The sequence below is a fragment of the Neobacillus sp. PVCKKU3 genome (assembly GCF_058323225.1).
The window spans coordinates 1-57,671 of the sequence record NZ_JBLVQN010000036.1 but is presented as its reverse complement, the minus strand read 5'-3'; the positions used below and the strand labels follow the sequence as shown (position 1 = coordinate 57,671).

General features: G+C 39.9%; 61 protein-coding genes and 2 riboswitches (1 of these 63 running past the window's edge). Of the genes, 45 read left to right on the top strand and 16 right to left on the bottom strand.

All coding sequences use genetic code 11. The features are described from left to right. The 5 genes from ACNQGS_RS21510 to ACNQGS_RS21490 all read left to right on the top strand — a co-directional run. Positions 1-40: the 3' end of a YjcZ family sporulation protein gene (locus tag ACNQGS_RS21510; protein ID WP_491489133.1), read on the top strand. Its footprint begins 74 nt before the window's first position; 40 of the gene's 114 nt are visible here — the last part of the coding sequence; its start codon lies off the left edge, out of view; the stop codon is at positions 38-40. Between the two features lie 310 nt (positions 41-350). Then, positions 351-509, top strand: a complete 159-nt coding sequence (locus ACNQGS_RS21505) for a hypothetical protein (RefSeq protein WP_491489132.1) — start codon at positions 351-353, stop codon at positions 507-509. Between the two features lie 224 nt (positions 510-733). Then, positions 734-2,509, top strand: coding sequence for a terpene cyclase/mutase family protein (locus ACNQGS_RS21500; protein WP_491489131.1), 1,776 nt, complete (start codon positions 734-736; stop codon positions 2,507-2,509). A gap of 270 nt (positions 2,510-2,779) precedes the next feature. Further along, on the top strand, positions 2,780-3,238 hold the full coding sequence (locus ACNQGS_RS21495) for a hypothetical protein (RefSeq protein WP_491489130.1): 459 nt from the start codon (positions 2,780-2,782) through the stop codon (positions 3,236-3,238). Between the two features lie 264 nt (positions 3,239-3,502). Then, positions 3,503-4,060, top strand: coding sequence for a CBO0543 family protein (locus ACNQGS_RS21490; RefSeq protein WP_491489129.1), 558 nt, complete (start codon positions 3,503-3,505; stop codon positions 4,058-4,060). Between the two features lie 507 nt (positions 4,061-4,567). Here ACNQGS_RS21490 and ACNQGS_RS21485 read toward each other — a convergent pair. Then, positions 4,568-4,768 (bottom strand): sporulation histidine kinase inhibitor Sda, encoded by a 201-nt coding sequence (locus tag ACNQGS_RS21485; protein WP_491489128.1) that lies wholly within the window; start codon positions 4,766-4,768, stop codon positions 4,568-4,570. Between the two features lie 158 nt (positions 4,769-4,926). Between ACNQGS_RS21485 and ACNQGS_RS21480 the strand changes: the two genes are divergently transcribed. From ACNQGS_RS21480 to ACNQGS_RS21465, 4 genes are all read left to right on the top strand, one after another. After that, positions 4,927-5,205, top strand: a complete 279-nt coding sequence (locus ACNQGS_RS21480; protein ID WP_491489127.1) for a hypothetical protein — start codon at positions 4,927-4,929, stop codon at positions 5,203-5,205. Between the two features lie 157 nt (positions 5,206-5,362). Continuing rightward, positions 5,363-7,708 carry a xanthine dehydrogenase family protein molybdopterin-binding subunit gene (locus tag ACNQGS_RS21475; RefSeq protein ID WP_491489126.1) on the top strand — a complete coding sequence of 782 codons (2,346 nt, stop codon included), beginning with the start codon at positions 5,363-5,365 and terminating at the stop codon, positions 7,706-7,708. After that, positions 7,705-8,544 (top strand): FAD binding domain-containing protein, encoded by an 840-nt coding sequence (locus tag ACNQGS_RS21470; protein WP_491489125.1) that lies wholly within the window; start codon positions 7,705-7,707, stop codon positions 8,542-8,544. The genes ACNQGS_RS21475 and ACNQGS_RS21470 overlap by 4 nt, the downstream gene beginning before the upstream one ends. Continuing rightward, positions 8,541-9,029, top strand: a complete 489-nt coding sequence (locus ACNQGS_RS21465; protein ID WP_491489124.1) for a (2Fe-2S)-binding protein — start codon at positions 8,541-8,543, stop codon at positions 9,027-9,029. The genes ACNQGS_RS21470 and ACNQGS_RS21465 overlap by 4 nt, the downstream gene beginning before the upstream one ends. Before the next feature lie 43 nt (positions 9,030-9,072). On the opposite strand, the gene ACNQGS_RS21460 is transcribed toward ACNQGS_RS21465, so the two are convergent. Beyond that, the gene (locus ACNQGS_RS21460; protein ID WP_491489123.1) at positions 9,073-9,432 is read right to left on the bottom strand and encodes a hypothetical protein; all 360 of its coding nucleotides are present in this window, start codon (positions 9,430-9,432) and stop codon (positions 9,073-9,075) included. Positions 9,433-9,589: 157 nt separating this feature from the next. Between ACNQGS_RS21460 and ACNQGS_RS21455 the strand changes: the two genes are divergently transcribed. The 7 genes from ACNQGS_RS21455 to ACNQGS_RS21425 all read left to right on the top strand — a co-directional run bounded on the left by ACNQGS_RS21455 (position 9,590) and on the right by ACNQGS_RS21425 (position 13,733). Next, on the top strand, positions 9,590-10,531 hold the full coding sequence (locus tag ACNQGS_RS21455) for a hypothetical protein (protein WP_491489122.1): 942 nt from the start codon (positions 9,590-9,592) through the stop codon (positions 10,529-10,531). 115 nt (positions 10,532-10,646) lie between these two features. Beyond that, a complete protein-coding gene (locus ACNQGS_RS21450) occupies positions 10,647-10,865 on the top strand; it encodes a DUF1659 domain-containing protein (RefSeq protein ID WP_491489121.1) in 219 nt (72 codons plus the stop codon). A gap of 165 nt (positions 10,866-11,030) precedes the next feature. Beyond that, a complete protein-coding gene (locus ACNQGS_RS21445) occupies positions 11,031-11,249 on the top strand; it encodes a DUF2922 domain-containing protein (protein ID WP_491489120.1) in 219 nt (72 codons plus the stop codon). Between the two features lie 119 nt (positions 11,250-11,368). Next, the gene (locus ACNQGS_RS21440; RefSeq protein WP_213117301.1) at positions 11,369-11,506 is read left to right on the top strand and encodes a YvrJ family protein; all 138 of its coding nucleotides are present in this window, start codon (positions 11,369-11,371) and stop codon (positions 11,504-11,506) included. Positions 11,507-11,889: 383 nt separating this feature from the next. Beyond that, positions 11,890-12,372 carry a sigma-70 family RNA polymerase sigma factor gene (locus tag ACNQGS_RS21435; protein ID WP_491489119.1) on the top strand — a complete coding sequence of 161 codons (483 nt, stop codon included), beginning with the start codon at positions 11,890-11,892 and terminating at the stop codon, positions 12,370-12,372. A 92-nt stretch (positions 12,373-12,464) separates the two neighbouring features. Continuing rightward, a complete protein-coding gene (locus ACNQGS_RS21430; protein WP_491489118.1) occupies positions 12,465-12,692 on the top strand; it encodes a helix-turn-helix domain-containing protein in 228 nt (75 codons plus the stop codon). A gap of 492 nt (positions 12,693-13,184) precedes the next feature. Then, complete coding sequence (locus ACNQGS_RS21425) at positions 13,185-13,733, top strand: competence protein ComK (RefSeq protein ID WP_491489117.1); 549 nt, start codon at positions 13,185-13,187, stop codon at positions 13,731-13,733. A gap of 1,120 nt (positions 13,734-14,853) precedes the next feature. Here ACNQGS_RS21425 and ACNQGS_RS21420 read toward each other — a convergent pair. Together ACNQGS_RS21420 and ACNQGS_RS21415 are read right to left on the bottom strand one after the other, a co-directional pair. Further along, a complete protein-coding gene (locus tag ACNQGS_RS21420; protein WP_491489116.1) occupies positions 14,854-15,090 on the bottom strand; it encodes a hypothetical protein in 237 nt (78 codons plus the stop codon). Positions 15,091-15,098: 8 nt separating this feature from the next. Further along, positions 15,099-15,344, bottom strand: a complete 246-nt coding sequence (locus ACNQGS_RS21415) for a hypothetical protein (protein ID WP_491489115.1) — start codon at positions 15,342-15,344, stop codon at positions 15,099-15,101. A gap of 330 nt (positions 15,345-15,674) precedes the next feature. On the opposite strand from ACNQGS_RS21415, the gene ACNQGS_RS21410 reads away from it, so the two are divergent. Both ACNQGS_RS21410 and ACNQGS_RS21405 read left to right on the top strand, forming a co-directional pair. Then, on the top strand, positions 15,675-16,931 hold the full coding sequence (locus tag ACNQGS_RS21410) for a glycosyltransferase (RefSeq protein ID WP_491489114.1): 1,257 nt from the start codon (positions 15,675-15,677) through the stop codon (positions 16,929-16,931). Positions 16,932-16,945: 14 nt separating this feature from the next. Continuing rightward, positions 16,946-17,617: a glycosyltransferase family 2 protein gene (locus ACNQGS_RS21405; RefSeq protein ID WP_491489113.1), complete on the top strand. Its 672-nt coding sequence runs from the start codon at positions 16,946-16,948 to the stop codon at positions 17,615-17,617. 186 nt (positions 17,618-17,803) lie between these two features. Here ACNQGS_RS21405 and ACNQGS_RS21400 read toward each other — a convergent pair whose 3' ends face one another. From ACNQGS_RS21400 to ACNQGS_RS21375, 6 genes are all read right to left on the bottom strand, one after another. Continuing rightward, entirely contained in the window at positions 17,804-18,118 is a 315-nt protein-coding gene (locus ACNQGS_RS21400; RefSeq protein WP_491489112.1) for a spectrin repeat-containing protein, read from the bottom strand. Between the two features lie 947 nt (positions 18,119-19,065). Beyond that, complete coding sequence (locus ACNQGS_RS21395) at positions 19,066-19,305, bottom strand: hypothetical protein (protein ID WP_491489111.1); 240 nt, start codon at positions 19,303-19,305, stop codon at positions 19,066-19,068. A gap of 138 nt (positions 19,306-19,443) precedes the next feature. Continuing rightward, positions 19,444-19,836, bottom strand: a complete 393-nt coding sequence (locus tag ACNQGS_RS21390) for a hypothetical protein (protein ID WP_491489110.1) — start codon at positions 19,834-19,836, stop codon at positions 19,444-19,446. 197 nt (positions 19,837-20,033) lie between these two features. Continuing rightward, complete coding sequence (locus ACNQGS_RS21385; protein ID WP_491489109.1) at positions 20,034-20,279, bottom strand: hypothetical protein; 246 nt, start codon at positions 20,277-20,279, stop codon at positions 20,034-20,036. A 27-nt stretch (positions 20,280-20,306) separates the two neighbouring features. Beyond that, positions 20,307-20,552, bottom strand: a complete 246-nt coding sequence (locus ACNQGS_RS21380; protein WP_491489108.1) for a hypothetical protein — start codon at positions 20,550-20,552, stop codon at positions 20,307-20,309. 96 nt (positions 20,553-20,648) lie between these two features. Then, a complete protein-coding gene (locus ACNQGS_RS21375; RefSeq protein ID WP_491489107.1) occupies positions 20,649-20,915 on the bottom strand; it encodes a hypothetical protein in 267 nt (88 codons plus the stop codon). A gap of 179 nt (positions 20,916-21,094) precedes the next feature. Here ACNQGS_RS21375 and ACNQGS_RS21370 point away from each other — a divergent pair, with 179 nt between their 5' ends. Next, positions 21,095-21,604, top strand: coding sequence for a hypothetical protein (locus ACNQGS_RS21370; protein ID WP_491489106.1), 510 nt, complete (start codon positions 21,095-21,097; stop codon positions 21,602-21,604). A gap of 84 nt (positions 21,605-21,688) precedes the next feature. After that, on the top strand, positions 21,689-22,435 hold the full coding sequence (locus ACNQGS_RS21365; RefSeq protein ID WP_491489105.1) for a hypothetical protein: 747 nt from the start codon (positions 21,689-21,691) through the stop codon (positions 22,433-22,435). Between the two features lie 143 nt (positions 22,436-22,578). Here ACNQGS_RS21365 and ACNQGS_RS21360 read toward each other — a convergent pair whose 3' ends face one another. After that, positions 22,579-23,121 carry a hypothetical protein gene (locus ACNQGS_RS21360; protein WP_491489104.1) on the bottom strand — a complete coding sequence of 181 codons (543 nt, stop codon included), beginning with the start codon at positions 23,119-23,121 and terminating at the stop codon, positions 22,579-22,581. Positions 23,122-23,520: 399 nt separating this feature from the next. On the opposite strand from ACNQGS_RS21360, the gene ACNQGS_RS21355 reads away from it, so the two are divergent. From ACNQGS_RS21355 to ACNQGS_RS21320, 8 genes are all read left to right on the top strand, one after another. Continuing rightward, entirely contained in the window at positions 23,521-23,913 is a 393-nt protein-coding gene (locus ACNQGS_RS21355) for an urease subunit gamma (protein WP_491489103.1), read from the top strand. Positions 23,914-23,999: 86 nt separating this feature from the next. Then, positions 24,000-26,054 carry an urease subunit alpha gene (gene ureC, locus ACNQGS_RS21350; RefSeq protein ID WP_491489102.1) on the top strand — a complete coding sequence of 685 codons (2,055 nt, stop codon included), beginning with the start codon at positions 24,000-24,002 and terminating at the stop codon, positions 26,052-26,054. Between the two features lie 10 nt (positions 26,055-26,064). Then, positions 26,065-26,781, top strand: coding sequence for an urease accessory protein UreF (locus tag ACNQGS_RS21345; RefSeq protein ID WP_491489101.1), 717 nt, complete (start codon positions 26,065-26,067; stop codon positions 26,779-26,781). 17 nt (positions 26,782-26,798) lie between these two features. Further along, entirely contained in the window at positions 26,799-27,494 is a 696-nt protein-coding gene (gene ureG, locus ACNQGS_RS21340) for an urease accessory protein UreG (RefSeq protein WP_491489100.1), read from the top strand. A gap of 2 nt (positions 27,495-27,496) precedes the next feature. Further along, the gene (locus tag ACNQGS_RS21335; protein ID WP_491489099.1) at positions 27,497-28,321 is read left to right on the top strand and encodes an urease accessory protein UreD; all 825 of its coding nucleotides are present in this window, start codon (positions 27,497-27,499) and stop codon (positions 28,319-28,321) included. A gap of 385 nt (positions 28,322-28,706) precedes the next feature. Further along, positions 28,707-29,174: a YmaF family protein gene (locus ACNQGS_RS21330; RefSeq protein ID WP_491489098.1), complete on the top strand. Its 468-nt coding sequence runs from the start codon at positions 28,707-28,709 to the stop codon at positions 29,172-29,174. A 143-nt stretch (positions 29,175-29,317) separates the two neighbouring features. Further along, complete coding sequence (locus ACNQGS_RS21325; RefSeq protein WP_491489097.1) at positions 29,318-29,566, top strand: hypothetical protein; 249 nt, start codon at positions 29,318-29,320, stop codon at positions 29,564-29,566. Between the two features lie 15 nt (positions 29,567-29,581). Further along, positions 29,582-30,238, top strand: a complete 657-nt coding sequence (locus ACNQGS_RS21320; RefSeq protein WP_491489096.1) for a hypothetical protein — start codon at positions 29,582-29,584, stop codon at positions 30,236-30,238. A gap of 165 nt (positions 30,239-30,403) precedes the next feature. On the opposite strand, the gene ACNQGS_RS21315 is transcribed toward ACNQGS_RS21320, so the two are convergent. The 3 genes from ACNQGS_RS21315 to ACNQGS_RS21305 all read right to left on the bottom strand — a co-directional run bounded on the left by ACNQGS_RS21315 (position 30,404) and on the right by ACNQGS_RS21305 (position 31,260). Beyond that, positions 30,404-30,646, bottom strand: coding sequence for a hypothetical protein (locus ACNQGS_RS21315; protein WP_491489095.1), 243 nt, complete (start codon positions 30,644-30,646; stop codon positions 30,404-30,406). 85 nt (positions 30,647-30,731) lie between these two features. Then, positions 30,732-30,974 (bottom strand): hypothetical protein, encoded by a 243-nt coding sequence (locus tag ACNQGS_RS21310; RefSeq protein WP_491489094.1) that lies wholly within the window; start codon positions 30,972-30,974, stop codon positions 30,732-30,734. Positions 30,975-31,017: 43 nt separating this feature from the next. Then, entirely contained in the window at positions 31,018-31,260 is a 243-nt protein-coding gene (locus ACNQGS_RS21305; RefSeq protein WP_491489093.1) for a hypothetical protein, read from the bottom strand. A 224-nt stretch (positions 31,261-31,484) separates the two neighbouring features. Between ACNQGS_RS21305 and ACNQGS_RS21300 the strand changes: the two genes are divergently transcribed. Continuing rightward, positions 31,485-32,495, top strand: coding sequence for a DUF3231 family protein (locus ACNQGS_RS21300; RefSeq protein WP_491489092.1), 1,011 nt, complete (start codon positions 31,485-31,487; stop codon positions 32,493-32,495). A gap of 178 nt (positions 32,496-32,673) precedes the next feature. Here ACNQGS_RS21300 and ACNQGS_RS21295 read toward each other — a convergent pair whose 3' ends face one another. Next, positions 32,674-33,660, bottom strand: a complete 987-nt coding sequence (locus tag ACNQGS_RS21295) for an L-lactate dehydrogenase (protein ID WP_491489091.1) — start codon at positions 33,658-33,660, stop codon at positions 32,674-32,676. Between the two features lie 374 nt (positions 33,661-34,034). Here ACNQGS_RS21295 and phoD point away from each other — a divergent pair, with 374 nt between their 5' ends. The 3 genes from phoD (at position 34,035) to tatC (ending at position 36,907) form a co-directional block, all read left to right on the top strand. After that, the gene (gene phoD, locus ACNQGS_RS21290; RefSeq protein WP_491489090.1) at positions 34,035-35,786 is read left to right on the top strand and encodes an alkaline phosphatase PhoD; all 1,752 of its coding nucleotides are present in this window, start codon (positions 34,035-34,037) and stop codon (positions 35,784-35,786) included. Between the two features lie 85 nt (positions 35,787-35,871). Next, positions 35,872-36,078: a twin-arginine translocase TatA/TatE family subunit gene (locus ACNQGS_RS21285; protein WP_213148362.1), complete on the top strand. Its 207-nt coding sequence runs from the start codon at positions 35,872-35,874 to the stop codon at positions 36,076-36,078. A gap of 67 nt (positions 36,079-36,145) precedes the next feature. Beyond that, complete coding sequence (tatC, locus tag ACNQGS_RS21280) at positions 36,146-36,907, top strand: twin-arginine translocase subunit TatC (protein ID WP_491489089.1); 762 nt, start codon at positions 36,146-36,148, stop codon at positions 36,905-36,907. Positions 36,908-36,978: 71 nt separating this feature from the next. Here tatC and ACNQGS_RS21275 read toward each other — a convergent pair whose 3' ends face one another. Beyond that, positions 36,979-38,328 carry a sigma-54 interaction domain-containing protein gene (locus ACNQGS_RS21275; protein WP_491489088.1) on the bottom strand — a complete coding sequence of 450 codons (1,350 nt, stop codon included), beginning with the start codon at positions 38,326-38,328 and terminating at the stop codon, positions 36,979-36,981. Between the two features lie 341 nt (positions 38,329-38,669). Between ACNQGS_RS21275 and ACNQGS_RS21270 the strand changes: the two genes are divergently transcribed. From ACNQGS_RS21270 to ptsG, 13 genes are all read left to right on the top strand, one after another. After that, a complete protein-coding gene (locus ACNQGS_RS21270) occupies positions 38,670-39,755 on the top strand; it encodes an aromatic ring-hydroxylating oxygenase subunit alpha (RefSeq protein WP_491489087.1) in 1,086 nt (361 codons plus the stop codon). After that, entirely contained in the window at positions 39,752-41,203 is a 1,452-nt protein-coding gene (locus ACNQGS_RS21265) for an aldehyde dehydrogenase family protein (protein ID WP_491489086.1), read from the top strand. The genes ACNQGS_RS21270 and ACNQGS_RS21265 overlap by 4 nt, the downstream gene beginning before the upstream one ends. Further along, the gene (locus tag ACNQGS_RS21260) at positions 41,203-42,291 is read left to right on the top strand and encodes a tartrate dehydrogenase (RefSeq protein ID WP_491489085.1); all 1,089 of its coding nucleotides are present in this window, start codon (positions 41,203-41,205) and stop codon (positions 42,289-42,291) included. Before ACNQGS_RS21265 ends, ACNQGS_RS21260 begins: the two co-directional genes overlap by 1 nt. A gap of 129 nt (positions 42,292-42,420) precedes the next feature. Continuing rightward, entirely contained in the window at positions 42,421-43,977 is a 1,557-nt protein-coding gene (locus ACNQGS_RS21255) for a BCCT family transporter (RefSeq protein ID WP_491489084.1), read from the top strand. A gap of 160 nt (positions 43,978-44,137) precedes the next feature. Then, positions 44,138-45,103 (top strand): acetyl esterase, encoded by a 966-nt coding sequence (gene aes / locus ACNQGS_RS21250; protein ID WP_491489083.1) that lies wholly within the window; start codon positions 44,138-44,140, stop codon positions 45,101-45,103. A gap of 252 nt (positions 45,104-45,355) precedes the next feature. Continuing rightward, on the top strand, positions 45,356-46,186 hold the full coding sequence (locus tag ACNQGS_RS21245) for a 5'-methylthioadenosine/S-adenosylhomocysteine nucleosidase (RefSeq protein ID WP_491489136.1): 831 nt from the start codon (positions 45,356-45,358) through the stop codon (positions 46,184-46,186). A gap of 132 nt (positions 46,187-46,318) precedes the next feature. Further along, positions 46,319-47,275, top strand: a complete 957-nt coding sequence (locus tag ACNQGS_RS21240; RefSeq protein ID WP_491489082.1) for an AAA family ATPase — start codon at positions 46,319-46,321, stop codon at positions 47,273-47,275. 1 nt (position 47,276) lies between these two features. Continuing rightward, positions 47,277-48,494, top strand: coding sequence for a DUF58 domain-containing protein (locus tag ACNQGS_RS21235; RefSeq protein ID WP_491489081.1), 1,218 nt, complete (start codon positions 47,277-47,279; stop codon positions 48,492-48,494). Beyond that, positions 48,494-50,683 carry a transglutaminase TgpA family protein gene (locus tag ACNQGS_RS21230; protein WP_491489080.1) on the top strand — a complete coding sequence of 730 codons (2,190 nt, stop codon included), beginning with the start codon at positions 48,494-48,496 and terminating at the stop codon, positions 50,681-50,683. Before ACNQGS_RS21235 ends, ACNQGS_RS21230 begins: the two co-directional genes overlap by 1 nt. A gap of 33 nt (positions 50,684-50,716) precedes the next feature. Continuing rightward, positions 50,717-50,818, top strand: a riboswitch (purine riboswitch). A gap of 127 nt (positions 50,819-50,945) precedes the next feature. Further along, positions 50,946-52,487, top strand: a complete 1,542-nt coding sequence (gene guaA, locus ACNQGS_RS21225) for a glutamine-hydrolyzing GMP synthase (protein WP_491489079.1) — start codon at positions 50,946-50,948, stop codon at positions 52,485-52,487. Between the two features lie 102 nt (positions 52,488-52,589). Next, positions 52,590-52,691, top strand: a riboswitch (purine riboswitch). A 108-nt stretch (positions 52,692-52,799) separates the two neighbouring features. Continuing rightward, positions 52,800-54,128: an NCS2 family permease gene (locus ACNQGS_RS21220; protein ID WP_491489078.1), complete on the top strand. Its 1,329-nt coding sequence runs from the start codon at positions 52,800-52,802 to the stop codon at positions 54,126-54,128. 119 nt (positions 54,129-54,247) lie between these two features. Beyond that, positions 54,248-55,090: a glucose PTS transporter transcription antiterminator GlcT gene (gene glcT / locus ACNQGS_RS21215; RefSeq protein ID WP_491489077.1), complete on the top strand. Its 843-nt coding sequence runs from the start codon at positions 54,248-54,250 to the stop codon at positions 55,088-55,090. A gap of 182 nt (positions 55,091-55,272) precedes the next feature. After that, positions 55,273-57,342: a glucose-specific PTS transporter subunit IIBC gene (gene ptsG / locus ACNQGS_RS21210; protein WP_491489076.1), complete on the top strand. Its 2,070-nt coding sequence runs from the start codon at positions 55,273-55,275 to the stop codon at positions 57,340-57,342. Positions 57,343-57,671 lie beyond the last annotated feature (329 nt).

The following is a 57,671-nucleotide window of genomic DNA, read 5'->3' as shown; positions in this document are numbered from 1 at the left end:
TATTCTGTTAATCATTGTAGGAGCAGCTTGTTTTTATTGATTTGATGAATACCCCTCGCCTTAGGGGATTTTGTATGAGAAAAGCCCAAAATGGGCTTTTTCTTTTTACATAAGTTTAAATGGCTTTGGCCCTGTTTATTAACTATTCCTTGCTTGTCTGCCTTTTATGAAAAGTTTGTATATTAGCCGCCACCTCTTTTTTTTCTAACGAATATGATGTCGTTGACAATCATTGGACATTTCTTGTTTTAGATTGTCATTCGGAAGAGGAATGGGGGAGAATAATGTGGCATATTTAGATCCGCATTTAATGAGCACGTTCCGTCATAAAATGGCAAACCCGGTTCACTTTGGTAAAGTATGTGGGATCCTTTGCAAATGCCGCCGCGAGGATTTATGCGGAAGCAGGTGCATATGGTTTAGTGGATAATTTATCGGGCTGCTTAGGATTGCCTGTAACACCTGCGCAAAGAGAAAACGCAGCACGCTGTTTAATGGGATGTGGATAGACCCTGCAGATCGTCGTGAACGATACAGGATGTTAAACCATATTCGGGACTTTTGGATTATTTAAAGGTTGCGCCACGTCTCTCATAAAAATTGATAGGCGTGGTGATTTTTTATTTATTACAGATTATTAATTATTGGATCCGAAAATGGTTACTTTCATTATGACGACTTACACCAGTACATACATAGTCTATTGCAATGATATGGTTAATGGGGGAGGACAATGAATTTTCGGGATAGGGTTAATAATGAAATCGCCGGATACATTGAAAAAATAAAAGAAAAACAAAAACAGGACGGTTCGTGGAGGTATTGTTTTGAGAGTGGTCCTATGACAGATGCCTATTTGATTATCATTTTACGAATTTTGGAGTTGGATGAAGAGGAGATTATAAAAAAACTGGTTAATCGATTATTAACAATCCAGCAAATAAATGGGGCTTGGAAGCTGTTCGAGGATGACGAGGGGAACCTTTCGGCGACAATTGAAGCCTATACAGCCTTATTATTTTCCGGGTATTGTGACCAATCGGATGATAATTTACAGAAGGCAGAAAGCTTTATTAAGGAGCAAGGCGGAATAGAAAATGCACATGTTTCAACAAAGTTTATGCTCGCATTAAATAATCTTTATCCTTGGCCAAGGTTTTTCCCATTTCCTCTTTTTCTCATTCATTTACCCTCTTTTAAAAAGTTTAGTGCCTATATAAGAGCACATTTTGCCCCAGTATTTATTTTGGGACATACTAAATTTTCTGTTTACAATCGTCATACACCCAATCTTACTCATTTATTTATCCAGAAAAAGAAATTCCGGGTCCATAGCCGTGCTAATAAGCCTTCGTTTAGCTTATTTTCAAAATCAGCCATGAAAAAAGCTGAAGCTTATATGCTTGAAAGGATAGAAGCGGATGGCACCTTGTCAAGTTATGCTAGTGCCACATTTTATATGATTTATGCGCTGCTTGCAATTGGGGTTAGTCCTGGTTCTACATTAGTAATAAATGCTGTCTCTGGCTTAAAATCTTTCCTGTTTACCTGTGATGATGATTTCCACCTGCAAAATTCTCCATCTACCATTTGGGATTCTGCACTGTTAAGTTATTCTTTACAAGAAGCAGGGGTCCCAATAGATGATCAAGCGATTGCTTCATCAGCAAGCTATTTGTTATCTGTGCAGCAGCCCCAGGGGGGATGGGGATTCTCGGAAACCAATACAGCCAATCCTGACGTGGATGATACACAAGCAGCACTAAGAGCTATTTCTCGCCTTTCTATTGCCGATACGAACTATCGAGACAGTTGGAATAAGGGAATCAAATGGCTGCTTTCTATGCAGCATTCTGAAGGCGGGTGGGGTGCGTTTGAAGGGAATGGTTACAGATCGCTCGTTTCGTTATTACCCATTCAAAACGTGAAAGATACAATTATTGAACCGGCAGCTGCTGATTTGACCGGAAGAACAATAGAGTTCCTTGGAAATTACGCAGGAATGTCACTTCATAATCCAAGAATAAAAGATGCAGTAAACTGGTTAATGGAGAATCAGGATGAAAATGGTTCGTGGTATGGAAGATGGGGAATCTCTTTTATTTACGGGACATGGGCGGCCGTTACGGGCTTAAAGGCTGTTGGTGTTTCAAGTGACTCCCCCTCAATCCAACGGGCAATTCAATGGTTGAAAACAATTCAACGTCATGATGGTGGATGGGGGGAATCGTGTAAGAGCGACCAATTCAGAAGGTACACACCGCTTTCTTTCTCCACCCTAGTGCAAACCGCTTGGGCAATTGACAGTTTAATAGCAGCACATGATGCTCCGATACCTGAAATTGAAAAGGGAATAGAGTACCTTTTAAACAGAATGAACCTTTCAGAGAAGATGCGTAGTTATCCGACAGGTGCGGGATTACCAGGACATTTTTATATTTATTACCATAGCTATACCGATATTTGGCCACTTATAGCTCTATCCCACTTTAGAAAGAAATATCATTAAAAATACTAAGCCGTTCTCTTTTGAGGTACCCGCATAGCAAAAAACAAATATAAAAACAAATATAAAAGCAGTGTGTTTCTCATATGAAATCACACTGCTTTTAGCACGTTTTCAGGAAGATAAATTTTAAAGGATGTATACTGGCTTCTTTAACTTACTGGGCAGCTTTACAACAATAATATGAAAAAGAAAAAGCATAAAGAATTATTTCCCTATTTGGAGTCTAAACTAAGATGAAATTATATTCATTTAAAATTGAGGAATCTAAGTATGATCTTATTTTTTGCTTCTATTTTGTTTTTCAATTATGTTGCTTATAAAATGAGAAAGCATCTTACTAAAAATCAAATTGTTCACATTTGGACATTTACAGTGATATTGGAAATTATCTTTGATATTTTTATCGATGAAAAAACAAATGGATATTGGTATTTTCAGAAAGGAATTGATTGGACAAATATATTAGTTTATACGGTACTAATTCCGCCTGTGAATGTTATATTTTTGAACTGGTATCCTTTTAATAATTCTAGGTTTAAAAAAATTCGTTATTTTGTATTTTGGGTGATTTTCATATTGGCTTATGAATTATTAGCTTTACAGCAACCTTGGGGATACTTTCATTACGGATGGTGGAATTTTATTTATTCCGCTTTACTTGACCCTATTTTGCTATTTATTTTGCTGGGTTATTATAAATGGATTTGTAGAATTGAAATATGCAATTAACGGTTCGTCTCTTCGTTAATTGGAGAACTTTATTTATTCATATATTGTATTAAGTTTTGTGCCTCAAGCAACGGCTGCGTCTTTACAATAGTAGAGACGCATTTTTATTAAAGTAACAGGACCAAGGATTATTTTTATTCAATTAACCTTCCTCATAGTTCAAAAAACAGTTTTTAAATTAATAAGAATCAGTCTGTAACAGATTTTTGGATGAAATTAATAAAAATTAAGATTGGAAAAGAGTCTACTGTTAGAGGGATAATTATGAAATATGAAGAAGAAGTCAAGAGAATTAATGAATTAAGAAATAAATTTTCCGACATTAAGTTAGAATTTTGGCTTGAACATGATTTGTTTAAACTGCACTGGTGGTTCCTCTTGGTATCATCGATACTTCCTTGGATTATTTGGTGGAAAATCGCTGATAAAAGCCGATTTAAGGAACTATTTATTTATGGGCTGTTATGGGGATTATTCGCTTCTACACTGGACGAATTTGGTGTAGCATTAAAGTTTTGGTATTATCCGAGAGAATTATTTTCAATGGTTTCTCCACTTTTCCCTGCGGACCTAACAGTTATTCCTATAGCCTTTATGTTTGTTTATCAATTTTTCCCAAGGGGAAAAGGCTTTTTTTGGGGGAATTCCTTTGTTTCTGTTTTGCTTTCCTTTGTTGCCCAGCCATTATTTATTTACTTTGATCTCTTTAGGGCATTAAATTGGGAACACATATATTCTTTTCCAGCATTTATTCTGTTGGCATATATCATTAAGTGGATGTCAACAAAAGTGGAGAAGCAAGCCGCAATGAACACCAAATAGCCGTATTAAATCATTGAGATGGATATTCGTATTTACGAATATCACCCAAATGAATTGCAAATATCCTATGATAAACATCCCTTACAACCTATACCCAATACCAGTAAAAATAAAAAAGCATAAAGTTGGAATCCAGGGACGGTTTAAAAAATTATATTGTTGCCACTTCTCCTCCGGAAATATACTTTATTAATTATTATTAATATGGTTATATTTGAAATATAATAAGGATATTTATTTATTCAATGAACGTATTACCTTCAAACCTCATTCTAGAATTGATTTGAAATAAAGGGTTCTGTAATTTTTGAATGTTTAACAATGGAGGAATCAACAGTGAAAAAAGGGTTTAGTGTGTTATAACAAATGAGATTACAATCTTGTATAGTTGTATGATAGTGGACTTTGTGGAATCCTACAAAATTTAGGGAAAAAAAGCGGAACTGGCTCCTATTTCCGAAATTTCAATTATTGATGCCAAAGGAAAATTAGAGAATTATACTCTTTTTACTTAATTCGTATAAGACTTTTCAAATTTCTTCTTTTTATTTCGGAAAATACAAATTCAATAAAATCTCTATCTAAATTTTGTTCAATAGCTTTTCTATACATAGCCATTAATAATTCATCCTCTACATAGAACCAAGTAAAAAATCCCCAATCTGTAGGTATTGGCAAAGGCGGGTTTTTGTTTTTTAAAATTGCCATTGGCGGGTATCGCCTACCCCCGGCATCTTTATTTTATAGCCAAAATTAATATAGTAATTACGCCGTTTCTCCTTGTATTTCTTCGCATAGGATGTGTTGAACGGTGAAACAACCAGATAATAAGTGGGGCGAACACGGAGGAAAAAGGGGGGAAGATGGTGGCTTATTTGGATCCGCAATTAATGCGGATATTCCGCAGGGAAATGGCAAATCCTGTAGTTTTCAGCAAGGCATACGGTATTATACGTCAATACCGTTATGCTGACCTATGTAAACCGGAAGGTGCTTACGGTTTAATAGATGGCTTGTCCAGCTGCTTAAACGTAAAAATAACGCCTGAGCAGAGGGAAAATGCAGCAAACTGGTTAATGAACTGTGGTATCGATCCTGATGATCGACCTAGTAGGTATAGAATGTGGGGATTTTATCGAGAATAGTGGATCATCTAACCCGTTTTTAAGTCGGTTTTTCTTTTAAAAGAAATCGACTTTTTTAAATTGGGGACCTCTTTCACCTTGTATAAATTCCCTCCCTTAATGGGGAAATTAAGCAGTAGGCAATTGAAACTTTTTCTCTCGGGAGGGCATATTTAATATGGTTGAAAACCCTTGGTTTTCGGTTGGAAAGTCAGAACATAGAATTGATGCGGCGGAAAAGGCTGCTGGTGAAGTTCGATATACGGCAGATTATTATGTTCCCGGTATTTTGCATGTGAAATTGGCAACAAGCACCCAGGCCCATGCCAAGATCAAATCAATTGATGTGAATGGGGCTTGGAAGGTGCCCGGTGTACGGGCGATTGTGACGGGTAAAATGTTCCCATATCATATTGGTCCAATTTTAGCCGACCGGCCGCCACTTGCCTTTGAAAAGGTCCGATATTATGGTGAGCCGTTAGCGATAGTTGTTGCTGACCATGAACATCAGGCAAAGCAGGCTGCTAGCTTAATTAAGGTGGAATACGAGTCGCTTCCAGTCGTAAATTCAGTGCGTGAGGCATTTCAAAAGGATGCACCTTTAATTCATGAAAACTCCGGGCAATATATCAAAATCATTAGCAATGTTTATCCCGTACAGGGTACAAATATCGGCAGTCACATCAAAATTCGGAAAGGTGATTTTTTAACGACTTGGGAAAATTGCGATTTTAAGGTCAAGGAAACGTATTCGTTTAATCTTTCGGACCATGTAGCAATTGAACCACGTTGTACAAGGGTGGAAATTAACAAATCTGGCAAAGTGGTTGTTCATTCCAATACGCAATCCCCATTTACCATTAAAAAGGTGTTAAATCAATTTTTTAATATCGAGGTTGGCAATATTATTGTGCATGTTCCGATTGTAGGGGGGGCGTTTGGCGGAAAGGGCACTGTTCAGCTAGAACCTCTTGCCTACCTAGCATCACAAGCTGTAGGCGGAAAAATGGTGAAACTAGAATTTGACCGTGAAGAAGATCTTATCACAGCCCCGGGACATATCGGACTTGAAGCCACGGTTGCCCTTGGGACAAATAAGGAAGGAAAAATAATTGCTGGGCAATATACATACTTCATTGATTCTGGCGCCTATACTGATCAGGCGGCCGGGATTACAAGAGCGATGGCCCTTGATTGTACTGGTCCATATGATATCTTAAACGTCTGGTGTGATTCTTACTGTATGTATACGAATCACCCATATGCTACTTCTTTCCGCGGTTACGGCCATCCGGAGTTGACATTTGCGGTGGAACGGACGATGGATCAACTAGCGGAAATACTAAATATTGATCCACTTAAACTAAGGGAAATCAATGCCATAAAGCCTGGTAATAGCTCTCCAACTAGAACCGTTCTTAATGCTAATAACATCGGAGACGTCGATAAATGCATTAATCGGGCTAAGGAACTGATTGGCTGGGGGGAAGGTGCCCGCATGGAAACGGCCGACGGTAAAGTTAGAACAAAGGGAATCAGCACATTTTGGAAGACATCGACAACCGGAACAAATGCCCAATCGGGTGCCGTACTTAAATTTGAGCCGGATGGCAGCGTTAATTTAAGCTGTGCAGCGATTGAATTAGGGCAAGGAACGAAAACAATTCTTGCGCAAATGGTTGCCGAAAGATTAAAAATGGACATTAAAAAGGTCCATGTCACGATGGAAGTTAATACCCAGTCCGATCCACATCAGTGGCGTACCGTCGCCAGCAGTACGACTTTTTTGGCTGGAAGAGCAGTGATGAATGCTGCGGATGATGTAATTTCCCAGTTAAAACAGACTGCCTCTATCGCCCTGCAATGTTCCGCAGAAGATTTGGAGGTTGGCGGCGGCCGTGTCTATCTAAAGCCAAGCCCGGAATATGGGGTAAAAATTGAAGATGTTGCGCTCGGATATAAATACCCTAATGGTCATACGGTCGGGGGGCAGGTAGTTGGCCACGGTAGATACGTTCAGCGGCATCTTACCCCAATGGACAAAGATACCGGCTTCGGAAAACCGGGGCCATGGTGGTCAGTGGGGACACAGGCAGTTGAGGTCGAGTGGGATCCGAAGGATTGCACATACAAAATTCTAAAAGCCGTTACCGTGCTTGATGGCGGAAAAATTATTAACCCGATGGCTGCAACTCAGCAAATGAGAGGTGGTATGTACTTAGGCTTAAGCTTTGCAAGTCAAGAAGGTTTCGTATTTGATTCAAACGGAATCGTCCTGAATCCACAATTAAGAACCTATCAAATCATGAGGTTTGGTGAACAGCCAGCCGACTACATGGTAGACTTTATCGAAACCCCGGCCGCAGATGGTCCATTTGGTGCGAGGGGGATCGGGGAGTACGGTGTAATTGGCATGGCTGGTGCACTTGCGAACGCCCTGTCTAGAGCAGCGGAGGTTGAATTAAACCACTTGCCTCTTTTGCCAGAGCTAATCTGGAAGACCCGAAAGGAGATGCAAAAATGATTCCATTCGACTTTGAATATTGTCGGCCAGACAGCATCTTAGAGGCGGTTCAGGCGTATGAGGCATTAACGAAACAATCTAAAAAGGCCCTCTTTTATTGCGGCGGTACGGAATTTATCACTTTTTCAAGGGTTAATCAGCTCCATGCCGATGCTGTTATTGACCTTAAAGGCATAACGGAATGTAATGTTTTGGAGGTTCAGGGGGATCAATTAGTAATTGGTGCCGCTGTTTCCCTAAACAAAATTACGGAATCAAATTTATTTCCTTTGTTAGGTCAAACAATTAAGAAGATTGCTGACCACACTTCAAGGAATAAGATTACGATTGGGGGAAATCTTCACAGTAGGCTTATTTACCGTGAGGCGGTTCTACCATTGCTCATTTCGGAAGCAAAGGTGAAGCTAGCCGGAGGTGAGGGGGAAACGACTCTTCCTTTGAAGGAAGTATTTGATCAGGAGCTGAATATTAGTTCCGACCAGTTTTTAGTACAAATAAACGTTCCAAAAGTCTATACTGAATTTCCTTTTTCCAGCCTTAAAAAGACAAAATTGTCCAAGGTAGGCTATCCTGTGGTTTCGATTGCTGCCTTGGTAAAAGATAAACAAATACGTGCCGCCCTTAGTGGTGTGTGCGCTTACCCCTTTCGGTCGGTAAAACTAGAGGCTGTACTCAACGATGCATCCTTAACAAAGGAAGAAAGAATTGACAAGGCGGTTACGCTTTTACCGGGACCAATCATCGAGGATATCCAAGCCTCGCATGACTACCGTGAGTTTGTGTTTAAAAATACTTTGCTGGAAACACTCGAAGCATTAGAGGAGGCGCAGGCATGATATCAAATGGCACATCTAAAACTGTGATCAAGCTTCATGTGAATGGAGAATCCCATGAAGTCATGATTCGTTCAGCCGATACTCTGATAGAAACATTACGGAATCAGCTTGGTTTGACCGGGGCAAAGCGGGCATGTCAAAACGGCGACTGCGGTGCATGCACAGTCCTAGTGAATGGTGCACCAATGCATTCGTGCCTTTGTCTTTCAATCGAAAGCAGCGGGCAGCCAATTACCACAATTGAGGGGTTAAGTGATTCACCGGTTCAGCAAAAGTTTGTGGAAAAATGGGCACTTCAATGCGGCTTTTGTACACCGGGTTTTATCTTAAACTGTCATGCCTTGGCAGATAAACATCCGAATGCTGATGATGCGACCATCGAGGAATGGATGCAGTCCAATCTTTGTCGTTGTACGGGCTACCAGGAAATAAAAGAGGCTGTTAAATCGGTGCTGCAACATCATACGAACGATTCTGTCTCCTAAAAAGATACCCAGCTTACTAAACTTTATAAGCTGGGTATCTTTTTTAACCTTTTTTAAAGCTGTTATTTCCTGTGTTTAAGGATTCAATAAGGTTAAGTGTCTGGGATGCATGCTCTATTTGCCGCTGAACCTGTTCTAATTGCTGTTGCTGGGCGATTGTTGCCTGTGTGTTTGCAATTCCTTGCAATTGATTTATTTGCTGGGTAGCTTGCTGCAATTGCTGTTGTGCTTGCTGTAGCCCCTGCGTACTTGCCATTGATGCATTTTGTTGGATCGTTTGGGCGGCCTGGTGCATCGTCTGTACGGCCTGCTCTTTCTGTGCCTCAAAATGCTGCTCCATCGTGGTTTGATTCTCTTGAAGCGGCTGTTGATGCTTCATCATTTTTTGCTGCCCCTTATTCATAGGTTTTCCTCCTTTCGGTTACTATGGGTGGATTCATCAATAGTTTTATATAACTTGTTAAAATTTATCCATTCACTGTTCACAAATTTGCCACACCCCATCCTGTCCTTTTCCTCTCTATTTTCCTAAATAGAGGGTGAAAGGGTGGTGCAATTAAATGAATTTAAAATCTGGTGAAATTGCTCATTTTGAAGGATATTGTCAGTTTAGTAGTCTGAAGGAATTTAATACTCATTTCGAAATGTGGCTGTTGGAGCACAAGCATGACTTTTCGAAAGGGGAATTGGTCGGTCTTAAGCGGTTAGCACGTTATGCCGCTAAAGTCCCTGGGGTTGCCAATGCCAAAATTGGGACAATGTTAAAGGCCATACATGAAGAATACAAGCAAAACGGCATTTCCCGCTCAACGTTTAAACGGATGATCCAAAAGGCCATCAAGATTGGTATCCTTACTGTTTATGAAACCGAACGCAAAAACGGTTCACAGTCCAGCAACCTTTATGTCTTTAACCGTTTTCCCGAAATTGAACCACCCACTGACGCAAAAATGAACCACCATAAAGAAACCATTGATCTTTTAAAAACCAATAATCAAAAGATTAATAAACGTAAAGACACGTCTGAATTACAGCAAAAAATAGAGGCAATAGAACCGCACCCATGCATCAAAGTAAACGAAAATCTAATGGAACTTGACTATACCTTTGTAAGCGACAAAGTTCCGCAAGACTTTGTGCAGCTGGTAAGGTGCGTATTTCCTGAAGCGAGGACCATTGAAGAATACTGGAGAATGGCGCAAATTGCTGCTTATCGCAATAACAGCGAGGGTAAACCGGAAAGCATTCTGGACGTTGCCATCCAATCCTTTAAACAACTGGTTCGGAAACTAAAGTTCACACAGTCTGTCAAAAATCCGCTTGCTTATTTTTATGGGATTGCCTTTCAAAAACTAAGAAACTTATTTTATGAGGATTTAACAGAACTGGATTCTGAAAGCAATGAGTCAGAATACACCTTTCTAAAGTATTCTTGCGGTACGAACCCTGTGTTTGATTGGTTAACGGCCAATATTATGGGTAATTTCAATCATTCGTCATGAATTAACAATCCAATCCTTGTCGTTGGTGCTGCATTCTATCTGAAAAAAAATATTCCCCATCCTGTCCTTTTTCACCCTAAATCTATAAATAAAGGGTGAAAGGAGGTGATGGACAATGGCACAAGCATTGTTAGAAGGTTCAAAGCTTCGACTTGTATTTCAGGTGGACCTGGATGAGCGAGGAAATCCAGTTGTAAAAACCAAAACATTTAGCAACATCAAACCGGATTCGTCGGTAGACCAGTTATTCCAGGTTGCAACAGCCATCTCCGCGTTATGCAACGACCCGCTAAACAAAACCGAACGCAGCGACAGCACATTAATTACGGCGTAACGGATGATGCACGGGTGATGCACGGGTGATGCACGGGGACGGTTCTCATGATGCAAAAGCTGTTTCAGGCTATAAATCATTGAACCTTCCAATCTAAGGAGGTAACAGTGAAAGAATGAGGCAAAAGAACCGTCCCTATGCCTTAAAGAAAGGAGGTGAACAAAGTTGGCAAAGACATTGGAGTTAATGTTCGGTACGGAGTTTGGCAAGACTGCCCGCATTGCGGTGGATAATCCGAAGGAACCGGTTGATGAGGCCGCTGTCAAAAAATCTATGGAACAGATCATTGCCGCGGATGTATTTACATCGGCCAGCGGCAGATATGTTGAAGCAAAAGGTGCAAGAGTGATCGACCGCAATGTGGTTGAATATGAAATTGTTTAATAAATAGGTATCGAATTTGAAGGGGAATCTAGTAAGTTCGAAAGGTTTTAAGGGGGAGGCCGGTTCTTTAGCGAAACCGGCCTCTTTTAACATAAAATTCAGAAAGGAGAGAATTTGCCGTGGAACAAATCATCTCATTTATCAATGAGGTTGGCTTCCCTATCGTCGTAACCCTCTATCTGCTATATCGAATAGAATCCAAGCTAGATTTAGTCGTCCAGTCGATACAGAGCCTGCCTGAGCGAATGAAGGGTTGAAAGTCATACCGCCCATAAATAATCCCAAAACGACTTAAGCCAACTACTTTTTATACGGAGCAGTTGGCTTTTGAATATAAATAAGAACCTAGTTTACAAATGGAACCCCCTCTGTCCCCCCTTCGTGGAATAACCACTTTCTCAGCCAAATGGATTGAAATGATGCACAAGAACCGTCCCCATGCATCAAATTCTTATAGTATTTGTTTGAAATTGTAAAAAACGGGTTAGTATTTGTATTTTGATGCGAAAATGTGTGGGGTTGGGGCCTTTTTTCGTTTCAAAAGTGAATTAGACGAGTTCGATGATTTATGCGATTCCCGTTATGGTAGAGATACCCGGGAATAACAATGGCAAAGCGCGCTTTCCTGAAAGGACCCACCGTGGAAAGCTTTGAACAGATTGCAGAACAATATAAACCGATGATTCATAAAATCATCCACTCCCTTCATCTTTACACAGGCAAGGATGAATTTTATCAACATGGCCTAATCGCCCTTTGGGAGGCCAGCCAGCGATTTAATCCTGAAAAGGGGGATTTCACCAACTATGCTTATTCGTTTATTAAAGGCAGCCTGCTCGTGGAGCTAAGAAAAATGGCGCAAGCCAAGGAACGATGTGTTTACCCGGAGGAGGAATTCTGGAGGAAAGCTGGTGATTTCCAAACAGACAGAACCTTGGAAAGGGAAATCCTGTTATCCTATTCCGAAACGCTTACCCCGAATCAGCAGAAATGGCTTTTGTACACCTTCTGGGATGACCTTACCGTTAAAGAAATCTCCGAACTAGAAAGAGTTACGATATCGGCAGTAAAGCAATGGCGGAAAGGAGCGCGGGAGAAAATAAAAGTGGCAATCATGGATTGATTTGATGAAACGTTACGCTTAAGCGTACCACCTAAAAAGTGCCGTTATGTTAATTTTTCTTTATAGTACTTTGAATTGGTGGTCGGCAATCTATGGCTAAAAAAGTAGTTATAAAAATCCGTAAATTGCTTGATACGTATAAAATTTCAATGAGAGAATTATCACTTCTATCTGATGTACGCCATGCAGCTTTAAGCGAAATGGCTAATCAAAAAAGAAAACGAATTGAATTTAGCCATATTGAAAAGATTGCAGAAGCACTCGATGTAAAAGATATTCGTCAGATTATTGACTTGGTAGACACCGAAGAAGAAGAATGATACTTGCCTTCCTCATTTATCAAACTACCCATATGAAGAACTAGTTAATAATTCGCCATAAAACGCTAAAATTCGACACAAAATGTTACGATTTGTTCTGTAAAATCAGAACAATTTTGTAATATTTTGTGTTATTTTTTATTTGTGATTATTTTTTAAAAATAATAAATATTCTCCAAGGTATTCTACTAACGATGACATTCTTACCCAACCAACCTCTTTGTCAGTCAGTTACTTACTAGTTTTTCCTAGCACTTTCCAAATCTATTTCTTATATTAAAGTTTTAAAATTCCAAGCTTTGCAGCCGCTTCACTCAATTGAATGCAGAAAAGGAGGTGATGAAAATGTGAAAAAGGCAAAAAAATAACCAAGAGCGGGTGTCCCGGTAAGACGATGCTCTTGGTCTCATTAGTTTTAAAAAACTAACTTATGGATAGTATATCTTTTTTCGAAAAAAACTCAACCAAACTAACGATTGAGGGGCGAGGATATTGAACATTGAAAAATTCTATATTATCAATCAGCACTTTATGAATATGGTGGGATACTTTGACCGAAATGGAAAACTTTGTTCGCTCGTACGTGAACTTGAGCGAACCATCATTATCGACAAGTCTCCATTGGAAATTCTAGCAGACAGCATTCGCTGTATCGGTTTTGATTTAAAAGGAGCTATAGCCTCTGCCAAATGGATTCTTGGTGACATCCCAATGTGTCCGATCATGGTCAATCCAATTCTCAATATGTGTGTGTTTGCCACCAAATCGGCCAATCATGATGTCGCCATGTGGTTTAATCCCGAATATATTGTCAGAACCGATGGATTTTATCTAAAAACAAAAGTCACGTTGCGGAATGGTCTCGTCATCACCGTTCCTTGCCGGCTTACATCCTTTAATTCGAAGCTGCAAAATGCCGACCAATTAAAGAAGATTACAGGGGAACTCGGCAACAATCCACTCTCGTTCGTCATCCATCCAAGGAGGGACCAATTGCTGAAGAGCCGGAAAAAGAAATCCCGTAAGAAGATAACAAAATAGAAATCTTTTGTTCAAATAACATAATTGCGGTATTTAGGACACATCTGACAAGAGTTTCACCCATGAATCCATCCATTGAAACACACGAGCTTTTCCGTTTATCTAGTGCGGGAGGACCAAGCAGGATTAACAGCTTGGCCTTTTTACTTTTTCAAGGGTCCTTCCTGACAAATATACAGGTATGGCAGTCACGTCTCCATTAAAGTAGGGCTGGTGGTGTTGTAAAACAAGGCGATATCCAAGAACATTCGATGTATTTCAACAAATTGATGCCGCCGTGCAACTCAATCAAACGTTTATGTAACCCGATTGAAAGTCTTGCCGCTAGCCGATTTTTTATTCCGCTTACACTAAAATGCTTGTCGGTCAGACAAACGTTTGAGTAAATTGAGAAGAAACGTTGTTAAATCAGCGCTTTTGCTTTCTATTCTTATGAATAATTTGGCGAATGTTGCCGGATTACGGCTAATCATTACTGACAGGTGTATTGCAACCTTGGAAATCCGATAAATTCCGTCAAAATCCGCTACTGCTTTCTCAATCAAACGTTTGGTTAAGAGCTAAAAAACTATTAATTTAATAGACTTTTATTCTCTTTTCCGGAAAAAAATTTGTCATTTAACCAAACGTTTGTTTATTATCTGCGTGAACCTTTCCCTGAATTGGATTTATAGTGATTATGGTAGCAGTATAATGTCGAATTCTTGATTCAACGTGTAAGGGGAGAGCATGTCCTTTTTCACAGCTTTTTTTACAAAATAAAATCCAAAAACAAACGTTTTGATTGAAATAATAATTCAAAGATTGTGGATAAGGGAACTGTAAACAAAAGGAAGTGTGGATAACTAACCTATCTTTTGTTGATAATGTGGGTAAACGGGGGATCCCATGAAGAGGGCCGCGATAGCGGCCATTCATGATTTCTGTTTCAGCCTGTTTCGCCTGATTTAGGGCTATTTCCGGAGTTAGGGTTATATATGAATTAATCGTTGGTTCTACTTGATAAGCACAATCTGATACGGATTGTGTAAGCAACAGGTGATATTGGTTTTTTATCACGAAGAGATTATATCGATTAATGGTGGGGAATTTTATTAAGGTTACATCTGAAGCTCCATCATTACTTACTAACAATACAATTGCTTACGTTGACAGTAGTATCAACAACATCTTGATCAAAAATAATATTTATTGGACTATTTACGTAATTGATGTCACTTACAGTTATCCCGGTATTTGCTTTATAGGGGGATGACCAAAAAGGCTGGTAATTATCACCAATAAAAACTCCACAGTTAATATATAATGCATTAATATTTATTTCGTTAAATATAATCATGCCATTTTGTTCGTCCATAATTTCTCCTATACCTGCTGAGTTTGACCGGCAAAGATAATATTATTATTAGGCATTAATGAATCGAGAGGGTCGTTATCAAAGATAATATTAAGTGGGGTTGCAACTAAATTTAACCCAAATAAGGGTCCAGTCCCAAAGCTACTTTTACTAGGAGCATTCCATCCCGCTTGTGAATTTTCACCTATAGAAACTGTTGTATTCGTATATTCTCCATTAACATTTATCTGATTAAAAATAATTGGAATTGCCATACACATTCCCCTTTCCAGTTTTACCAACTTATTTTTTAGCTTGTCATAAATAACTTTTAATGGCTTTATTTTATCATATGACCCTCAACCTATTTGGGTGAGTTACCTTAGTAAAAAAATGAAATCGTAGGAATTATGGAAACAAAAAAATCCCACAGAAATGTGACGTGTCCTTGAGCAAAATTCAAACGTTCAAAGTTATGGATGTTCACTTTTTTGACAAACAATCTAAATACATATCAAATAGGGAAAAGTTTAGTCATAAAGGAATACAATCCATATTTTATAAAGAAGGCTTTTCGGAAAAGGGTTATTCGAAAGGGGAATAACATGTCAAATGGAAAATTTTACAGGGAACCCTTTATAAAATTGGAACCGCCTAATGAAGCAAATTTATTTGAAGAGAAAGAAATTGAAGTCAGTATAATTATCCCATCATATAACAAATATCCACTTAATTTACTCACACTCTATTCCCTTGAAAATCAAAACTTTAATTTCTCCAAAATGGAAGTAATTTTTATTGATGATGCCTCAACCGATCAAACTCAAGAAATGATAAGCAACTTTCGAGCCCCCTTTCATTTTAAATATATTAGAAATAATAATAATTTAGGCAGGGCAAAGACACGAAATATTGGAGTAAAAGCTTCAAGGGGGAAAATCCTCATATTGTTGGATGCAGAAATGATTTCGGACCCGGATTTTGTAAAAGGGCACTATAAATACCATCAAAAATACAAGAAAGCTGTTTTAACTGGGGTCATGCATTCAAAAAATATTGTAACTTGTGTATTCCCTGAAACCAATATATCAAAACTTAAACAAATTTCATCAAAATGGAGTAGAAAATTTACCAAACGGTTAGGGAATTATACCGATGCTGATTCATTGCCTTATCCGCTAATAAGTAAATCGGATATTATTCATCAATCTTATAAAGAATTAACTGCAAAAACAGATTCCTGGTTTAATGAAGTAATTCAAGATTTTGGTGATGACTTAAAAGGGTTTCAATTTCCTTGGATGGCTTTTTTAACGGGTAATGTCTCGCTAAAAAAAGATTTAATCATGAAAGCGGGATTGTTTGATGAAGAATTTATAAAATATGGCTATGAGGACTGGGAATTAGGGTATCGTTTATATAAAGCAGGGGCCCAATTTATGGCTATGGAAAGTCTGGCAACCTATCATCAATTACATCCCCCCGGGGCAGATAGATGGAAAGAGGCAATAGAAAACTTTAATGTATTTATTAAAAAGCATCCTAAAGTAGAAGTATTAATATTGGGATTAGAGCTAGCACGTATTACAGATTTATTCACAATGAACGATGTTCTATTTGAATATAAAAAACTTATCAGAAGGTATCCAGAGAAATTTATTTCATTTCAGAAAAAATTTATTACCATTCTTGAAGCAATTCCATTGCTGCTATTAATTGATATTAAGCATAAAAATATCCTGGGTGCAGTTGGATTTGGATATTCAGAAAAAACGGAACTTTTAAAAGATGTTGAAAGGATACAAAGGTTGGGGGATTACAATAATTTAACTTATGTCTTGAAAAAAATTATCCATTCGTGATTGGGGGAAAAGAGATGATTTCGGTCATTACATGTACGATTAGGGACGACTTTATGGAAAATGTTTTTCGTAATTTCCTTCAGCAAAATTGGAGTCAAAAAGAACTTATTATTATTTTAAATAAGGAATCTATGGAAATAGACCAGTGGCTTAAAAAGGCAAAGAAATATCCTAATGTGAGGATTTTCCAACTCCACAACAAGGCTACACTAGGCGACAGTTTAAATTTTGGTATTCTGAAATCAAGGTATGATGTAATTGCAAAATTTGATGATGATGATTATTATGGACCTAATTATCTAACCAGTGCGATGAATGCCTTTAAAAATAAGCAAGTATCTATTGTCGGAAAAAGTTCCTATTATATCTATTTTAAAAATAAAAAGGCACTATTTTTAATACCGGGAGAAGAAAACAGTTTTACTGATACAGTTGCGGGGGCATCATTGGTTTTTAGAAAGGAAATCTTTAAAAAGATCCAATTTGAAAAGGTTAATCGTGCGGAGGATTACTTTTTTATTGATCAGGCTAAGAAAAGTGGATATCAAATTTATTCTCTGGATCATAAAGACTTTGTCGTAATTCGTCATAATACCGGGATGCATACATGGAGGATTTCTGATGAGGAATTAATGGAATGGGGAATATTTGTAGCCTACACGGATAACTTTGAAAAATTTATTTAATTCTGTTTCGGTAAATCACAAATCTAATTTTTATCTGTAACGTTGATTGATTCCTTTTAACAATGAAACTGTAAATCAAAACACCTTCTGAATAAAACTTCACAGAAGGTGTTTTTCAGGGTAAAGTAAGTTTTTTAGGTACTGGAGTGTCTAATTAAAAAAAGGAGCTTACCCCTTATTTTTTTATTAGCGGTTTGCTAACTTTTTATCGATAGATTCCATTTTTTGTTTCAATTCATCTAATTTCTTTGATATATTATCAATGGATTCCACTTTCTTTTTTATATCATCGAGATCCTTAACCTTTTTATCGATGGAATCCACCTTGTTTTTGATATCCTCAAGTTCGGAGGCCTTTTTATCAATGGAATCCACTTTCTTTTTTATTTTATCAAGTGTTGATGATATTTCGTCCGATCCCCCCCCACTATCTTGGTACGTGATGGTCAACGGATTGTAGTTTGGTACATGGGGTGGGGAATAATAAGCTATTTGAGGCATTTGATACAATTGAGACCCTCGAGGCATCCGCGGAATCTGAGACATCGGGTAAGGAAACATATTTAGGCATCTCCCTTTTCATTTTTTTAATACAGTATGCATGGGGAGAAGAAAGGTCTGGTTGCTTGCCCATGAATGAAAAATTATATGAAAAACAAAATAAATAGGTTAGTCAATCATTCGCTTTTTAACGTACTAATTTTGTATGGGTTGCTCAAAAGTAGGCTATCTTGAAAAATGTAAGATAGCATTTATATTTTCGTCACCCGTCAGTTGAAGTATCCACTTAAATTAATTCCTGCTTATTGTAAATTACCGAAACAGATTAAAGCGTTAACCCCAGGGGGTTGGTGTCCCTAAATGTTAACAAATATAGGCAATCGTGCATACATTACTATATATGTTTTGGAAGGGGGGAGAGAACCTCCTCTGATGTTCCTTATCAAAGAATCTTAATCCTTTATGTTAATGTTTCCCTTTTTAATATAATTCTTCTTTGTATTACTCATTCGGCTTGAGTATCTGGTTCGGCTTGGGTTGCTTTGAGGTGAGCTGTACCATAGGGAGTCACTTTGATTGCTCCTATCAAGTGAGCTCGATCTGATCCAATCGCTGGATTCTTGACTAGAATTAATCAATTGATCGTCGGATTTATTAATGTTTATTTGTTGAGCAAAATCCTTGTCCGTCGTGATATAGTCATATTTATCATTATCAAAGATAACATTAACACAATCTGTTGTATTGTTACCAGAAGTATTGGTATTGCTTTTCGTAAGTATATGCCAGTTTGGTGCGAAGTTTTTCCCAATACCAATTACGCCTGAATTATTCGTGGCACTGCTAATTGTAATATTGCCGAATTTTATATTAATCAATTTATTTCCCTCTCCTTCATCCTGATTTCATTTGTTAAAGTTGATCGGCTATTTAGGGTTATTTGATTTTTAGTCTGTGATATTTAGGGTAATATTTTTACTTTTTGCAGGATAATCAATGACATCCTCGTCATAGATCAAGTTCAAAGAATACGAAGCACCTTCCTCGGTTTTCAAATCAATGATTGCACTATTTCGATTGCTTTTGAAATGACTCTTCCAACCGAAAATGGAATTTTTGCCCATAAAGACAGCTCCATTGTTATTCATTGTATTAACTTGAATTTTATTAAATTGGATTTCAATCAAATAAACCACCCTTTCTATTTGTATTATCCTATGTACAATAAACACCTGTTGAAAGGGACAAGAATACAATTATACGTTTTTCCTTTTACATAAGAAAATACTGCCAAATTCAATTTGGCAGTATTTCTAACAATTAGACTAGAAGAAAAGTCTTCCCAGGTTCATAAGTCCCCCCAATGGGGATCCCCCAAACCCTTTGTTTAATAAACCAAGCATCTTAAAAGGTCCGCCTAAACCAAGCCCTGGGAAACTGTTCCCGAAATTTGGGAGGTTGTTTCCGTGTGGACTCATTAAGTTATTATCCAGAAACCCCATATTTTTGGCTAGCCCGAGAAGGTTCTCAAGGTCCATGCCATTATTCTGCATAAAGCCTGTTCTTGAACCGCCCACCGTGTTCATAAATTCCATTAGTTGGTTAAGATTACCCCAACCAGAGGCATTGGATGAATTTCCCCATGATTGGTCACTAAAATGCTGAGTATTATCAGGTAGAATAGGCTGCGATTGCCATTCATTTTTTTGATAAGGCATTGTCAATCCCCCCTGCTTATTAAAAGTTAGTACCAATATATGAAGAAATTAAGGGGGGGAAACTTGTCTCGTGCCCTTCCTTGTGCCTATAAATCGGGGCCTGGGAACTTGAGTGATGAATCCCATGCATGAAATTGGCTGCCCACATTGTATTGTGGGCAGCCAAAAAAGGCAATAAAAAATAGAATGTAATGATATTATAATGCTTGAATACTTGTTCCACCCTCTAGATCCTGGTCATTAATCATGGTATCAATAACATCAAAATCTTCGACATAGTTAAAATTGGCAGGTGTCGGTATCGCAAACCCTTTTACATAAATATTTTGGTTCATCTTAAAATGAGAACTCCAGCCAAATATTTGATTTTGGCCATTCAGGACACCGGAATTATCCGCGGCGTATTGCAAATTATTGATGTTATAAGCAATTAATATCCCCAAAATCGTACCTCCCCTATTAGGTATTTATTAAACGGTTTGCCCAATGATCCCGCCTTCAATATCCTGGTCATTAATCATGGCATCAATAAAGTCATCATCTCTTACAATATTTACATTGGCTGTTGCTGGAATTAAAAATCCTGTAAGATTTAAATTTTGATTTTGCTTAAAGTGGGAACTCCAGCCAAACCCTTGGTTTTCTCCGTTAAAAACCCCTGCGTTATCTAATGCGGTTTGAAGAAGATTCACATTATAAAAAATCGCAATCGCCATACTTTTACCATACCTTTCTTATTTTATTCATAGATTGTTTAATGGGGGACTTTGGGAAATATAGGAAAAACGTAGTCGATAATCATAGTTCAACTCTTAGAAGTTTGATTGGAACCCCCATATCATATCTTGGTCATTAATAATGGCATCCATCACATCAGGGTCATTCAGAATATTAACATTTTTAGGAGCTTGGTTATGGTTCCCACCAATGGTGCCCAGTCCTGAGTTTCCTTTTGAATGAGAACTCCATCCGAATTGACTATTTAAGCCATTAAAAACTCCTGCTCCACTTGCCGCATTCAAAATCTGTATGGTATCATAAACAATTTCAATATCAGCATCAAATGGTTTGTTACTCATGATTCACCATCTTTCCCACCAGTATGGGATATAGTATGCATCCCGTCATGGGAAAGTGAATTTTTGGCATGCCTATCCATCCAAAAGAGAGTTGAACAAGTAACAACATAAATATCCTTCACTTAATTGGGCTAGTTACATAGTATGAATTAATACTGGTGAAAGGTGTTTGAGAATCAATGAATAACAATATGCAAAATGGATACTGGCCTTTTCCTCATCCGAAAATACCATTTGAAGTGCCAGGGTATATTCCATATCCTATTTCAAATCCGTATACGATTCCAGGGGGGGCAGCCCCAGACGCCCCGCCATTCGGCCAATCTCAAACGTTTTCTTCTGCAAATGAGGGAAATGACCAAACCTCTTCTTCAGAAAGTCAAATAAAAGAAGAGGAAAAAAAGCAGGAAACGAAAAAGGGGGAGACGAAAACACCAAAAAAGGTAAATGCAATGATTTTTTTTGAAAAACTTCAGGCAGGTACAGTATCGAATTCATCAGGTATTTTTAATGGTAAAAATATTCAGTTTGGTTGGAGCTCTCACAGTAAATCAAATTCTGGCTTTGGTTCATTAGGGGGACATAATAACAAGGTAGATAAAAATACGAATGTTGTTTCTGATAACGATCAACTAGATACCCCTATTGATGATCGAGATGTAATGTGGAGTCCAATTCCGGCATCCTAAGTTAATAAAGTAGTAACTTAGTACATATCATCTTAAGTAAGGGATGAGTGACTAAGGTTTTAAGGGTCGGTGGGGGGGACTTACATGCCGGATGAGAGAGAAAAGTTGGAAAAGTTATATAATCAGGTGCAAAAATTACAATCTTTGCTTGAAAAGATGACGAAAGAGGGGCTTGTCAATTTCGTAAATATAGAGAAATTTGAATTTCATGGCCCTGTTTTGGAAGGCTTGGAATTTATCTTTGATAAAATTGATGTGAAAGAGGTAAGCGGGGCCCTGAATTTAGGTAATAATTACGGTGTTAGTGTAGATGGCAAAAAGGAAAATAAAAATGTCAAGTCATCCGGTGTAAAAATGAAAGAGAATGATACAAAGGAGCAAAAGCAACAAGAAAAACAAGAAGAGGAAAATAAAGAACAAAAAAAAACCAAACCACAACCTAGCTCCTTAGAAACCGTCGATTTTGAAAAGTATTCGGAAATTGAAAAAAAACTGGAGAAAAAACTGGAAGAAATGTTTCCGAAAAAAACTAGAAACAAAAAAGCTATTAATAGAGAAAGTGCAACTGGTGAAGAAGATTCCAATACAAACAAAGAAGAAAGAAAATCAACTGACCTTATTTACCCTAATAAACCGAACCATTCCCAAATGGATTTATCCATACAGGAAATTATTGTTGGACCAGATTCCGCACTAAAACTAAAAAAATATTCCAACCGTTCGCCACATAAGTCTGACAAGTCTAAAGATATTGTCATAGGTCCGGACTCGGAATTAAAGATAAAAATAAATGGAAAAATCATTTCAGGGAGCCCTTCAGTTGCCAATTGAATTTTATTTGTTTTTAAAAAGTTAATTTAATAGACACTTCTAATCAATCCCAATAGAGAGGATAGCTTGGAAGTGTCTCTTTGGCCAAAGGGGCGGGGCTATTTAGATTGTAAAAAAATATCCACTAAAGATTAGTGGACTTTTCACCCTGGGTTTGGATTATCATTACTTTGAATTTCGGGAATTTCAAATACACAATATTCCTCGGGACTTTTCTTTAAAATTTGAATTTCGAGAATTCCGTTTTGCGTATATAGCTTTGTTTTAGTTGGCGAAACCGGCTTTGGCAGGGCAATACGGACTAAGGCATGTTCCCGATCCTCTTCTTTTAGCAACAGTTCGTGACTATTTAATAATACACTTTTCTTTTTATTTGGATTGGTATTGGAAATGGCTATTCTAACGATTACATAGTTATGCATTTCAAAAACATTATATTTAATATCCTTTGTATTAGGATGGTGAGCCGAAGTATAAGTCCTGTCCCCTGCCTGTTGCGGCTGAAAGGGCGAACCCATTGGATTAGGTTGAGGACCTGCATTTGGTTGCATTCCGTTTAAATCCTTTGGCATGGCATTTTTTATTTGGCCGGAAATAAATTCTGCAAATGAATCTGCATTAAATGGATTGGGCATTCCTTGATTACCAAAATTATTTTTGAAGAATTCTTCTAACATGTTATCCATCTAGTTACTCTCTCCTTGTAAATAAATTGAACCAATTTATTGTCTGTCTGTTATTCTAAGGTATTTTATTCACGAAGGCACTATGGGTGCCTATCCACAATGAAGTGATTGGGATTTCACCCAAGATTTCCGTCATTGGAAAATACGTGGCTAATGGAGGGAAAGAAAAAATGCTGACTGACAAAGTCAAGTGAATAAAAAGCAGAATAAGAGAATAATTTATTATCAGTTTGGCTTTCATGGATCATTTACCCAATGGGGAAAAATAGATTAACTGCCATTGACGCAGGGAAATAGTCATTTAAATAGGGGCCAATCTTCTTTTCCCTCCAATTGGTTGTAAAGTACGACCAATCTGTTTAAAAGTGAGCCTTATTAAGCCAGCAAGGAGGAACGATTATGAACTTAACAGAGCGCGAGAAGGATTTGTTGCTTCTTGTGGTGGCTGCGAAACTGGCCAAGGAACGAAAGGAAAGCGGGGTGAAACTGAATTACCCCGAAGCGGTGGCTCTGATTACCTTTGAAATCTTGGAGGCGGCAAGAAGGGGAAAGATGACAGTTGCTGACCTAAAGGAATATGGAAAAAAAATTTTGACAGAAGATGATGTAATGGAAGGGGTTTCCCACATGATCGATATCATCAATATTGAGGCTACCTTCCCGGATGGAACAAAATTGGTCGTGGTTGTTGACCCTATTAAACCTCCCGGAAAAGGGCAAAAAGGGGTTCTGTCAAAATGGGTACATCCTGAGCAGGAGCAACAATCCTCACAGCAGCAATCATCGGAATAGAACCGGAAATATTTCCCATTCGACTTTATAGCAAGCAATCCAAACCGTCAATCGATTGTCAACTTTACCAAAAGGGGGGGATACTGATGAAACCCGGAGAACATTTTTTACGTGATGACCCGATTATCATCAATCAAGGCAGGCATACAAGGAAATTGAAAGTGACGAATCGCGGGGACCGCCCGATTTTCGTTAGTTCCCACTTTCATTTTTATGAGACCAATCCGGAGCTGGATTTTAACCGGGATTTGACAAAAGGGATGCGTTTGAATATTCCCGCAGGAGATATTATACAATTTCCGCCAGGTGAAACAAAGGAAATTGAACTTGTTGAAATTGGTGGAAAAAAAGTAGCCTTTGGGTTTCGAAATTATGTAAATGGTCCTGTACCTCCTGTCAATACCCCCGATGTTAGCAAACAAACGATTTCACGTAAAAAATATGCAAAGAAGGTTGGACCGACAAAAGGGGATAAAATTCGTCTTGCTGATACAGACCTCATTGTGGAGATTGAGGAAGACTTTTCTGTATATGGTGAGGAATTGCGTTATGGGTGGTTAAAGACTGCACGAAGCGGCATGGGAATGTCTCCCTATATACCAAGGGATGGAGCAGAAGGTGCTATTGACCTATTAATCTGTAATGCGGTGATTATTGACCATTGGGGGATTGTTAAGGCGGATATTGGGATAAAGGATGGACGGATTTGCGGGATTGGGAAATCGGGAAATCCTGATTATATGGACGGTGTCAATCCTAATTTAATTGTAGGGGCTACTACAGAGGTGATTGATGCAAAAGGGGCATTTGTGACTGCTGGGGGATTAGATGTTCATGTTCACGAGGTTTGTCCACAGTTAGTGACAACGGCAATAGAGGCGGGTATTACTACCATGTTTGGGGGCGGGACAGGTCCGACTACAGGGACAATTGGAACCACTTGTACACCAGGAGCTTGGAATATTTATAGAATGCTTGAAGCGGCTGAAGCGTTTCCTATGAATATTGGCTATACCGGCAGAGGTAACGCTTCAGCTCCAGAACCGCTTGAGGAACAGCTGTTAAATGGAGCGGCAGGGTTTAAAATTCATGAGGATTGGGCTTCCACCCCTTCTGTTATCGATGAATGCCTTAGTATCGCGGACAAATATGATGTTCAGGTTACGATTCATACTGACACAAGCAATGAATCTGGTACAGTCGAGACCACTACCATGTATGGAATAAAGGGCAGGGCCATTCATATGTATCATATTGAAGGGGGCGGTGGTGGACATACACCTGACATCATGTCCATGGCAGGTGAGCCAAACGCACTTCCCTCCTCAACAACTCCTACCCGGCCATTCACAATAAATACAGCAGATGCCAATGTTCAAATGATATTTCAGGTTCATGGGTTAAGTAGAGAGGATCCTACCGACATAGCAATGGCACAGGGCAGGATACGGCCCCAAACACAGGCCGCGGAGGGAATCTTACACGATATGGGGATTATTAGTATGATGAGCTCAGATTCAATGGCAATGGGACATATTGGGGAGACCATCATTCGAACATGGCAAACGGCGGATTTGATGAAAAAACTAAGAGGCAGGCTAAAAGAGGAGCAGGGGGACAATGACAACTTCAGGGTTAAGCGATATATCTCCAAATATACGATTAATCCGGCGATTACACAGGGGATATCGGACTTGGTTGGTTCAATAGCTATTGGGAAATTAGCAGACCTTGTCATCTGGAAGCATGCATTTTTCGGGGTGAAACCAGAGTATGTGATTAAAGGAGGGTTTGTAATCTGTTACCCAATAGGTATTGGCAACGGTTCTGTTGCTACTGCACAACCTCAAATGTATAAACCAATGTGGGGGGCATTTGGCAAGGCGCCATTTAGTATTAGCTACACATTTATGTCCAAAGCGTCCATTGAGCGGGGCATTCATAAAAAGTTGGGTCTTCAGAAGCCGGTTTTTGCGGTCCGGAATACACGTAATATAGGCAAAAAGGATATGATCCTAAATAATGCGGCTCCTGTTATAACCATTAATCCTGATACCTTCGAGGTGTATGTGGACGGCGTTCTGATGGAACATCCTCCAGCTAAAGAAGTACCGATGGGTCAGCGTTACTTTCTCTTTTAGGGGGACTAAAGTGAATAATGAAATGTATTTATTGCAGCTCATTGACTCCGCATTTCCGACAGGGGCATTTGCTCATTCATTCGGTCTAGAAACAGCATTTAAGGAAGGAAAGGTCAAAGAACCCGAGGACTTATATGCGTGGATGCAATCCTTTATTATAGGCAGTCTAGTTCCAATGGAGGGTAATGCCGTTTTTATCACCTACACTGAGATAAGCAAATGGCTAATGGAAAACGAGGAGCTTGATCCCGTTTTGTTAAAAATCAAACGTTTGGATCAGAAATTAACATTAAGTAAACTACCGATGGAGACCCGTGAAGCAGGAATAAAAATTGGAAAACGGTATTTACAAATTGTCAATACTTTGTATCCAGAATCGGGGCTCCAAAACTACGCCAATTTAGTGGCTAAACAGATGTGTTATGGGAATTCCGCCATTGTACACGGATGGATTACGGCCCATCTTTCCGTTCCGCTCGAAGTAGCCATCTTTACGTATCTTTATTCTAATTCGAATAGTTTATTGCAAAGTGCTTTAAGGTTGATTTCAATCGGCCAAACTGAGATACAAAAAATATTAAAAAGATTATACCCCCTTTTAGCAAATGAAACAAAAGGTATCCTGTTAAAAAAACCGATGATTAAAGATTTCTATAACGTATCTGTCATTCAGGAGATTGAATCAATGCGGCATGAAACCTTGTATTCAAGGCTCTTCATGTCCTAAGATGGAGGAGATTCCAAATGTGCCAAACACATAACCATGAAGACGGTTCCCCAAAAAAACATCACCATAATTTCAATTGGAATTATCAAGGATTCCAGGAAGATAGGCCTATGAGAATCGGGGTTGGCGGTCCGGTTGGTTCCGGAAAAACAGCCCTTGTCACCGCCCTATCTAGAAATCTTTCGGAAAATTATCAAATCGGTGTTATAACGAATGATATATATACTAAGGAAGATGCAGAGGCTGTTATGCGGGCCGGGGTTTTGCCTGACAACCACATTATTGGTGTAGAAACGGGAGGGTGTCCCCACACGGCCATTCGTGAAGATATTTCCATGAATTTTGAGGCTGTAGAGGAATTATCAAGAAGAATCGATGGTTTGGATATGATTTTTATTGAAAGTGGAGGAGATAACCTTGCTGCTGCCTTTAGTCCTGAATTGGCAGATGTATTCCTTTATATCATTGACGTTGCCCAAGGTGAGGATATTCCCAGAAAGGGCGGACCCGGAATTACACAGTCCGATCTGCTGATTATCAATAAAACAGATTTAGCAAAGCATGTCGGCGTGAGTCTGGATAAAATGAAAACAGATTCAGAAAAACAACGTATAGGTAAGCCGACCATCTTTTCTGTTGTAACACAAGATATTGGAACCGGCCAAATAGCGAATTGGCTTGAAAGGGAATATCGGGGGAGAAAAGGGGAGTAAATTTGAAAGTATCTGGGAAATGGAGGGGGATTATAGGAACAACGGATGACCATAAAAGTTATTTAGTGGATTCTTTTCACAGATTTCCTTTGTCACTCAACCCTATTACAGGGGATGATGGTGAAATTATCATTTATTTAACATCGGCTTCGCCTGGGTTATTTAACGGTGACGATCAGGAAATTACCTGTCAATTGACAGAAGAATCCCATTTGGTATTAACAGATCCATCAGCCACAGAACTGCATCCTTCAACAATAAATGAGGAAAGCCGGCAAATTGTCACCTTTGTTTTGGAAATGGATGCAAAATTAGAGTATATGCCACAGCCGATCATTCCCTTTGAAGGAGCAAATTATAAGGGTAATTCATCGATTCACATGAAGGACGGGGCTCAAGCAATATTGGGAGAATTGATTTCCGCTGGAAGGATTGGCCGAGGAGAAATATATAAATATCTATCCCTATACTCCGGATTTGATGTTTATTGGAATGACCAAATAATTGCCTGCGATGCCATCCAATTAAATCCTCAGGATAATCTAACCCAAAAAGGATTTTTGGGCGAATACACTCATTTTGGGACGCTTTGGATTCTTTCAGAAAAGATTAACAATGATCATGTTTCCTATGTAAACAATCATATTTTGAGTAATTTGAATGATTCAAATCAATATGGGGGAGTAAGTTTACTAAATAAAAATGGGCTTGTTGTCCGTCTTTTAGGCCATTCGGCAGAGGACCTGCAAAAGGTTATGAAAGCGTGCTGGGATTATTTTCGTATGGAGCTCTATCACTATGACCCTTTGGACATTCCATGGTATTAACAGCATTTTCATCATAAAAAGGCTATTTTTTACCACAGTAAATTGGTACTGTGGTTTTTTCTTATGGAGAGAGGGTGATTTGAGCTAAATAGAATAATCTTAAGGAAGATTGGCAAAGCACATGCAAAGACTGACTGTTCATTGATTTCAGGAAACACTCTTTGGTAATTCCCTCATATCATAATGTGTAGTTACCTAAAAAAAGAAAACACAATATTCCATAATTGGGGATAAAATGAAAGGGTGTTAATACGTGTGGTACATTCAAGGAAATCCATATTTTTATAGTCCATATACTTCTTATCAGTCCTTTTACCCACTAAAGCAACTCAACGGACAAGGATACAGACACTATATCCCATCAAGTTACAATTATTATAGAATGATGCCAAACACAAATGAAGGATTAAAACCACCTTCATTCACGTCGCAAACCGCGGACAGCGGGTATCAAAGCCTAACACCTTCCAAACAAAGGGATAGACAATTCTATCAAGTTCAACCCCTAATTTATACAGGCCCTAATATCAATTATCCAGACACTCCCCCGGAATCGCCCATTATTCAAGGAACCCATATTCATGAATTTGTTGGAACAACTGGAGAGCAAAGCGGGCATACGCATATATTTGCCGGAACAACTGAACCTGGACCAAATGGTGTACAGCATACACATAAGTATATAGCCGTAACAAGATATATAAATGGTCATAGGCATGAGTTACGAGGTGAAACGGGACCTGCCATTCCACTTCCCGGTGGGGGTCATGTCCACAAATTAAAAGGAATCACAATCGGTTACCCGAATCACCAACATCATTACTCCGATCAAACAGAAAAATCAATGGGGTAAGGAAATGACTATGGATGCGTTCCTAAAAGGGGGAACGCTGTTTATTTTTAGAATGATTGACATTGTCAATGAATATACTAAAAAGAACATAAGCAATTGAAGTACCTCTGAAGTTCAACATTTTTCAAAAATGGGGGTCTTATATGAAAATAGTATTAAAACAATTAAATATTGGAAATGTAAAACAGTCTTCAGGTGTTTTTTCTGGTGATAACCTGCAAATAGATTGGAAATGTCATAAGAAAGTAAACGAAGGATTTGGTACAATGATGGGACATCATAACCAATCATCCAATAGCCAGCATTTGGTTCAAAAAACTGATTATCCTGGAAAAACAAAAAAAGAAGAAAAGGAAGAACAGGGAGAAACGGAAGAAAAGGAAGAAAGTTAATAGGAGGTCAACCCAATGGTAAATAATGAGTCTCCTAATTTTTTTATCAAAACCTTTACGATTGGAACGGTTGAGGGGGCCTCCTGTGTAAATATTGGTAATAATCGGCCGACAGGGTTTACCAATTTCAAAAAACATAATCAAGGATTCGGGTCAGTTAGCGGCAGTAACAATACCATAGATGGCATCAAAACACTGTTAAACGATAAATCGTTATTTGATTTATTTAATGACTCGGGTACGGAAGATGAAATCTGGGTAAATGAGATAAAAGAGATTGTTCTCAGCAAAATCATCAATTATTTTGAAGATGTTGAAGTCGAGGAAGAGGATGAGATGTTAGAAATTCTTAATGCTGATCGAATAAAAACAACCTTTGAGCATGAAGAAGCAGAGTATTATGAAGTTGAGGAAGAGGATGAAGATGAAGATGTGGACGAAGATGAGGACGAAGATGGCGACGAAGATGACGATGACAACGATGATGATCTGATGATAAAAGACATAAACGATCTGAATAATTTAGCTTCAAAAATTATAAATCAAATCGTCCCAAATATTCATCAGGGAACAGCCCAATTGTGGAATCATCCTTTTCAAAATCCAGCGGGAAATCAGAGCCACGGAAATCAAATGAATCAGGAGCCTAATGTAAATAAGGAACAAGAATAATTATAAAAGAGGTCTTTAGTCTTCAGATACGCAACATTAAGTTGGGATGGAGCTGGAACAGACCCCTATAATCAGGACAGCAAAAGCGAGCAAATATTGGCTCGCTGTTTGTTTTTTCTGGCTTAAAGACAGAACAGAGTGCAGACAAAACCTTTCTGTAAACAATCAAACCTGCTGGGTTGTTATACCATTCATAATATCCTGGTCCCCAATAGGTGTATCTAAAAAATCATTATCATTGATATTCGTAACCCATGGGATATAGTTGTGAAATCCGAAAACTTGGCCTCCCATGTTGTATTTTCGATGTGTACCCCAACCGAATTGGCTGTTTTCACCGATAAAGACCCCAGCCCCAGTGTTGATATTGGTAATATTTATAGAATTAAATGTTATTGTAACAGCCATGGTACCCTCCAATAGTGAAAAAATATCTGGGGAAATATTACCATTTCCTGTGGGCATAGTTTGCTTGATTTATCAAACTTTCAAGTTATATAGATTGAATTGACTGCCCGTTCATTAGGTCCTGATCCCCTATAGGTACATCAATCAAAACATTGTTGTTTAGGAGAGTCACCCATGAAGCATTATTGATAAAACCAAAAACCTGCCCTCCCATCATATATTTTCGATGGGTACCCCAACCGAATTGATTGTTTTGGCCTAAAAAAACTCCGGCTGCAGTAGCAATATTTGTCACGTTAACAGCCCCAAGATTCGTAATAACCGCCATATACTCCTCCATCACCTATCCTAATTTTGGACCTAACAAATTATTATACTACCTGTGTGGTGACCCCAGCCATAATATCCTGATCCCCAATAGGCGTATCAATTATTGAATTATCGATGATAATGTTTCCCCATGGTGATACGTTACCCCACCCAAGAACCTGTCCTCCCATAATGTACTTCCTATGCGAGCTCCATCCAAATTGGTTGTTTTCACCAAGGAAGACACCTGAATCCGTTGCGGCATTTGTAATATTCAGCATCCCTAAATTATTTAATATTGTCATAAGGTAACCCCTTAAAATTAGACTTAATTTAGATTATTCTACTATAGGCGTTAAAGTGCCATTTTATAAAGGATTATTTGAAAATAACAAAGTGGAATGAATGTATGGTAAAGATCTCGGCAGAAGAAATACTTCGTGTTGATAAATTTCCTACAGATAGTTAATCAATTAATTTTCCAATTCAAGGGAACAATATTCTTAATTTATTTTTATGGAGGTTTTTTATGAAAAGTAATCATGAATATATTAAGCTGACTACATCCGAAATTGGGACCCTTTGGTCCACGTATATCGAAAACACAGCCTTAAGATGTTTTTACAAACATTTCCTTCAGCATCTTCATGATCCTGATATAAAATCGATTATTGAAGAGGTTTTAACTTTAGTTGAAAAAATTATCACGAAAGTTAAAACCATTTTTGAAGAAGAAAATATACCGATACCTCAAGGTTTTTCGGATAAAGATGTTGATTTGTCAGCTCCTCCGCTATATACGGACCCATTTGCGTTGAGTTTTCTTTTTCGTGGCGGACAAGTCATTGTTCCCTATTACGCTACTGTCCTGACGAAAGTGAGCCGCAGCGATATTTATCAATTTTACTCCAAGTGTTTATACCATGAAACTGAAATACACAAAAAAGCACTGGATCTAATGACTTTAAAGGGATTTTACGATCGACCACCAAAAATGGAATATCCAACAAGTGTCGAGTTTGTTCAACACAATCCGTCATTAATTAATACTTGGTTCGGCGATAAAAGACCCTTAAATACATTAGAAATTGGGGAACTTTTTGCAGGGATTGAAAGAAATGCGATTGGGTTGATCCTTTTGATGGGACTCATTCAGGTAACAAAAGATAAGGAAATAAAGGAATATTTATTAAAGGGAAAGAAACTTTGTGAAAAACAAATAGAATCACTCGACAAATTATTGAAAGAAAATGAAGATTTTGGCGGGTTTCCAACTACGATTGAGGTAACAAATTCAATCATTTCTCCGTTTTCTGAGCGATTAATCATGTTCTTTATCGGTTCTTCTAACCAAGTGGGTGTTTCAACTCTTGGGTACGCATTATCAATCACAATGAGAAAGGATTTAGGAGCCCTGTGGTCCTTTTTTATAGCGGATGTAATGAAGTATGGAGGGGAAGGACTTAAAATATTGGTCAACCGAGGATGGATGGAGAGTCCCCCGCATCCCGTTGGCAGAAAAAAATTTTATAAATCGTAGGGATACTATCTCTTGCCGTCCATTACCTGGAAATGAGATTCAAAAAATACTAACTAAAAAACAAATGTTATTATACAGTTAACAAAAATAAAAGGCGCGATTTCAAAATTACGCCTTTTATTTTTGAAAGAACTTTAGGAAGCATGTTAAGAGAAAAAGTTACTCCTAGTTCAATAATTTATAGAATTACTTTTGAATCCTTACCCGTCTTGGCAACCTTCATCGCTTCTTTAATATACTCCGCAGATTGATGCAGCCAGTCCATTTCTTGAGCATCAAGTGCAATTTCTAATTGCTGCTCTATTCCATTTCGACCAACGATGCATGGCATACTTAAGGCTACATCCCCGTCGTAGCCATATTGTCCGTGTAAGGTAGTGCACACAGGATAAACACTGCGCTCATCTAGCAAAACTGCTTTTGCCAATGTTACAGCAGCCTGGGCAACACCGGCATTGGTCCAGCCTTTACCATTTAAAACATCAAAAGCTGCCTTTACCACCTGCTGCTTAACTCGCTCCCGGCTTAATGGCTCTTTTCCTTGAAAAACTTGGTCTAATTCTTTTTCACCAAAGCCTTGCACGTTTAAGCGGCTTAATACCGGAAAAGCGGTATGGCCGTGTTCGCCCATCATATAACCAGTTACGCTTTTTGGATCGATGTCATAATTGTCGGCAATGATTTTACGAAGGCGGGCAGAATCAAGCATCGTGCCGGTTCCAAATACCCGTCCCTTCGGATAGCCGAATTCATTTTCTGCAATGTAGACCATGGTATCTAACGGATTTGTTATCAAAATAATGATGGCGTCTTTTGTATATTTCGTGATTCCCGTCATGACTTCACGAATGACCTCTGCATTTACAGCTGCCAATTGGGCTCTGTCCGGCATCTTATCATCTTCGCTTTTCAGCATGCTCGGGCCGGCCGCGCAGATAATCACATCCGCATCCCCACATTCGGAATAATCTCCGGCACGAACTGTTGTGTTCGACATATAGGTAAGAGCCGTTGCGTGTGCTTGGTCAAGGGCTTCGCCAAAAGCAACATCCTTATCGCTATCAATGACTGCAATCTCCGCAAATAATCCTAACTTCATGGCGTCTGCGAGAACATAAGAGCCGACATGGCCCACACCTACTACAACTAACTTATTTCTTTTCATTGGTTAACCTCCTAAACAATCAATGTAATTATTTTATCACAATAGGGAAAATAGTTTTTATTTTTTGTTAATTTACTAACTTCTGCCTCATTTCGCTCAATATATATCTTTGTTTGTAAATTTCTTTTAAAAATAAAATGAAAAAAACCAAGAAAATAGGACTATGAAAAATTAGGATAATTTCCCGTTGATTAAAGAAATAACCCCATTTATTGAGGAACATCCATCCATTTATCAGCTGAAAGTCTAATTGTTATATGGTGGGGATCCTTGTTGGAATATCCAACTATTTACATATCTTTAAACTCCATTAACAAATACCAAATATAATCAAATTTGTGGTTCAGAATTTTAATCCTGAGAGGAGAAAAATCATGACAAATGAGAGAGCATTGGATGAACTAGTAAGGAAGTTTACCGAAGATAGTATGAAGAAAAATATTGACCGCCGTAGTTTCCTTCAAGGAGCCGGCAAGATAGCAGGGGTGTCCCTGGGACTGGCCATTGCTAATTCATTGGGCGGATTTAAGGTAGAAGCTGCTCCAAATTTCAGTGTCTATCCATTTACCCTTGGTGTTGCTTCTGGCGATCCCCTGTCAGACAGCGTCGTTTTGTGGACAAGACTAGCTCCGGATCCATTGAATGGCGGAGGAATGCCGTCTCATGTCGTTCCGGTCAATTGGGAGCTTGCTACTGATGAAAACTTCCGCAACGTCATTGGGCGGGGAACAGAACATGCTTCACCTAGTCTCGGACACTCTGTTCACGTAGAAGTGAGCGGCCTAAAGGCCAATACGGTTTATTATTACCGTTTCAAGTGTGGAAATGAACTAAGCCCTGTTGGAAAAACAAAGACACTTCCTGCAGCAGGTGCCAGTGTAGCAAGCATGACATTCGCATTCGCTTCCTGCCAGCAGTTTGAACACGGCTATTATACGGCCTACAAGCATTTGGCCAAAGAGGACTTAGATCTTGTGTTCCATCTCGGGGATTACATATATGAATACGGCACAAATGAATATCTTTCGCCTACGGGTAATGTCCGTGCCCATCAAGGTGACGAAATAATCACCCTTGAAGACTACCGCAACCGCTATGCCCAGTATCGTTCCGATGAACACCTCAGAGCAGCGCATGCTGCATTCCCTTGGGTGGTGACATGGGATGACCATGAAGTGGAAAACAATTACGCAAATATTACTCCTGAAAAAGGACAGTCTGTTGAAGCATTTATCAAGCGTCGTGCCGCTGCTTATCAGGCTTATTACGAGCATATGCCGCTTCGCAGGTCGCAGTTGCCTCAAGAAGGCGGCATGCAATTATACCGGGATTTCTCTTATGGTGATTTGGCAAACTTCTTTGTCCTTGATACACGCCAGTACCGTGATGACCAGGCGAATGGCGATGGATCGAAAGCTCATACACCTGAATCCTTAGATCCAAAACGGACTCTTCTTGGTGCTCAACAGGAACAATGGCTGTTTGACAATCTAGGAAACTCGAAATCTCATTGGAACGTTCTTGCACAGCAGATTTTCTTTGCACAGCGTAAATCTGCAAGTACTCCGCCGAAATTCAGCATGGATTCATGGGACGGCTATCCGGCCCAACGCCAGCGTGTGACAGATTTTATTGCCGTCAAGAACATGGATAACGTAATTGTTCTTACAGGAGACGTTCATGCAAGCTGGGCTAGCAACCTGACTACTGATTATAACAATCCTGATGCTCCAATTTTTGGCGCCGAGTTTGTCGGGACTTCGATTACTTCCGGTGGAAACGGCTCCGATTTGCGTGCTGACACGGCGAAAACTTTAGCGGACAACCCGCACATCAAATTCTTTAATAATTACCGCGGTTACGTTCGCTGCCAGGTCACTCCAGAACAATGGCGCGCCGATTATCGTGTCGTTCCATTCGTGACCGAGCCGGGAGCAGATATTTTAACAAGAGCATCATTTGTTTATGAGAAAGACGAGAACGGGCTTAAGGAAATAGCAACCACTACGGTGCCTATGGGTGTCCAAATGTCTGCAGAAGTGGAAGAAGACCGCCACCGTGCCCACGCCCGTGCGCATGAAATTCAATTGGAGAAAAAGCGCAAAAAAGAAGCCGTTCCTAATTAAATCAAACAGAAAAATGGATGAATGGCACATAGTTATTTGCAACAAACTGGTGGCTGCCAATTACGTAAAAAGGAGATGATCCAAAATGCTGTCAAATATCGGTATTCCAGGATTAATTTTAGTGCTTGTCATCGCTCTGATCATATTCGGGCCATCCAAGCTGCCGGAAATCGGCCGGGCATTTGGTCGGACATTAACTGAATTTAAAAGTGCTGCAAAGGATTTAGTATCTGATGACAACAAAGAGGAAGCGAAAAAACCCGCGCTTTCCGCTGTGAAAAAAGAAAACTAATGGAAAGAGAGCAGGCGAGGCTACACGTCCGCTCTCTTTCTGTGTAAAAAATAGGAGGGTTCAAAGGATGGAAAACAAAGAGCTGCATCTGGGAGATCATTTAGAGGAACTTCGGCGGCGGCTGATTATCACGTTGCTAACATTTATTGCTTTTCTCATCACCAGTTTTATTTTTGCGCAGGATATATATAAATGGCTTGTAAAAAATCTCGATGGAAAACTGGCAGTCCTTGGTCCAAGTGACATCCTTTGGGTTTACATGATGATTGCGGCCGTATTTGCAATTGCGGCAGCCATTCCGGTTGCAGCCTACCAGATTTGGCGCTTTGTGGCACCCGCACTGCATCGTGAAGAAAGGTTAGTAACCTTAAGGTTCATACCTGGGCTATTCCTGCTGTTTATAGCGGGGATCTCATTCGGGTATTTTGTACTGTTTCCAATCGTTCTCGGATTTTTAACCAAACTGTCAGCTGGACAATTTGAAACGATGTTCACCGCGGAAAAATATTTCAGGTTCATGATCAACCTTACACTTCCGTTTGGATTTCTGTTTGAAATGCCGCTTATTGTCATGTTTTTAACGAGACTAGGGATTCTCAATCCGGTTAGGCTGGCCAAGGCGAGGAAACTATCCTATTTTGGACTGATTGTCGTATCCGTTCTTATCACTCCACCAGATTTCCTCTCGGATGTTCTGGTGATTGTGCCATTGCTTGTCCTATATGAGGTGAGTGTATCCCTCTCTAGAATTGTCTACAGAAAAAAATTGCAGCTTGAGGAGGTTCTAGAGAACCACGGCGTGGCAGAAAGCGGACGGTCATATTCATAATTCCCTATTAGCTAAGAAAAAAGGTGGCGGGAGAACTCCCGCAACCTTTTTTTGAATAAATCCTCTATCAATTACTCCTCAACTTCTCCGCAATACTGGCTGATTAGCTTTACAGCCCGGGTCTGGCTGATATTTAAATCCTTTGCTACTTTTCTCGAACTCTTATATTTTTTATACGACTGGGCAATTAACGTTTTCTTTACATGCTCAATGGCATCGTCAAGTTTTGCGGGAAGGCTGTACTGAGTTTGCGGCTGGATGTTTTGCGAAATGAGCTCAGGCAGGTCATCCCTCTGGATGGTAGAGTCGCTGGTGACAACGAGCCTTTCCATTACATTTTCAAGCTGGCGGATGTTTCCCGGCCATGAGTATCCATAAAAGATATCCATGCAATCTTGAGAGATAATTTTATTCATCTCATATTTTTTATTAAATTTATATAAAAAATTATAGGTCAGGGGAATAATGTCTTCTCTGCGCTCCCTTAGCGGTGGAAGGTGAATATCGATGATATTTAAACGGTAAAATAAATCCTCGCGAAAATGTTTCTTCCCCACCATTTCAACTAAATCTCGGTTTGTAGCTGCGATGATCCGGACATCCACTTTTTTCATTTCGTAACCGCCAATCGGCAGATATTGTTTTTCCTGGATAACCTGCAATAATTTTGCTTGCAGCGACAAAGGAAGCTCACCAATTTCGTCCAGAAACAATGTCCCTTGATCTGCTATCTCCAGTAATCCCTTTTTACCATGCTTGCTTGCACCGGTAAATGCTCCTTCAGCATAACCGAAAAGCTCTGATTCGAGCAGGTCTTCAGGCAGGGCTGCACAGTTAAGCTTCAGAAATGTTTTGTTTTTCCGCTTGCTTATATCATGAATGTACTGAGCCAGTACGCCTTTTCCTGTTCCGGATTCACCCTGAATTAATATGGTTGAATCTACCTTCGCAATTTTTTCACAGACCTTCAGAATGTCCTTCATCTTTTGACAATTCGTGATTGGAGTGGAGTGTGGAGATTCTGCTGGATGATTTTCTCTTTCTTTTTTAATCTGCTTAAACGTTTGCATCTCTTGTGAGGTCGTGACAATTAGTTCGATTTCATTTTCCTCGTTTAATATCGGAACTGCCGTCGTTAATAGCTCAGCCCCAATATAGGTGGATTGCCTGATCGTAACTGGCTTTTTTTCCTTAAAAACCAAAGGTATAATCGAGGGCTTCCAATACCCCATTTCAAGTAATTCCGCATTTTGTTTTCCGACCACATCCTCTGGCTTTAAACCGTAATGCTTTTCGCAAACACTATTAACAAAAATAATCCTTTGATCCCGGTCAATAACAAATATCTCATCAGAGGAATGGTCTAAGATCTTTCTTAATGTTTCACCTGTTATTTCAGGTATGTGGATATTTTCTAACATAGGAGGACAGCTCCTTCGTCGGCTTGAGTTTATTATAATTCAATTGAGTTGAAAATAACTCGGTTCAAAGTTAAAAAGTGAATGAAAATTGACACTTTTCCTAATTATTACGCGCTTTTAATAATTGGCACGATACTTGCAATAAGAAAAGATAAGTGATTTAAATCACACTAATACAATTTAACAAAATATTCGTTCCTTTGTAAACGGTTTATTATGTATTCCCCGTTTATTAGGAACAAGTAAGATGAATTGTTTCTGACTCAATCTAGTAATCTAGAAGATTTATAGCAATTTATCTTGTTAATAAAAAATCTTAAGAATAAAAGGAGAGATTTAGTATGGCAACTTATAATCCAGTCGTTAACAAATCCAACAAAGTTTATGAAAGATCATTAACTTATGATTTATACACAGATCCAAAGGTGTATCAGCAGGAAATGAATGATGTGTTTGCTAAGTCATGGCAGTTAGTCGGTCATGTAAGCCAAGTTGAGAAAGTCGGCCAGTTCTTTACCTGTGAAGTTGCAGGCGAGCCAATTCTTGTTACCCGCGGCAAAGACGAAGTGATTCGTGCATTCTACAATGTCTGCCCGCACCGTGCAACAAAACTTGAAAAAGAAGACGCTGGAACGAAGAAAATTTTTGCCTGCGGCTACCACGGCTGGACATTCCATTTAGATGGACAGTTGAATAAGGCACCAAACTTCACTGGCGAGGATGCCCATTGTGTCAGCGACCGCTGCTTACGATCTGTAAGAATGGAAATTGGAGAGGGACTCATTTTCGTTAATCTTGATGATCATGCTGCACCTTTAGCTGAAGTGTACGGCGATTTCTTCGATCGTCTAGCAAAGTTCCCATTCTTAGGCGAACTTAAGAGAATTAACCAAAAAACGCGTGTGATTAAAGCAAACTGGAAAGCGTTTATCGACAATTATTTAGAGTGTGACCACTGCCATGTTGCACACCCTAGCTTTGTAGCAACTCTTGACATGAAAAACTATCAAATTGTTACTTGCCAAAACTATTCCGTTCAAGCATCAGTGGTTAAACCGGATAAAACAATGGGGACAACTGACTTAAATGAAGCAGAATTCCAAGGCGGGGAGTTCTACTGGTTATGGCCAAACCTAATGGTAACGATCTATCCAGGACCTGCCAATATGGCAACCATTCAAATGGTTCCGATTGACCACGAAACAACTTTAGGAGTATACACTTACTACTTCAGGGATGAGAATTTATCCCAAGAAGAACAGGACCTTGTCACATTTGCCGAGCAAGTAAGACAAGAAGATGTGGAGTTAGTAGAGTTGGAGCAGATTGGATTCCGTTCCCGTGCCTTTAACCAAGGAGTTTATTCTTCCTCCGAAAAGGCAATTGTACAATTCCACGACATGGTGTTGGAGGCGTTAGGACGATGAGTAAGGTGACAGCAGCTGAGAAAAAGCATTTGTTTATTAATGGAGCAGATGTAGAGGCGGCAGAATATGCCCCTCTTTACTCCCCATATTCTGGAGAACTGATTGCTGAGATTGCGATGGCAGATGAAAAACTGACAAAGGACGCCATAAAATCAGCTCAAGCTGGATTTCAGGTAATTTCCAAAATGCCGTCCTATCAGCGGGCAGCTATTTTGGAAAATGTCGTAAAACTCTTGGAAGAAAGGTTAGACCAAGCGGCGGAAGTTATTTCAAGAGAGTCAGCTAAGCCGATTTCTTTTGCGAGAGGAGAGGTTTCAAGAACAATTGAAACCTATAAATTTGCAGCGGAAGAGGCAAAAAGAATTCACGGGGAAACCCTTCCTTTTGACGCTTCTCCTGGCGGCGTAGGAAGAATCGGGTATACGGTCCGCAAGCCGATTGGAGTTATTGGTGCAATTACGCCGTTCAACTTCCCAATGAATCTAGTAGCCCATAAGGTTGGTCCGGCGATTGCATCAGGTAATTCCATTGTGTTAAAACCGGCTTCGCAAACACCATTATCCGCTCTTTACATTGCAGAGCTTTTCAAAGAGGCAGGCCTTCCGGACGGTGTATTAAATGTGGTAACAGGTTCTGGTTCGGTTGTAGGGGAAGCGATCATCCGCGATGACAGAGTTGCGATGATTACATTTACCGGCAGCCCGGCAGTTGGAATTGCGATTCGCAATAAGGCGGGGTTGAAAAGAACAACTTTAGAACTTGGCTCTAATGCAGCAGTTATTTTGGATAGAGACACAAATATTGATCAAATCATCGACCGCTGTGTGATGGGGGCTTTCTCCAACCAAGGCCAAGTATGTATTTCTTTACAGCGTGTGTATGCCCATGAAGATGTGTATGATCAATTTGTTGAAAAGTTTGCGGCGGCGGCAAAATTATTAAAAATAGGTGACCCGTTAAACCCTGATACGTATATATCAGCGTTAATTTCAAAAAAAGAAACAGAGCGCGCGGCATACTGGATTGAAGAAGCGAAGCAAAATGGCGCAGTGATAGCAGCTGGCGGTAAGCTTACAGAAGATGGGGTTTTAGAGCCAACTATTATAACCAATGTTGACCCGAAACAAAAGGTGTCTTGCCAGGAAGTATTTGCTCCGGTTGTAATTGTGAATAAGGTAGGTTCCGTTGAAGAAGCAATTGAATATGTAAATGATTCAAGATACGGGCTCCAGGCTGGGGTTTATACAAAAAATGTTGATAAGGCTTTGCTTGCAAGTGAAACGCTAGAAGTCGGGGCGGTGATGATCAACGACATTCCTACTTTCCGGGTAGACCATATGCCATATGGCGGTGTGAAGGAAAGCGGAACTGGACGCGAAGGGATCAAATATGCAGTTGAGGAAATGACAGAATTGAAATTAGTTGTTTGGAACCGAGGAGACAAATAATGAGCACATATAAAATTGCTGTAATACCCGGGGATGGAATCGGCCCCGAGGTATTGCAGGAAGGAATAAAGGTTTTAAATAAAATTGCAGAGTTAGATGGCAGCCTAAAGTTCGAGTACACATATTTTCCATGGGGCTGTGAGTACTATTCTAAACACGGTGTCATGATGGATGAGGATGGAATCGAAAAGCTCAAGGGCTTTGACGCCATTTTTCTAGGTGCAGTCGGATTTCCGGGTGTACCTGACCATATTTCCTTATGGGACTTGTTGTTGAAAATCAGAAAAAGCTTTGACCAATACATCAATATCCGTCCAATTAAGTTAATCAATGGCGCCCCATGTCCATTGAATGATATTAATCGGAAAGATGTGGACATGCTGTTTATCCGCGAAAACAGTGAGGGAGAGTATGCCGGGGCTGGTGATTGGTTATTTAAGGGCCAAGAAAATGAAGTCGTGCTGCAAACCGGAGTGTTTTCCCGCAAAGGCACTGAACGGGTGATCCGCTACGCTTTTGAAACAGCAAGAAAAGAAGGTAAATCTCTAACTAGTATCAGTAAGGGAAATGCCTTAAACTATTCGATGGTTTTCTGGGACCAAGTATTTGAGGAAGTCAGCAAAGACTACCCGGATGTGAAAACGGCTTCCTATCTCGTTGATGCAGCAGCGATGCTGATGATTACCGATCCGAAACGATTTGAGGTGGTGGTTACTTCAAATTTATTTGGTGATATCTTAACAGATTTAGGTGCAGCTTTAGCTGGAGGAATTGGACTGGCTGCCGGTGCAAACATTAATCCAGAAAGAAACTTCCCATCGATGTTTGAGCCAATTCATGGCTCTGCACCGGATATTGCAGGTAAAGGATTGGCTAATCCGCTGGCAACGATTTGGTCAGCGAGTCAGCTGTTAGATCACCTTGGATATGAAAACTATGGCAAGCTGGTCCTTGATGCCATCGAGGAACTGCTTGTGGAAGGCAAGGTATTGACGCCTGATATGAAGGGGACCAATTCCACCTCTGAAGTCGGTGATCAGGTGACGGAAATTCTGGCCGTTCTTATAGGTGAGAAATTAACTGTATAAATATTATTTTTTAACATAATACGCTCTAAATTATTGGAAAATTCTATTTGGTTAAAATATTTAGAGAGATTGATAGAATAAACGGAGTAACCTTTTAATTAATATATGCTAGGATAGGAGAGGATTATTGTGCAAGGAGAGACTGTCATAAAAGAGACTACTGTAAAAAAACCAAAGATTTTCACGACTATTTTCCTTATTTCTGCTTTAATTACTGCATTTTTTTCTATCTTTTCGTTAATTAGCCCGAGTACACTTGCGAAAATTATGACCTTTATTCAGAATCTATTTGCTACTCAGTATGGGTGGACTGCCATGTTAATTCCAGTTTTATGTATGGGATTTTTAGTTGCATTGGGAATTTCAAAATACGGGAAGGTCGTCATAGGCGGCAAAGATACCAAGCCGGATTATTCTATGTTTTCGTGGCTAGCGATGTTATTTACATCCTCCATTGGTATAGGAATCATTTATTTTGGCGTAAATGAGCCTCTTTATGCCTATTATTTAGCACCGAGCAGTACGGAAGCTCCAAATAAAATGGAAGCAGCCAGAGAAGCAATGGGGACAGCTCTTTACCATTGGGGTGTCTCTGTGTGGGCTATTTTTAGTGTTGTGGGTTTAGTTATGGCTTACTTCGTTACAAAACATAACATCCGCTATTTACCGGGTGATGTCATTGAAAAAAGCTTCGGAAGAAGAAAATGGGTCCCTGCAACCAAAAACACGATGAATATATTAGCCATTGTATGTTCTGCCATGACCATTGCAGCCACAATGGGGTTGGGAAGTGTACAGATTGCTACCGGGGTTAACCTGGTAATGGACATTTCTATTAAAGGAGTCCTTCCGTATTTTGTGTTAATCGTTTTGCTTATCGTCTGTTTTTTTGCATCCACAACTAAGAAAGTCGGTAAGGGAATGCAAGTGTTAGGCGATTGGAATGTCTATTTGGCCATTGTCATTTTGCTTTTTGCCATATTATTTGGACCAACGCGTTATATATTAAATCAAGTTGTGCAATTGCTGGGAACCTATATTGATCAACTGATCCCAAGAAATTTCGATATGTTTTTATTTAGTAAGGACCCTACCTATACAACCACATGGGATGTTGCCAATAATATGTGGTGGATTTCATGGACACCTTTTATGGGGGTATTCATTGCGTCTATTTCAAAAGGCAGGACGATTCGCCAATTTGCCTTCGCCACAATGACAATACCGGTACTATTTATGTTGATTTGGCATGCTTCGTTTGGTGGAATTGCCCTTTTAGATGCCGTTTTGGGAACTGGAAAAATTGCTAAGCACGCTATGGAAAGCCCAGATATGACCTTCTTTGCTATATTACAGACCATGCCTTGGCCAAAATTAACCTCCATTGCAACAATCGTACTCTTGATTATGTTTATTTCAACAACAGTGACAAGTGCCGCTTTATCATTAGCGCGAATGACAGATATAGAAGGAAAAGAAGCAGCCCCTGTTAGAAGTGGCGTGTGGGTCATACTCATGACCATTATCGCATTAACAGGTATCTTTGCTACTACATTGGGTGGAAATGATGCATTAAATGCGGTAAAATCTTTGGCCACTACTCTATCGTATCCGTATTTGTTTTTCTTTATATTAATGATCACTGCATTCATTAAACAGCTTTTGAAAGATAAGCCGCAAGTATAATTTTATGTTGAGGGGGAATACACAGGATGGATTTATATTATCTACATGGCTGGCAACTTATTGCAGAAAAAGTGCTACAAATCGGAATGTTACTTTTTATCGTGTGGAACGTAAAGTTATTATTTGAAAAAAATAATAACACTGAAGGAGACTAGAAAAATTGGAACCGAACAAATATAATGCTTACCAAATGATGACTTCTAAAATGCTAGAAACATTAACAAAACAAAATGAACTTGTTGAAGATGCATTTTCAACTGATGTAACTTTTGAAGAGATGCGTGAAAACTATGTGAAGGAAAGAAAGTTTTGGAACGAAGGCGGTCCTGAACCGGGAAAAACCTTTGATTTAGAGGTGGAAGGACCATACGGACCCATTGCAATTCGTTTTCACTACCCAATGCGAAGGACTGGAAAAGGTTCAATTGTTTATATCCATGGCGGCGGGTTTGTAGTAGGGAATCTTGACACACATAGTAAAATTATGCGCTTGTTAATGGAAGAAACGGAATCAGTCGTAATAGGCATCGACTATCACCTAGCTCCTGAATTTAAATACCCTGCACAAGTTGAAGAGTGTGCTTTTTTAGTTGATTGGTTGCGAAGTCATTCGGAAGAATATGATGTTGATAGGGATGATATTACCCTTGCAGGTGATTCAGGTGGAGCCAATTTATCCTTAGCAACGGCTTTATATTTGCGGGATACAAAGAAAGATGTGTCTTATATACGTTCTTTACTTCTTTATTACGGTGCTTATGGACTCACTGACTCGAAATCAATGCGCTTATTTGGTGGAGATTATGATGGATTAAGCCGTAAAGATTTAATGGCCTATTCAAAAATGTATCTAGGTGACGGAAATGCAGATTTACGTTACTATGACTGTTTTTCGAATGATTTAACTAAAGGAGTGCCCCCGTGCTTTATTGCTTATGGCGATTTGGATCCGCTTCAGGATGACAGTAAACTATTATATGATATATTAACATATAATAATGTTAAAGCAGAGTTAGAAGAATATAAAGGCGTGATCCATGCCTTTTTACACCATTCTCGTATTCTTCCGGAATCCAAAGAGGCAATTCAAAAAGGTGCAAATTTCTATAAATCTTGTATGAGGTAATTCCTGCTAAGCTGGTGAAACAGTCTAGTAAAATTTATAACATTAGCAGACACCACTTCCTATAAAATCTAGGAAGTGGTTTTTTGCATTTCTTTAGATTAAATATAAAAATTTTTTTCCTGTCTTCGAACTATCATAACAGGATAAACACTCGGTTCATAAATCAGGAGTTAGTTTCTGATAATAAGGAGGGCTTTGTTTTATTAGAATGATTCTGTGAAAGGAGTTGCCTGTATGATTGTTCGAAAAATAATGGCAGCAGCCTTATTTTTGTTAAACCTATTTTTAATGTGCGAAATAGAGGTACACGCAAAATCAGCACAAAGGCCGATCGTTATCCAAGGGGCAATGCCGGTCGAGGTTGACCAGTTAATTCAGGGATTAGAAAAAGTTAAAAAAGAAAAGTATGGATCGTTTGTTTTTTATAAAGGCGAAATCAACCGCTATCCGGTTATCGTTTCAAAAACAGGAAAAGGAATGGAAAATGCCGCGGCAGCTACGGCCATTGCCATCGTCAAATATCACCCGATTGCTATTATTAATCAAGGTACATCAGGCGGCCATGTTCCTGATTTACATGTTTTTGATATTGTTGTTGGAAAAAGAGTGACCAATATCGGCTCGTTTAAAACAGAAATAAGAGGGAAAAATCAAGGGATTGCCCCGACTAGGTGGATGCCTATGGACTTAACCGCTTCAGAGGAAAGTGAAGAAGAGGTAAAGGCGGGGCAAATCCGCTACTTCGAAGGAGATCAAGCATTGCTTGCTGATGCTATGAAAATAACGGACCAGTATCACAAAGGAAAAGTTGTCGAAGGTACGATCGGTTCAGCGGATGTTTGGAATAACGAAGTGGACCGAATCGCTTGGCTGAACAGCCTATTCGGCACCTTAGTGGAAGAAATGGAAGCAGCATCATCCGCCCAAGTTGCAGAAAGCTTCCAAGTCCCGTTCTTGGGGATTCGAATTGTCTCTAATAACATTGTAAACGGTGAAAAATACAACCCCGATACAGAAAAAGCAGGCCAGAGTTATGTGTATAAACTTGTTAAAACGTACATTTACAATTTAACAGAAAAGTAAGAAACATTTCCTCCGTATCATCCGTCTAATAGTTGAAATATCTGTGTCTTTTTCACAGGAATTTTCCAAAGATAAATCGAATACATAGATGGAATGTAATTATTTGGTTTTTTGAATAAGGAGGAGTCAGCCTTGGCCCATGAACAATGGAATCCCACAATAGATAAAATTCTCGCGAACATTGAAAAGGTTATGATTGGAAAAAGAAATGTCGCGGAACTAAGCCTTGTCGCGCTGCTGGCAGGAGGCCATGTTCTGCTTGAAGACGTCCCTGGTGTTGGAAAAACGATGATGGTCCGTGCCTTAGCTAAATCCGTCAATGCCAACTTTCGGAGAATCCAGTTCACTCCGGACCTGCTGCCATCAGATGTAACCGGGGTGTCCATTTATAACCCGAAGGAAATGGAATTCCAATTTCGCCCTGGCCCGCTGATGGGTAATATTATCCTCGCGGACGAGATTAACCGGACTTCGCCGAAGACGCAGTCGGCACTACTCGAAGGCATGGAGGAAGCGAGTGTCACGATTGACGGCGTGACCCACAAACTCCAAAAACCGTTTTTCGTCATGGCGACACAAAACCCAATAGAATATGAAGGTACATATCCGCTTCCGGAAGCACAGCTTGACCGCTTTTTATTAAAAATGAAGATGGGCTACCCGGACATTCAGGAAGAAATCGAAGTATTGAATCGGGCGCAAAAAGTGCCGCCAATCGAGGACCTTCAGCCTGTTATTGATCTGGAGGGCCTGCGGGCGCTGCAACAAGAGGTCAAAGACGTTTTTGTCGATGATACGATCAAGCGTTATATCGTGGATATTGTTAACCGGACAAGGGGATATGGAAGTGTATACCTCGGCGCAAGCCCAAGGGGATCCATTGCTCTGATGAAAGCTGCGCAAGCCTATGCCTTTATTTTTGGACGTGACTATGTGCTGCCGGATGATATTCAATATTTAGCGCCATACGTCCTGTCGCACCGGATTATTTTAAAGTCGGAAGCTAAATTTGAAGGGATCACCTCGGAGGAAGTGGTGAACCGTGTGGTTAACAGAGTTCCCGTTCCTGTCCAAAGGCTTGTGAAGTAAAATGAAAAAACTATGGAAATTCACCAAAAGGGCTTGGAAGTTTATCCTGTTATTTTTCTTGATCTTCCTGACCTTCTCCTATGCCATGTTCCAAGGGGGATTTGTCAGCTGGTTTCTGTTTTACAGCTTCCTGCCGTTTGCGGTTTATTGCGTTGCACTTTCCTTTTATTCTTTGAACGAACTGGAAGTCAAAAGGGTTCTGCCCAAAACGGATTACAACGCCGGGGAGCCGTTAAAAGTAACCGTCCAGATAAAAAGGTCGAAAGGCTTTCCGTTATTTTATTTAATCGTCCAAGATAACCTGGACCAATCATTAGAATATGCCGATAAAGACAGCTCCCCGAAGGCCATTCTGTTTCCCGGGTTTAAAAAAGAGTTTACCTATGAATATACCATCGATAAATTGCCGCGCGGCGAGCATTTTTTTCAAACCTTTACCCTTAGGGCAGGCGACCCGCTCGGCTTATTTGAAAAGGAAAAAACACACTCAGCTGAAGGGAAAATCATTGTCTATCCGGCCTATACCGAGCTCCTTTACCGCCCCTTTGAGCATCAGTATGACCAAGGTTTGACAGCATCCCGGGAACGGGTCCAGCGCGATACGACCATGGCGGTCGGCGTCAGGGACTACCAGCCGGGCGACCGATTTTCCTGGATTAACTGGAAGGCAACGGCCAAGCGGAATGAGATTATGACAAAAGAGTTTGAACAGCGGCAGTCTCATGATGTATTTGTGGTGATGGACTGTGTACCGGATAAACGCTTTGAAGCAGTAGTTTCGTTCACGGCCTCCTTACTAAGGGCTGTTTTGAAAAAAGGGGCGCAAACAGGTCTTCTTACCATCAGCAAGGAACGAGCCTCGTTTCCAATCAGAGGCGGGGAACAGCAGCTGCAACAGCTTTTCTATCATCTCGCCAAAATCGAGGCAAAAAGCTTTTCACCGCTAGAAAAGGTCATTGAAGCAGATGGCCTATTTATTCAGCAAACCGTTTCATTCATGCTCGTCACAGCCCAGTTAACCAAGCCTTTGATTGAAAAAGCCAGCTTTCACGGCCAAAGAAAAGGGGCGATTACCCTTTTCCTTATCAAAGGTGAACATGAAGCGCCTGACGGCAATGAACGCTCGCTCATTGGAGTTGCAAACGCCCGCGGCGTCCGAGTGATATTGGTTCATGACGGTCATTTCGAAGCTGCCTTCTCGGAGGTGACGTTATATTAATGAAAAGAGATCTCCCAACCCTTCTTTTATATACCTTTGGATTTTTGTTGCTATGGGAATGGCTTAGGCCGGTGGAACAATTAACAGATACGGACCATATTGAAATATTTATTGTTTTTTTGATTATTGCGTTTGCCCTGTCCTATCTGCAAATGAGATGGTTTTGGCAATGGTTGATTAAGATTGCTTTCATTCTTTTTTCGATTAATCGGTTCCACTACGAGGGAGGTTTTTTTCACTCCGGGTGGTTAGGGTCCTTTTCCGAAGATATCATCAATAACTTATGGTCCATTGTGGCTAGGAACTGGAATGAGCTATCGAATGAATTCCGCACCCTGCTGTTTTTTATCTTGATGTGGATCATGGTCTATCTCATCCATTATTGGCTACTAAGGCAGCAGCGGATTTTTATCTTTTTCTTTATGACGTTACTGTTTATCACGGTTCTCGATACGTTTACCATCTATGATGCCAAATTTGCTATCGTCCGGACTGTGGCAGCTGGATTTGCGGTGATGGGCATGCTGACGTTTTTCCGCATCAACCGAAGAGAAAATATCAACAGCGACTCCGCATTTATAAAAAAATGGATGGTGCCGCTTGTTATTATGGTTGCCTTAAGTGTGATTGTTGGAATTGCTGCCCCGAAGGCAGCGCCGATTTGGCCCGACCCGGTTCCTTATTTAAAAGCGGCGGGTAACAAGGGAGGCGGAGATGGCATCGGCGGTATCAGCCGGATTGGCTATGGGACGAATGACTCCCATTTGGGCGGTCCGTTTATTGCGGATGATACCACTGTTTTTACGGTTGAGTCGAATGGCAAGAATTATTGGAAGGTTGAAACGAAGGATGTATATACCGGAAAGGGCTGGCTTGCATCGGGATCGACAACCATTGATTTTAGACAGTCTGATTTAGTGCCGGTATTATCTATTCCAGGTAATGTGGAAACCACCAATGAAACAGCTAAAGTTAAGCCGGCTGGAGAGTTTGTTTCTTTTGTTGTTTATCCGGCCGGAATTCAAAAGTTCATCGATTTCCAACCAAAGCTGCCTGAACAATATCCGATTCAAATTGATACAAATACGGAGAAAATCAGAAATATCGGCAATGTGGATTATACCGTTGACTTTAAAGTGCCTAAATACAAAGCTGTAGATTTAAGAAAAACGACAGGCTATGACCCGGCTGTGATGAACGAGGAGTTTTACAAAAGGTATACCCAGATTCCGGAAGAGCTGCCGCCGAGAATCAAACAATTAACAGAAGAGGTCACCGCATCCGAAACGAATTGGTTCGATAAGGCAAGAGCGGTCGAGCGGTATTTTGGAAATACAGAATTCACCTATGACCAGAAAAATGTTGCGATCCCAGGGGGAAAAGACGATTATGTGGACCAATTTTTATTCGATACGAAAACAGGGTACTGCGATAATTTTTCCAGCTCAATGGCCGTCATGCTCCGCTCGATTGGCATTCCAACCCGCTGGGTAAAGGGATTTACGGGAGGAGAGTTCCTAGAATACAGCCGGGATGACGAAACGAAGGAGCTTTACACAATCACTAATAATAATGCTCATTCCTGGGTAGAGGTATTTATCCCGACACAAGGCTGGATTCCCTTTGAACCGACAAAAGGGTTCTCAAACAGTATTAACATTAACTTTACATCAGGGCAGACTTCCACAAATACGCAAACCCCTGCGCCTGCACCTGTTAAAAAACCGGAAAAGAAGCCGCTCGAAGAAACAGCAAATGTAAAGAAAGATAACTCCTTTGATATCAGGGATATCTGGAGAAATATTCAGTTGTTCTTCAAAAATGAGTGGAAATGGATTGTGTTTGGCGGCGTGCTTGCTGCTGCTGTTATTGCGCTTTTGTATCGAATTCGCGGCAAATGGTTCCCGTATCTCGTCATGCTGCGGTACCGTTTTAGGAAAAAGGATGAAACCATTGGTGCAGCCTACTTGATTTTACTAAGTCAGCTCGCCCGTTACGGGTTAAAACGTAAGGAAAATCAAACACTTCGTAACTATGCCCACTATATCGACACGTTCTTCTCGACGAGGGAAATGACGCGCTTAACGCACCGTTATGAGCAGTACATATACAATCAAAGCCTGCCCGAGGGAAGCTGGAAGGAAGCGCGGGAATTGTGGGAAAATTTAATCAAAAAGACTATCGCTTGACCAAAAAAACAACCTATTGTTACAATATGGTGTAATTTAATAGGTGTAAACCTTCATATATCCTCGAAGATAGGGTTCGAGAGTCTCTACCGGGCCGCCGTAAAGGGCCTGACTATGAAGGCAGAATTGGTTAAGTATAATCTTTTACGAGAAAACTAGAATTCTGCCTTCCTTTTTCTTATGGGCGGGAATTCTAGTTTTTTTATTTTTTTATGAAAAAACGGGAAAAACTAAACTAACTTTTATAAAAATAGGGGTGGGCATGTTGTCTGGAAAGCAAGATATGATTGTCGTGTTAGACTTTGGAAGTCAGTATAATCAATTAATCACACGCCGAATTCGCGAGTTTGGTGTCTACAGCGAACTTCATCCGCATACAATTACAGCAGAAGAAATCCGTAAGATGAATCCGAAGGGAATTATCTTTTCCGGCGGGCCAAACAGCGTATATGACGAAAATTCCTTCCGCTGCGACAAGGAAATTTTTGAAATGGGTCTGCCGATTCTTGGCATTTGTTATGGTATGCAGTTAATGACCGTTCATTTTGACGGCAAGGTTGAAAAAGCGACGCACCGTGAGTATGGAAAAGCTACAATGAAGGTAGAAAATCAATCAGCGCTATTTGGCGGTCTGCCGGAAGAGCAGGTTGTCTGGATGAGCCACGGCGATCTTGTTGTGGAAGCGCCGGCAGGGTTTACTGTTGATGCAACAAGCCCATCCTGTCCGATTACTTCGATGAGCAATGCGGACAGAATGCTTTATGCTGTTCAATTCCATCCGGAAGTGCGCCATTCTGTTTATGGTAATGAACTTTTAAAGAATTTCGTATTCAATGTTTGCGACTGCAGCGGCGATTGGTCAATGGAGAACTTCATTGAAATGGAAATGGAAAAAATCCGTACAACTGTCGGAAATAAAAAAGTTCTGTGTGCGCTAAGCGGCGGGGTAGACTCCTCGGTTGTTGCCGTATTAATTCATAAAGCCATTGGCGATCAGTTAACCTGTATTTTTGTCGATCACGGCTTATTACGGAAAAACGAAGCAGACAGCGTTATGAAGACATTCTCTGAAGGCTTCCATATGAATGTCATCAAGGTAGATGCTAAAGAACGCTTCTTATCAAAGTTAGAGGGTGTTTCTGACCCTGAGAGAAAGCGGAAAATTATTGGCAATGAATTTATTTATGTGTTTGATGATGAATCGGCCAAGCTTGAGGGCATTGAATTCTTAGCACAAGGAACGCTTTATACCGATATTATCGAGAGCGGTACAGCAACAGCGCAAACGATTAAATCTCACCATAATGTTGGCGGGCTTCCTGAGGACATGCAATTTAAATTAATCGAACCATTAAACACTTTATTTAAAGATGAGGTACGTGCCTTAGGTACTGAGCTTGGAATTCCAGATGAGATTGTCTGGAGACAGCCATTCCCGGGACCGGGCCTTGGCATTCGTGTCCTTGGTGAAATCTCGGAAGATAAATTAGAAATCGTCCGCGAATCAGATTGGATTCTCCGCGAGGAAATTAAAAAGGCAGGGCTTGACCGCGATATTTGGCAATACTTCACCGTGCTTCCAGATATACGCAGCGTCGGTGTCATGGGGGATACCCGTACGTATGATTATACAATCGGGATTCGCGCAGTCACCTCGATTGACGGCATGACTTCTGACTGGGCACGGATTCCGTGGGATGTCCTTGAAGTCATTTCAACAAGAATCGTAAACGAGGTCCCGCACATCAACCGCGTTGTCTATGACATCACCAGCAAGCCACCTGCAACAATTGAATGGGAATAAGAGGAAGTGAAAAAACGAACGATGCTAAAAATATTTTTTAGTATCGTTCGTTTTTATTGTTTACAAACATAAAAAACGCTGTTAAAATAAAAAAAGTCAAATGAAGATATTGTCGAATTGCGTCGTATAATATTGGGGATATGGCCCAAAAGTTTCTACCGAGCCACCGTAAATGGCTTGACTACGAGGCAGTGTTTAATAGAGAGGCATTTTTATTCTTTTCTCTGTTTTCACCTGCCAAGAGTCAACGTTCCGGTAGAATGCCGGAACGTTTTTTTGCATAAAATAAGGGAAAAAACAGGGGGAATAAAAATGCAAAAGTACTTTGAGTTTGAAAAAGTAGGCACAAATTACCGCCGCGAATTTATGGGCGGACTGACTACGTTTTTAGCAATGGCTTATATTTTGGTTGTTAATCCATTAACGCTGTCACTTGCATCTGTTAAAGATCTTCCTGATGCAATGAGAATGGATTATGGAGCAGTGTTTGTAGCTACAGCATTAGCATCGGCATTAGGTTCGATTATTATGGGTCTTCTCGGTAAATATCCGCTTGCGTTAGCACCGGGGATGGGATTAAATGCTTTCTTCGCTTATACAGTGGTACTAGGAAGCGGAATTCCTTGGCAGCATGCTTTGGGTGCTGTATTCATTTCCGGCGTATTCTTCTTTTTACTGACGCTGACAGGTCTTCGGGAGAAAATTATTAATGCCATTCCAATTGAATTGAAACATGCAGTTGGTGCTGGTATCGGTTTATTTATTACCTTTGTCGGATTACAGAGTGCTGGAATTATCGTGAACAATGATGCAACACTTGTTGGTCTGGGAGATTTGTCAGCCCCAGGGACATTATTGGCCATTTTTGGCATCTTAGTAACAGTTATCATGATGACAAGAGGAATTAGTGGTGCGGTATTCTACGGAATGATCATCACAGTAATCGTAGGAATGATTTTTGGCGAAATTAAAGTTCCTGACAAAGTTATTGGCCATGTACCAAGTATCTCACCAACCTTTGGTGCTGCGTTTTCTTCCTTTGGAGACAGTTCGTTCTATACAACAGCTATGCTTGGTATTATCCTTACCTTCTTGTTTGTGGATTTCTTTGATAACGCAGGGACACTTGTTGCGGTTGCCGGTCAAGCAGGATTAATGAAGGATGGCAAACTTCCAAATGCAGGAAGAGCCTTGGTTTCTGACTCTGTTGCTTCAACTGTCGGTGCTGTACTTGGAACATCAACAACCACCTCGTATATCGAATCAACAGCGGGGGTTGCTGCTGGTGCCAGAACAGGATTTGCGTCACTGGTAACTGCTGCATTATTTCTTTTATCATTATTCTTCTTCCCGGTATTATCAGTCATTACAGCACCGGTTACTGCTCCTGCATTAATTATTGTTGGGGTACTGATGGTTTCTTCTTTAGGAAAAATTGACTGGACTAAGTTTGAAATTGCCGTTCCGGCGTTTTTAACCATCATTGCAATGCCGCTTTCTTACAGTATCGCAACTGGAATCGCGATCGGTTTCATCTTCTATCCGGTTACCATGCTGGTAAAGGGCAGAGCGAAAGAAATTCATCCGATTATGTACTTCTTCTTTGTTATCTTTGTACTGTATTTTATTTTCTTAAAATAAATCCTTTATAAAGGAGCTGTGGATATTTTTCACAGTTCCTTTTTTGTCGTTGACTTCCTGATGGGCGTCTTTTAGTATGGTAATACTGATTGTTTTTATTCGAAATGAGGATTAAGGGTATGGCAAAACTTCAGATAAATAAAGCTTTAAATAATAATGTATTGATTGCTGAACACCCTGCCTACAAGGAAGTTGTCATTATCGGCAAAGGCATTGGCTTTAACCGTAAACAGGGCGATTTTATAGATACGGAAAAAGTTGAAAAACTTTTTGTACTTAAAAATGAAAAAGAGCAGGAAAACTATATTAAACTTCTTCCTTTTATTGACCAAAATGTTCATGAAGTAATCATTTCCGCCATTAACCTAATAAAGCAGCGTACTCGTTCAGAGTTAAATGAACATATTCATGTTGCTTTAACCGATCACTTAATGTTTGCGCTAACGCGTGTCTCGCAAGGGATGGAAATGGGAAATCCATTCTTGGTCGAAACGAAAGCGCTCTATCGTCATGAATATGAGGTGGCGAAGGAAGTCGTGGAATTGATTAAAGATAGAACCGGTATTGAACTTCCGGTGGGTGAGATTGGTTTTATTGCTCTCCACATTCATAGTGCCATAACGAATAAGAATCTTTCTGAGGTTAATCAGCATTCCCAGTTGATCAGCAGATTAGTGGATATGGTGGAAGAGCAGTTACTGGTTGAAATTGATAAGGAAAGCATTGATTATATGAGGCTTGTCCGCCATCTTCGTTTTACGATAGAACGTGTCAGAAATGGGGAAAAAGTGGAAGAGCCAGAAAAAATCGCTTCCCTATTGAAGGATGAATATCCGGTGTGCTATAATCTTGCATGGAAGCTCATTAAGGTAATGCAGCAAGCTTTAAAAATGAAAGTGTTCGATGCAGAAGCTGTCTATCTGACGATGCATTTGCAGCGGCTGCAAAACAAATTTAAATAGTCATCCATTTACGTGTTACTGATTCGATCAGGCATGAGTAAAAAATTGATTGAAATGAGGATGTATGGGAACTCTATACCCATATCTTCATTCAATTGGTCTTTTGCTCATGCCTTTTTTGCGTCTTTTTTATAAAAAGCATTCATTTAATGAGCTAGAATACAATTTCAGGAGGTTTAAATATGTTTAAGAGAGCTTTTGGCGTCTTACAAAAAGTCGGTAAAGCATTAATGTTACCGGTTGCATTACTGCCGGCTGCAGGGATCCTGCTGGCGTTAGGTGCAGCGCTTGTTAACCCGGCCTTATTAAATTTGGCACCTTTCTTAGATAATGAAGGGGTCAGAATGGTTGCTAATGTAATGAAAAATGCCGGAGATATTGTCTTTGGTAACCTGCCGTTGCTATTTGCTGTCGGGGTTGCTGTCGGATTAGCTGGCGGAGAAGGTACAGCCGGACTTGCAGCGATTATCGGCTACTTGATTATGAATGTCACAATGGGGACAGTTTTAGGAATTGATGCAAAGGATATTAATGGCACGAGCTATGTTAGTGTCCTCGGGATTCCTACCCTCCAGACAGGTGTATTTGGCGGGATTATCGTTGGTATTATCGCCGCAGGATTATATAATAAGTTCTTTGAAATTGAGTTGCCTTCTTATTTGGGATTCTTTGCCGGTAAACGGTTTGTTCCGATTATTACGGCAGGAACAGCTATCATTTTGGGTTTAATCATGTTGGTTATTTGGCCTCCAATCCAGCACGGATTGAATGCGTTCTCTAATAACATGGTAAATGCAAACTTAACGCTTTCGGCGTTTGTCTTTGGGGTTATTGAGCGTTCATTAATTCCTTTTGGACTGCATCATATTTTCTATGCTCCATTCTGGTATGAGTTTGGCAGCTATACAACTCATGCTGGTGAGGTAGTTCACGGTGACCAGCGAATCTTTATGGCTCAGATTTCAGACCACGTGAAGAATTTGACTGCCGGTACGTTTATGACAGGTAAATTCCCGTTCATGATGTTCGGTCTTCCAGCTGCAGCGCTTGCTATCTATCATGAAGCAAGACCAGAGAAGAAAGTATTTGTCGGGGGCTTAATGGCATCTGCTGCCTTAACTTCTTTCTTAACAGGTATCACTGAACCGATTGAATTCTCATTCCTTTTCGTAGCACCTGTGCTATTCGGAATCCATGCCATTTTTGCTGGATTGTCATTTATGACGATGCACCTGTTAAATGTAAAAATCGGGATGACTTTCTCGGGAGGTTTAATTGACTACATTCTATTCGGGTTGATTAACCCGCAAACGCATGCTTGGCTTGTTATTCCTGTCGGTCTTGTGTTTGCTGTTATTTATTACTTTGGTTTCCGTTTCGCGATTCGCACGTTTAATTTGAAAACACCAGGCCGCGAACTGGAGGAAGAAGAAAACCAGGCGCCGACTGGCAAAGCAAGCTCAGGCGATTTAGCCTCTAATATATTAGATGCCATGGGCGGCAAAGCAAATATTGCTCACTTAGACGCATGTATTACCCGCCTTCGTGTATCCGTTAATGATATTAAAGACGTGGACAAAAATGAATTGAAGCGGCTTGGGGCAGCGGGTGTCCTTGAGGTCGGCAATAATATTCAGGCTATCTTCGGCCCGCGTTCTGAAACGATTAAGGGTCAAATGAAGGATATAATGGAAGGAAAGCGTCCGCGCACAACCGCTGTCAATGCGCCGGAAAAAGGCGTGCAGCAGCAAATTGAAGAGGTAAACCCTGAAGCGCTTCAATCTGAACATAAGGGTGAAGATGTATTTGTTTCTCCTATTAAAGGGGAAATCAAACCGATCACTGAAGTACCGGATCAAGTATTTGCAGGTAAAATGATGGGTGATGGCTTTGCAATTGTTCCTGAGGAAGGCATGGTTGTATCTCCTGTCGATGGTAAAATTGTTAACCTGTTCCCAACCAAGCACGCCCTAGGCATTCTTTCTGATAACGGCCGTGAAATTCTTGTTCACGTAGGTATCGACACGGTTAACCTGAAGGGTGAAGGCTTTGAAACATTGGTGTCTGAAAATGACCGTGTAACAAAAGGCCAGCCGCTGTTAAAGTTTGATATTGCCTATATTAAGGAGCATGCCAAATCAACGATTACACCAATCGTCTTTACTAATTTAACTGAAGGCGAAAAAGTAGTTATTGAAAAGCAGGGGCTTGTAGACATAAAGCAAGAAGGTATTATTAAAATAACAAAGTAATGTATTAGGTTACCGGCTCTTTATAAGGGCCGGTTATTTTTTTTGAAAAAAGTCTATATAAACAGTTGACGAATTTAATCCAGGGTGATAATATATTAAAGCAGTCGTTACCGACGAGTTAACAACAAATTGATAGTGAATACTTCAAAAAAGTAGTTGACTTCGAGAAAACGATGTGATATATTAATAGAGTTGCTTCTGACGAAGCGATTTTAAAAAATAGTTCTTTGAAAACTAAACAAACAAAAACGTCAACAAACAATAATTATTCATTTCTTTTGAAGTGAAGCCAACGTAACATTTTTGAGCTAATCAACTCAACTTTATTG

Coding starts and splice junctions, on each gene's coding strand:
- ACNQGS_RS21500 (WP_491489131.1), top strand. CDS start 734: ATGAATTTTCGGGATAGGGTTAATAATGAAATCGCCGGATACATTGAA.
- ACNQGS_RS21495 (WP_491489130.1), top strand. CDS start 2,780: ATGATCTTATTTTTTGCTTCTATTTTGTTTTTCAATTATGTTGCTTAT.
- ACNQGS_RS21490 (WP_491489129.1), top strand. CDS start 3,503: ATGAAATATGAAGAAGAAGTCAAGAGAATTAATGAATTAAGAAATAAA.
- ACNQGS_RS21485 (WP_491489128.1), bottom strand. CDS start 4,768: ATGGCAATTTTAAAAAACAAAAACCCGCCTTTGCCAATACCTACAGAT.
- ACNQGS_RS21475 (WP_491489126.1), top strand. CDS start 5,363: ATGGTTGAAAACCCTTGGTTTTCGGTTGGAAAGTCAGAACATAGAATT.
- ACNQGS_RS21470 (WP_491489125.1), top strand. CDS start 7,705: ATGATTCCATTCGACTTTGAATATTGTCGGCCAGACAGCATCTTAGAG.
- ACNQGS_RS21465 (WP_491489124.1), top strand. CDS start 8,541: ATGATATCAAATGGCACATCTAAAACTGTGATCAAGCTTCATGTGAAT.
- ACNQGS_RS21460 (WP_491489123.1), bottom strand. CDS start 9,432: ATGAATAAGGGGCAGCAAAAAATGATGAAGCATCAACAGCCGCTTCAA.
- ACNQGS_RS21455 (WP_491489122.1), top strand. CDS start 9,590: ATGAATTTAAAATCTGGTGAAATTGCTCATTTTGAAGGATATTGTCAG.
- ACNQGS_RS21450 (WP_491489121.1), top strand. CDS start 10,647: ATGGCACAAGCATTGTTAGAAGGTTCAAAGCTTCGACTTGTATTTCAG.
- ACNQGS_RS21430 (WP_491489118.1), top strand. CDS start 12,465: ATGGCTAAAAAAGTAGTTATAAAAATCCGTAAATTGCTTGATACGTAT.
- ACNQGS_RS21420 (WP_491489116.1), bottom strand. CDS start 15,090: ATGGACGAACAAAATGGCATGATTATATTTAACGAAATAAATATTAAT.
- ACNQGS_RS21415 (WP_491489115.1), bottom strand. CDS start 15,344: ATGGCAATTCCAATTATTTTTAATCAGATAAATGTTAATGGAGAATAT.
- ACNQGS_RS21410 (WP_491489114.1), top strand. CDS start 15,675: ATGTCAAATGGAAAATTTTACAGGGAACCCTTTATAAAATTGGAACCG.
- ACNQGS_RS21405 (WP_491489113.1), top strand. CDS start 16,946: ATGATTTCGGTCATTACATGTACGATTAGGGACGACTTTATGGAAAAT.
- ACNQGS_RS21400 (WP_491489112.1), bottom strand. CDS start 18,118: ATGCCTCAAATAGCTTATTATTCCCCACCCCATGTACCAAACTACAAT.
- ACNQGS_RS21390 (WP_491489110.1), bottom strand. CDS start 19,836: ATGCCTTATCAAAAAAATGAATGGCAATCGCAGCCTATTCTACCTGAT.
- ACNQGS_RS21380 (WP_491489108.1), bottom strand. CDS start 20,552: ATGGCGATTGCGATTTTTTATAATGTGAATCTTCTTCAAACCGCATTA.
- ACNQGS_RS21375 (WP_491489107.1), bottom strand. CDS start 20,915: ATGAGTAACAAACCATTTGATGCTGATATTGAAATTGTTTATGATACC.
- ACNQGS_RS21370 (WP_491489106.1), top strand. CDS start 21,095: ATGAATAACAATATGCAAAATGGATACTGGCCTTTTCCTCATCCGAAA.
- ACNQGS_RS21365 (WP_491489105.1), top strand. CDS start 21,689: ATGCCGGATGAGAGAGAAAAGTTGGAAAAGTTATATAATCAGGTGCAA.
- ACNQGS_RS21360 (WP_491489104.1), bottom strand. CDS start 23,121: ATGGATAACATGTTAGAAGAATTCTTCAAAAATAATTTTGGTAATCAA.
- ACNQGS_RS21355 (WP_491489103.1), top strand. CDS start 23,521: ATGAACTTAACAGAGCGCGAGAAGGATTTGTTGCTTCTTGTGGTGGCT.
- ureC (WP_491489102.1), top strand. CDS start 24,000: ATGAAACCCGGAGAACATTTTTTACGTGATGACCCGATTATCATCAAT.
- ureG (WP_491489100.1), top strand. CDS start 26,799: ATGTGCCAAACACATAACCATGAAGACGGTTCCCCAAAAAAACATCAC.
- ACNQGS_RS21330 (WP_491489098.1), top strand. CDS start 28,707: ATGCCAAACACAAATGAAGGATTAAAACCACCTTCATTCACGTCGCAA.
- ACNQGS_RS21325 (WP_491489097.1), top strand. CDS start 29,318: ATGAAAATAGTATTAAAACAATTAAATATTGGAAATGTAAAACAGTCT.
- ACNQGS_RS21320 (WP_491489096.1), top strand. CDS start 29,582: ATGGTAAATAATGAGTCTCCTAATTTTTTTATCAAAACCTTTACGATT.
- ACNQGS_RS21315 (WP_491489095.1), bottom strand. CDS start 30,646: ATGGCTGTTACAATAACATTTAATTCTATAAATATTACCAATATCAAC.
- ACNQGS_RS21310 (WP_491489094.1), bottom strand. CDS start 30,974: ATGGCGGTTATTACGAATCTTGGGGCTGTTAACGTGACAAATATTGCT.
- ACNQGS_RS21305 (WP_491489093.1), bottom strand. CDS start 31,260: ATGACAATATTAAATAATTTAGGGATGCTGAATATTACAAATGCCGCA.
- ACNQGS_RS21300 (WP_491489092.1), top strand. CDS start 31,485: ATGAAAAGTAATCATGAATATATTAAGCTGACTACATCCGAAATTGGG.
- ACNQGS_RS21295 (WP_491489091.1), bottom strand. CDS start 33,660: ATGAAAAGAAATAAGTTAGTTGTAGTAGGTGTGGGCCATGTCGGCTCT.
- phoD (WP_491489090.1), top strand. CDS start 34,035: ATGACAAATGAGAGAGCATTGGATGAACTAGTAAGGAAGTTTACCGAA.
- ACNQGS_RS21285 (WP_213148362.1), top strand. CDS start 35,872: ATGCTGTCAAATATCGGTATTCCAGGATTAATTTTAGTGCTTGTCATC.
- tatC (WP_491489089.1), top strand. CDS start 36,146: ATGGAAAACAAAGAGCTGCATCTGGGAGATCATTTAGAGGAACTTCGG.
- ACNQGS_RS21275 (WP_491489088.1), bottom strand. CDS start 38,328: ATGTTAGAAAATATCCACATACCTGAAATAACAGGTGAAACATTAAGA.
- ACNQGS_RS21270 (WP_491489087.1), top strand. CDS start 38,670: ATGGCAACTTATAATCCAGTCGTTAACAAATCCAACAAAGTTTATGAA.
- ACNQGS_RS21265 (WP_491489086.1), top strand. CDS start 39,752: ATGAGTAAGGTGACAGCAGCTGAGAAAAAGCATTTGTTTATTAATGGA.
- ACNQGS_RS21260 (WP_491489085.1), top strand. CDS start 41,203: ATGAGCACATATAAAATTGCTGTAATACCCGGGGATGGAATCGGCCCC.
- ACNQGS_RS21245 (WP_491489136.1), top strand. CDS start 45,356: ATGGCAGCAGCCTTATTTTTGTTAAACCTATTTTTAATGTGCGAAATA.
- ACNQGS_RS21235 (WP_491489081.1), top strand. CDS start 47,277: ATGAAAAAACTATGGAAATTCACCAAAAGGGCTTGGAAGTTTATCCTG.
- ACNQGS_RS21230 (WP_491489080.1), top strand. CDS start 48,494: ATGAAAAGAGATCTCCCAACCCTTCTTTTATATACCTTTGGATTTTTG.
- guaA (WP_491489079.1), top strand. CDS start 50,946: ATGTTGTCTGGAAAGCAAGATATGATTGTCGTGTTAGACTTTGGAAGT.
- ACNQGS_RS21220 (WP_491489078.1), top strand. CDS start 52,800: ATGCAAAAGTACTTTGAGTTTGAAAAAGTAGGCACAAATTACCGCCGC.
- glcT (WP_491489077.1), top strand. CDS start 54,248: ATGGCAAAACTTCAGATAAATAAAGCTTTAAATAATAATGTATTGATT.
- ptsG (WP_491489076.1), top strand. CDS start 55,273: ATGTTTAAGAGAGCTTTTGGCGTCTTACAAAAAGTCGGTAAAGCATTA.